Source organism: Streptomyces sp. BF23-19, assembly GCF_041106355.1.
GTDB classification, from domain to species: Bacteria; Actinomycetota; Actinomycetes; order Streptomycetales; family Streptomycetaceae; genus Streptomyces; species Streptomyces virginiae_A.
Genome location: NZ_JBGBPT010000072.1, coordinates 6,512 through 48,657, shown reverse-complemented (window position 1 = coordinate 48,657; position 42,146 = coordinate 6,512). Strand labels below are relative to the sequence as shown.

Here is a 42,146-nt window from a genome sequence, read left to right as displayed (position 1 = left end):
CGCGCGCGTCCGCGTCGGGGAGCCGGCGTCTTTCGCAGGCGGCGCGTATCCGCGCGCTCATCGAGCGGTTCGGCCGAGTCGAGGGGGTGCGGCAGGGATCCGCCGTGCCCTGTCGACGGCGCGGCCCGGCCCTCCCCGGTCTTCCTGGTGCGTCAGCCTGCCGCAGCCGTGCGGTACGCCGCTACGGCGGCCGGGAGGACGGCCTCGACACCGGACCGCGGCTTCTGCCCGACCACCTTCTGCACCATGAGGATCACGTCACCCTCGCGGACGAACCCCGTCTCGCTGATGAACGGGTCGGTGGCTTCGGGCACGGTGGAGGTGATCCGGAGCACCAGGCTGTCGTCCGCCCGTACGTCCGCTCCCGTCACCGACACGGTCGACTGCCCGTGGGTACCGTCGACGAAGGTGTTCGTGTAGGAGGGGCAGCGCTGCGCGGCGCCCCGGATGGCGTCCATGACCGCGGCCGCCTGGCCGGGTGCGTACCGGTCGAGGGATTCCTGGCCGAACCAGCCCTCGTCGTCACCGTAACCGTCACCGTCGCTGTCACCGTCACCGTCGGGCACCTGCTCCAGTCCGACCGCGACGTCCTCCACGGGTGGGGCATGAACCGTCATGAAGGTCCCGACGCCGAGTTCGGGGCAGGGCATCGAAGGGATCGAAACGGTGGAGGCGGGGGCGTGCGGTGCACCGGTCGTCGTCGAGTTGATCTGTTCCGTCAGCGCCTTGAAGCCGTCCGGGAGCTGGGCCTGGGTCAGCAGGCCGTCGCGCAACCTGTCCTGCAGCGGCGTCGCAGCGGACGGCGAGGCCGACCGCGGGTGCGCCGACGAGTCGGCGGAGCAAGCCGACGTGCCGACGATCGCCATGGTGGCCACCGCCACCGCCACCGCGGCATGACGTGCGCGCACTGGTCCGTCCCCCTCAGGTCTGTGGATGGCTCACCCTCGCACATGGCTTCCGTGCCCTCCGCCGCGCCCCTGCGGCTCGGGGACCGTCGGCCCGGATCACGGCCTCGTGGCTGACGCCGAGCGCGATCGGCCGACCCACGTCGGGCGGCCGGGCGGGCGGATCAGTGGGCCCAGGGCAGTCGTACGGCCTCGATCTCCGAGTCGTCGAGGAGGGCTTCGACCAGTGGGGCCGGGCCGGCGACCTTGGTGGCACACAGGTCGTAGTCCGTACACAGGACCCAGGAACGGTCGTGGGCCCAGAAATTGGACGGGGTCCACCACTCTTCGTCGGGATGGTCGTACAAGGCCTTGGCGTCCGCGAGCCGGCCGGCCCGGACGTGCAGGTTCTCGAAGTCCTCGGCCCCTTGGCCCAGCGGGGTGTAGTAGGCGAGGCAGCGGGTGTCCGCGCCCTGCGGGCTGTGCTCGGTGAGGATCTCGATCAGCCGGTCCCAGTCGGCACGCCCCAGGCTTCCCTCGGACGGACCGGTGATATCGAGGGGCCAACCACCCGGCTCGCGGAGCGAAGGGAAGGACGCGTGACAGGGCAGGTGGCCCTCGGCGGCCACGGGATCTCCGGTCCGCCGGGCGAGCTCTGCCCAGCGCAGGCGGCGCCAGCGTGGTCCGGGGTGCTCGCCTCTGGACGGGGCGAAGATGTTCGAGGGATCGGTGAACACCTCCGCGGGGTCGAGGCCCGGGATGATCTCGGGGTCGGCGCTCTTGCGGTTCAGGAAGGCCCGCTGGTACGTGGGGTACGACATGTCGAACGGCCCGAGTTCGTGTTCGTACATGGAGTGGAGCACCCAGGCCGCGTCGGGCAGCGCCGGCGGCATGAACCCGGTGAGCCCGTCGTCGGCGGCCAGTTCCCGCAACCCGTCGGTCTCCGCGGACGCGGCGCGCGGCCAGCGGGCGGCCGCCAGGGCCGCTACGGTCTCGTACATCGGCTCAGGATATGTGTACGGATTCCCGGGCAGCCCGCCGCTCCGGTCCTCGACCACCACGGCAGCACGGCCCGTCGCCACGGAGCGGCCTTCGGCTTGCGGTGCCACACCCCCGGCGAGGCGGTGTGCCCGGTCGTCGTACGCGTCCATGCCCGGGCGGGCCCGACAACGGCTGCCGGGTCGGGCCCGCTATGCGGCCGGGACCACCGACGCGCGTATCGCGGAGGCCCACTCGCCCAGCAGGGTGGCGTGGCGGATCCGCTCCGCGTCGGAGAGGCGGCCCTCGGCGCGCGCGAAGAGGCAGCGGATGTCGGCGTTGATCTCGGCGAGGGATCGTTCGGGGACGAGGTGATCGTCAGAGGTCGGGCTCACGTGATCAAGAGTAGGCGGCACCTCTGACAACGGTGGACCATGTCCGTCATGCGGACGCCTCGAAAGCGGGGCTCGTCCCGCTCATTCCGCGAGCCGGGCGGCCCGGAAGCGGAGGTAGCGGCGCTCCGGAACGCTGAGCGTGAGGCCGGCGGCCTTCGCATAGGCGGCTCTCGCCTCCGCCCGCTCGCCCGCCATCTCCAGCAGGTGGGCCCGTACGGCCTCGAGCCGGTGGTGGCCCGCCAGGCGCTCGTCCTGGTCCAGGTCGGCGAGCAGGGCCAAGGCCCGCCGCGGCCCGTGCACCATGGCCACGGCGACCGCGTGGCCCAGGCGCTCCAGGGGGCCGGGGACCAGGCTGATCAGTACCTCGTACAGGGCGAGGATCTCCACCCAGTCGGTGTCCTCGTCACTCGCCGCCTCGTCGTGCACGGCCGCGATCGCGGCGCGCAACTGGTACGGGCCGAGCCGCGCGTGGGTGAGGGCGTCGCTGACCAGCGCGACCCCTTCGGTGATGGCGGCGCGGTCCCAGCACGTGCGGTCCTGCTCGGCGAGGGGGACCAGGTCGCCGTCGGGCGTGGTGCGGGCGGCCCGGCGGGCGTCGGTGAGCAGCATCAGCGCCAGCAGGCCGGCCACCTCGCCGTCGGCCGGGAGCCGCGCGTGGACGGCGCGGGTGAGGCGGATCGCCTCGGCGGCGAGGTCGGCGCGCTGCAGATCATGCCCCGACCAGACCCTGGCCGTCGACCCATTCGCCCGACTCGGTGAGGTCGTCGTTGAGGGCACCCATGTAGTCGAACATCGCCTTGAGGTCGGCTTCGGACCATCCGGGGCCGTCACCGTTCGCGGCGCCGCCCATGGCGTCGTAGTCGGACTGCTTGCCGAGAACCATCAGCATGTACTTCATGGGGTGCCACTCCTTCTGTTCTGCGCGGCGGCTCCGGGACCAGGATCGGGATCGGGATCGGGAGCCTTTCGTAGGGGACGTCGGAGCCGTCCCTCCCATTTCGACACGTCGGCCGCGGCCGCGCGACGGTTTCGGCCGGAGGCTGCCCCGTACGGCCCAGTAAGCTCATCGCATGAAGATCATCGACCTTGAGCCCGGCGACCCCCGGCTCACCGCCGACCTCCTTCCCGTGCTGCTCGAACTGCGTCCCCACCTCACGGAGGATCTGTTCCTCAGGATCCTCACGGAGGCGCACGGCCAGGGGCTGCGCTTCACCGCCGCCTACGACGCGGACGGCCGGTGCGTCGGCGCGGCCGGCTGGCGGATCGTCGTCAACACCGCGTCGGTCCGCTCGCTCTACGTCGACGACCTGGTCACGGCTGCCGCCGCCCGTTCCACCGGTGTGGGCCACGAGCTGCTCGCGCACCTGGAGCAGCACGCCCTGGCCGCCGGCTGCACCGCCCTCACGCTGGAATCGGGTACCCAGCGGACCGACGCGCACCGCTTCTACTTCCGCGAGCGGATGGCCGTCACCGCCTTCAGCTTCGAGAAGCCGCTCGGCTGACGCGTCCACCCGCCCGTCCGGTCGCCGTCCTGGCACCATGGCGACATGGAACGTGTGCTTGGAATCGGTGGGTACTTCATGCGGGCGGCCGACCCGGCGGCCCTCGCTGCCTGGTACCGCGACTGCCTGGGCCTGGACGCCGACGAACACGGCCTGTGGCAGCAGGGCGCCGGGCCGACAGTGTTCGCGCCGTTCGAGTCCGAGACCGACTACTTCGGCTCCCGCACCCAGCAGACCATGCTCAACTTCCGGGTCGACGACCTCGACGCGATGCTCGCGCAACTGCGCGCCGAGGGAGCGGCCGTGGACCAGGAGACGCAGGACATGGAAGGTGTCGGTCGATTCGGCTGGGTCACCGACCCGGAGGGCAACCGGGTCGAACTGTGGCAGCCCGCCTGACTCCTTCGGCACGTAGCCGGTCACACCGCCCCTACGCGTCGTACGAGGCCGCAGGCCACTCTCCTGGAATTGGCCTTGCCTCGCAGCCGATTGGCCTCGATACGTTCGCGGCATGCGCATCCAGGTCGTAGACGCCTTCACCAGCCGCCCCTTCACCGGAAACCCCGCCGGGGTCTGCCTGCTCCCGGCCGGCCCCTGGCCGGACGACGCGTGGCTGGGGCAGCTCGCCGCCGAGTTGAACCATCCCGAGACGGCCTTCGCCCTGCCGCTCCCGGCCGGGGCCGAGGCCGACTGGGAGATCCGCTGGTTCACCCCGCTCGTCGAGGCCAACCTGTGCGGCCACGCCACGTTGGCCACGGTGCACACGCTGCGCCGGGCGGGGCTGCTGACCGGCGGCCCGGTGCGGTTCCTGAGCCGGTCAGGCGGTCTGCTCACCGCGTGGGCCGAGGGGGACGAGGGGAACGAAGGCGAGGACGGGGAGATCACGCTGGACTTCCCGTCCGCCCCCACGAGCGAGGTTCCGATACCCGCGGGCCTCGCCGACGCCTTGGGCGTCCGGCCCGAAGCCACGTTCGGAACGGGCGCGCTGGGCGATCTGCTCGCCGTACTGCCCGACGAGGCCGCCGTACGGGCGCTGCGGCCCGACCTGGCGGCGATCGCGGCCCTGTCCCTGCGCGAGGAGTGGCGCGGGGTCATCGTCACCCCCCCGGCGGGCGCCGCCGGGGCGGAGTCCGGATACGACTTCGTCTCCCGGTTCTTCGCTCCCGCGAGGGGCATCCCCGAGGACCCTGTCACCGGCAGCGCCCACACCGCACTGGCTCCCTACTGGGCGGCGCGGCTGGGCTGCCTCGACGCCCTCACCGGTCTGCAGGCCTCGGGACGTCCGGGGCGGGTGAAGGTCGCGCTCCAGGGGGACCGGGTCCTCCTCACGGGGCGCGCGGTCACCGTCCTGGAGGCCACGCTCCGCGTCTGACCGGTCCTCGGGGAACCGTGACCGAACCGTCGCCGCCTCGACGCGTGATCGACCTCGTCGGCAGGGGCGCCGCCTTGCTAGCTTCCTGCCGAAGCCGACCCCTGGAGGACCGATCCCATGCCAGTATCCCGAGGCCCCCGCAGCGCACTGAGCGCGGCGGCCGTGGCCGCCGTCCTGCTGGCGGGTGCCACCGGATGTGGGGAGAAGCACGGCACGGCCCCGGCGGCGGCCTCCGTCTCGGCGTCCGCGGAGGTGTCGGCGTCGGCGTCCGAGTCGGTATCGGCCGCCGCCTCTCCGTCGTCCCCGGCCGCCTCGCCGCCCGGATCCTCCGCGCCGGCGAGCCCGACCGTGCCCCGGGCCGTGACGCCTCCCCCGGCTCCGACCCGGCTCACCGTCGCGGTCGACACCCGGGGCGGCCGGCTCGCCCTCGTACGCGGTGGCGCCCCGCAGGAGTTCACCGTCACCCTGCGGAACGGCAATTCCGCCGCGTACCGGCACGTGCTGGTCGCCTTCCAGATGGAGATGCTGGTCGGCGAACCGGGCGCACGGGCGCGCAGCGGGCCGGGGTTCCTGCTGGAGCGCTTCGACCCGGCCTCGGGCAGCTGGCGCCCGGCCGACTTCCGCATCGCCAACGACACCGAACCGCTGTCCCTGTTCTCGGGTGGCAGCCCGCTCGCCCGCGAGGCCGTCCGCACCGAGCGCTACCGGCTGAGCGCCACGGCGGGCGGACCCACGGGCAGCAGCCCGGTCGTGGTGTCCTTCATCGACACGGACGCCGACAGCGAGGTCGCCGCCCATGTGCTCCTCGGGCACAGCACCCGCTGAGCGCACGGCCCGCCATCAGTGGCCCTCTAGGGATTGATGGTCCAGGTGAACTTGCCGCCGCTGAGCCAGTGGACCACTTCCAGGTCGTCGAGGTCGTGGATGATGATCCCCGCCTCGGCGGCGATCAGCAGTACGTCCGTCATCGAGCTCGCCCTGCCGACGAACTCGCCGTCGACCTCCACGATGCGGAAGGGCGGGTTTCCGGGTTGCACCCCCCGTACGGTGATCCGTGCCGGGGAGATGTGAGGTGTCGAGCCTTCGGTCATGCGGAGACGGTCGCACGCCGTGGCCGGTGACGGGCTCGGCGACACGTTCCGGGGGGCCGATCGGTTGCCTCCACGCCCGTCTGCGGGTGCGCGGCGCGCCGCTGCGGGACCGGTGGTCAGGCCGATTCCCTGACCGCCTCCCCGAGGGCGGACGCCGCGGTTCGCCAGGCGGCGGTGACCGCCTGACGGGCCCGGTCCGTGGCCTCCGGGACCCGGTCGGGCAGGTGCAGCGGCGAACCGATGTGGACGTGGAAGCAGGGGCGGCGCAGCGGGGCGGTGACGACGCCGGCGAGCTGCTTGGCACCGCTCCCGGAGCAGAGGCGGCGGGCACCCGCCTGACCTACGGGCACGACCGGGGCTCCGGTCGCGGCGGCGAGCCGGGCCAGGCCGCTGCGAAAGGGGCCGGGGGCCGTCTCCCCGGCGTCGCGGCGCACGGGCAGGCCGCCTTCGCCGTAGAGCAGCACGCTGCGGCCCGAGGCGAGGGCGACGGCTGCGGCGTCGAGGGAGTCGGCCGCGCGGGTGGTGCCGCGGTGGACGGCGATATGGCCTTCGCGGCGGAGTGCGGAGCCGAGCAGCGGTACCCGCCAGAGGCCACTGGTGGCCAGGATGACCGGTTCGATCCCGTGCCGGCGCAGGGCGGCGACCACGACGGCCGGGTCGGCGAGGGAGGTGTGGTTGGCGACCAGGATGGCACCGGGGGCGGCGGGCCGGGCCCCGGGGTCGGCGGTGACGGTCAGGCGCCCGAAGGCGGGCACGAGGGCGGCGGCGATTCGGCTGAGCATGGACGACCCCGTTCGGCTGGTGCGGTGGTGGTGCGGTGCGTTGTCGCCCCATGGTCGGCCGGTGGGGCGAGCGGGGTCATGAGTAGGCGTACTCAGCGAATATGACCGAACGGTCACAAGATCCAGCGCGTGGAACGACCGGGGCACCGGGGGTATCTAGCAGTGCGGCGGGGCCCCGTGGGGCCTCGCCGGTCGTGTCGGCATGATGTGAGCAGCAAGGCGGGGCTGGGATGAAGGCGGTAACGGTGGCGGGCGGTTCCTCGGACGACCCGAAGATCGAGGCAGAGACCACCGTCCTGGAGGGGGAGCCCGAGCCGACGGCCGAGGCCGAGGCCGATGCCGGCGTCGCCGGTGAGGACCGGGCGGAGCCGGAGGCCACGGACTCCGACGAACCGGCCGGTACGCCGGCGGATGGTGTCGCGGCGGAGCCGGAGGCCGATGCCGACCCCCGGACCGAACCGAAGGACCACGCGGACGCCGAGCCCCGGCCGGCGGCTGAGGCACAGGCCGAGGACGGGAACGAGGACGAGCAGGAGGACGAGAGCGAGGCCGACGCCGAACTCCCGGGCGAAGCACGCTCCGAGACGGACGCCGACCCCGCGCCCGAGGCCGAACCCGAGGTCGCGGCCCGCCCCGAGAAGGACGGCGAGCCCGCGGGCGAAGCCGTCCCCCAGGCCGAGCCGAAGGAGCAGGCTGACGCCGCGCCCGAAGCCGAGGCCAAGGGCGCGGCCCGCTCCGAAGCCGACGACGAGCCGGAGGCGAAGGCCGTAGCCGTAGGTGAGGTGGAGGCGAAGGCCGTAGCCGAACGTGAGCCGGAGGCGGACGCGGAGACCGAGGCGGAGACCGAGGCGGCCGTCGAGGACGAAGGCGATGGCGAGAAGGAGGACGGGAGCGAGGGCGACGCCGAACTCCCGGGCGAAGCGCGCTCCGAGGCCGACACCGAGCCGGAGTCGAAGACCGACGGCGACGGCGGACCTGTTGCCCCGGGCCAGGCTGACACCGCGTCCGAGCCGGAGGCTCCGGGCGGGGACGCGTCCGAGGCCGAGGCCGAGCCGGTGATTGAAGCGCCTTCCGACCAGACCATGCTCATCACCAAGCCCAAGCCGAAAGCCACCGAGCCCGACGCCGAAGCCGAGCCAGCCGTCGAAACACCGTCCGACCAGACCATGCTCATCACCCGGCCCAAGCCGAAGGCCACCGAGCCCGACGCCGAAGCCGAGACGGCCGTCGAAACACCGTCCGACCAGACCATGCTCATCACCAAGCCCAAGCCGAAAGCCACTGAGCCCGACGCCCCGCGGAAGGCTCCGTCCTGGGCGCGGAAAGCCGAGCCGGACACCGACACCGACGCCGTCCCCGACACCGACGCCGATCCCGAGCGGACGAGCCAGTTCGTCGCCCTCAAGGACGTCGACCTGCCCGCGCCCGTCGCGCCGCGGGCTCAACCTCAGCCCCCCGAGGCCCGGGTGGCCGCGCCGGCCCCCGCCGCACCGCTGCCCCCGCTGGAGCTGCTGGCCGACCTCACCAACACCCCTCCCCCGGCGGAGACCCCGCGCCGGACCGCGGTGCGCCGCGTCAAGATATGGACGCCGATCCTGCTGCTCCTCGTGGGCGCGGGGGCCGGTGCCCAACTGCTGCGCCCCCTGCCCGCCCCGCAGCTCGTCGCCGCCGAGACCGACCGCACCATCGGCGGGCAGTTCTCCGTCCCGTGGCCCGCCAAGGGCCAGGGCGCCGTTCGCGTCTCCGGCTCCGGCGACATCGGCACTTTCGGTGAGCAGAAGCCCGTCCCGACGGCCAGCGTCGCCAAGGTGATGACGGCCTACGTGATCCTCAAGGGCCACCCGCTCCGCAAGGCCGACCCGGGTCCGGACATCACGATCGACGCGAAGACCGTGGCGGACGGCAACTCCGACCACGAGTCCCGCGTCGAGGGTCTGACCGTCGGGCAGAAGTTCAGCCAGCAGGACGTGCTCAAGATGCTCATGATCCCCTCGGGCAACAACGCCGCGCGCCTGCTGGCGCGGTGGGACACCGGCACCGACTCCGAGGCCGCGTTCGTCGCGAAGATGAACGCCGCCGCCAAGGAGCTCGGGATGACGAACACCACGTACACGGACCCCAGCGGTCTGGACTCGGGCACCGTCAGCACCGCCGTCGATCAGCTGAAGCTCGCCGAAGCCGTCATGAAGGACGAGGTGTTCCGCTCGATCGTCGCGCTCCCGAACGCCAGCATCAAGGGGTTGTCCACGCGGCTCGAGAACAACAACATCCTGCTCACCTCCCAGGGGCTCAGCATCCGGGGGATCAAGACCGGTTCCAGCACGCCCGCCGGCGGGGCCCTGATGTGGGCGGCGTACAAGTCGATCGACGGCAAGGACCAGTTGATCCTCGGCACGTTGATGGACCAGCATGTGGACGGGCCGGACGAGGACGGCGGGAACAGCCTGAAGCTGGTGCTGGCGAACAGCAAGACGATCATCGAGGGGGTACGGACGGCGCTCGCGTCGGCTCCGGTGATCCGGAAGGGCGACGTCGTGGGCCATGTCGACGACGGGCTCGGTGGCCGTACGCCGCTGGTGGCCACCAAGGACCTGAACGTGATCGGCGTCCCGGGCCAGCAGCTGAAGCTGTCCCTCAAGGCCGGTGCCGATGCCGGTGCGGGCGCCGGACCGCTGCCGCACACCGCGAAGGCCGGTTCCGAAGTGGCCGTGCTGACCGTGGGCAGCGGGGAAGGGGCCCGGAGCGTGCCGGTGGCGGTCAAGGACGCCCTTGTCGAGCCCGGCTTCGGCACCCGGCTCACCCGTGGTCGCTGACCGGACGGACATCGCCGACCCCGGCAGGGGTGGGGAGGCCGCGCCCGTCGGGCGCGGCCTCCCCGTTTTTCAGGCGCCCGGCGGGACCCTGGACGGGCGGCCCGTGCCGCGCGTCAGGGAGTGGCCGAGGATGCCCGCGAGGGCGGCGAGCACACCGCCCGCGGCGGTCCAGATCCAGCGGTCCGACCACCAGCCGCCGGACCAGTCGTCCTCCGGCTCGCGCAGGGTCGCGGTGACGGTGCCGGCGACCAGCGGGGTGGAGAGCGCGCCGTCCACCGCGTTGATGCCGCCGGTCTCCTTGACCTCGGCCTCGACCGCCGCGCGTACCGGCAGGCCCAGGTCGTCCTCCGGCGCGTCGACGACGGTCAGCCGTACGTAGTAGCTGCCCGGCAGCGGATCGTTGGCCCACGGCTCGGCGCCCGCCCGTACGGTGCGCAGGGTGCAGGACAGTTCGACCGTGGCGGCTTCCTTCGCCGCGGCGGCGGTCTGCGTGCCGTAGGTGCACGCCTGCCGGCGACGCAGTCCGTCGTACACGTCGAGCTGCCAGGTCGAGGCACCGTGCCGGGCCTTCGACTCGGGCAGGGTGACGGCGGCCTTCACCGTGGCGCGCTGCTGCGCGTCGATCGGCACCACCCAGTAGAGGTAGTCGCCGCTGGACGCGCCGGCCGTGGCCTTCTGGCCCGGGCGGAACGCCGCCGCGGTACGGAAGCTGGTGCCGGCCTCGGTCGGAGCCGATTCGGCCTTGGCCCCGCCCGGACTCGCACTGGCGCTGGCGCTGGCGCTCGGCGAGGGCGTCTCCGCGACAGCCGTGCCCACGGCCGTACCCGCCACCGTGAGGGCGGCTGCCGCGGCCAGCAGGGACGCGGTCAGTGTGCCTACTCTACGCATCAGTTGGTCCTCCAGACGGAGATGCGCCAGCGGGAGATCCATCCCCACACCAGACCGGCCAGCAGTCCGGCGAGCGCCAGCACGGCCAGCAGCCACCAGCCCCGCCCGAGACCGAAGGCGGCGACGTCGGAGGCCTCGTCGGGGCCGTCCACCACGTCGATGGTCAGCTCGACGGGCATGCCCGGGGTCGTCTTGACGGAGGCGGGAGCGGAGAAGGAGTTGCTGACCTGGAGGCAGACGGTCTCGGGCACGGGCTTGTCGTCCGAGTCCGCGCCGTCGATCTCGGCCTTCGGGTAGCGCAGGCCGGTGGAGAGGACGTCGGTGCGCCCGTCACCCGCCTCCGAGCCGCGGACGATCTCGCGCCCGTGGACGGTGGTGGCGCGCAGCAGGACGCCGTAGTCGTTGTTGACGGCGCGGTCGGCGCCGATGCTGACGGAGGCGCGCAGTTCCTGGCCGGGGAGGACGTCGACCCGGTACCAGCGGTGCTCACCGAAGGTCTCGCGGTCGCTGTAGAGGCCGGCCTTCAGCTGCGGGGCGCCCGTGCACTGCTTGGCGCCTTCGGTCGCCACCGGGTTGACGAGCGGGTCCGCGGCCCGGTCGACGAGTTGTTTCACTCGGCTGGAGAGGTCCGCCTTGTGCTGCACCGAGGTGTAGGTGCCGCCGGTGGCCTCGGCGATGCAGGTCAGCTGCGCCCGGGTCTTGGCGTCCGGGACCAGGCCGAGGGTGTCGATGACCAGGTGGATGCCCTTGGCGGCGATGTCGCGCGCCACCTCGCACGGGTCGAGCGGGGCGCAGGTGTCCTCGCCGTCCGTGATGAGCACGATCCGCTTGGAGCCGTTGCCGCCTTCCAGGTCCTGGGCCGCGCCGAGCAGGGCCGGTCCGATCGGCGTCCAGCCGGTGGGTGCGAGGGTCGCCACCGCCGTCTTCGCCTCGGTCCGGTCGAGGGGGCCGACCGCGTAGAGCTGCTTGGTGTCCTTGCAGCCCAGGGCCCGGTCGTCCCCGGGGTAGTCGGCCCCCAGGGTCCGTATGCCGAGGCGTACCTCGGCCGGGACCGCGTCGATGACCTCGTTGAAGGCCTGCTTGGCCGCGGCCATGCGGGTCTGTCCGTCGATGTCGTTGGCCCGCATGGAGCCGCTGACGTCCAGGACGAGGTCGACCTTGGGGGGTTCCTTCGCCGTCGGTTCGTCGGCGGCGGTGGCGCTCGCCGGGAAGAGCCCGACGGCCAGGGCGGCGAGCAGGCCGCACGCCCCGACCGCAAGCCGTTTTCTTGTGATCATCGCCGGATCGTATTGAGGATCGTCCGGCAATCCAAAACGGGCTGCCGGCCGGGGCTTTCGGGGCGTCCGTGCGGTGTACGCGGCCTTGCGCCGACCGTCCACGAGGTGTCGGGCGGGGCGGACCGGCGGATATCCGGGTGCATGGGACGGAGCGTCCGACCTAGGCTCCGAGGATGAGTACTACCCGTACCTTCCGTATCACCGTCCGCGGCTCCTTCGACGGTCTGACCGACGACCAGCGGGCCGAGCTGCTCGCCGCCGCGCCCGAGCACGACATGCTGCGCGCGCAGTTCACCGCCGAGGGGCACCTGTCGTACGACCTCGCGGCGCGCCCCTTCTTCACCTTCCGCTTCCTGGATTCGGGTGAGGCCGAGGAGGACATCCTCGACGCGACGGCCCGGGCGGAGCTGGCGGCGGAGAGCTGGCTGGCCGAGCGCGGGTACGGCTTCAAGCAGCTGAAGTCACAGGCCCAGGACATGTCGCTGGCCCCGCTGGGCAAGCGACAGCGGCGGGAGGCCGCCCGGTCCGGCGCCTGACGGATCGGTCCGATGCCTGACGGATCGGTTCGGCGCTGACGGATCGGTTGGCCCTGACGGTTCGGTTCGGCCCTGACGGATCAGTTCGGCGGCGGGTTCGCGGCGAAGACGTTCGCGAGGTGGGCGGCCAGCCGGCGCGGGGCGGGTGGGGAGAGCCGGGCGCCGAGGTATCCGTCCGGGCGGATCACGAAGGCCGTGGGCTCCTGGACCGCGTACAGACGGGCGAACTCGCCCCGGCTGTCGGTGTAGACCGGCAGCGTCGTCCCGTCGGCCTCGACCACGGCGTCCGCATCCGCGTCGGCGCCCGGGTCGGCCGCGCGCACCAGGCAGACCTCCATCCGGCCGCCGGAGGACTCCCGGGCCGTCCGCACCAGCTCGTCGAGGGCGGGGCCGGACCCGGGCGCGGACCCGGCCCCGTACAGCAGCAGGACGTGGTCCCGCTCGCGCAGGACGTCGTACAGGCGCATCGGGTAGCCGGTGATGGGCCCGGTGAGGCCCGCGCAGTCGGGCGCCCGGTCGCCGGGCCGGGGGCCCGCGCCCTCGCCGGCCCCATCCACGGACGGGCTTCCCCGGTAGCCGACGAGGAGTTGGGCCTCGCGCATCATCAACGTCGCCGGGTCGTCGGGGTCGTTCTCCATTCCCTCGACGGCGTGCCGGACGGTGCGGCCGACGACTTCCTCGCCGACGGGCCGGCGCTCGGCGTCGTAGCCGGCGAGCAGGCCGGGGTGGGCGGCGCCCGCGCAGGCCAGGGCGAGTTTCCAGGCCAGGTTCCAGGCGTCCTGGATACCGGTGTTCATGCCCTGGGCGCCGGTCGGCGGGTGGATGTGGGCCGCGTCCCCGGCGACGAAGACCCGGCCGTCGCCGTAGCGGTCGACGATCCGGTGGCTGATGCGGAACACCGAGGTCCAGCGGATGTCGAAGGCGGTCGTGGGCTGCGGCGAGAGCCGGTCCAGGACGGTCTGGATATCGGCCTGTTCGGGGCCCCGGCCGCTCTGCAGGCCGTGTGTGATGCCGTCGGAGGCGGCCTCGGCCCGTCCCGCCGTGGAGAGTTCGGGCGGCACCATCATCGACATGCGGTACCGGCCCCGGCCGGGCAACGGGATGCAGACCAGCACGTCGTCGACCGCCCCGGCACCGTCCAGGTGCATGGCGCGCACGGCGTATCCGGGCGGCAGGTCCCAGTCGACGCGTACGTCGGCGAGCATGTACTCCTCGGCGAAGGCCCCGCCCTCGAAGCTGAGGCCGAGTCCCTTGCGGACGATGCTGTGGGCGCCGTCGCAGCCCACCAGGAAGCGGGTCCGTACCTCTTCCTCCGCCCCCGAGGCGGCACGCAGCCGGCAGGTCACCCCGTCGGCGTCCTGACCGAACGACACGAGTTCGGTGCCGCTTTCGACCGCGGTGCCGAAGCGGCTCAGGTGCTCGTCGAGGATGCGCTCGGTCTCGTACTGGGGCAGCGCCGCGAATCCGTACGGGACTTCGGGCGGCACGGAGAGGTCGATACGGGGCTGCTCGGCCCCGTTGACGTAGAGGAACTGGCCCCGCATCGGGACGGCCGCCTCCAGGGCGGTGCGGGCCAGTCCCATGCGGTCCCACACCTCGAAGGTGCGCGGCTGGATGCCCACGGCCTTGGCGAACGGCAGCCGGGCGGGCAGCCGGTCGACGATCCGGCAGGAGGCACCCCGTCGGCGCAGCTCCGCGGCGGCGGTCAGCCCGACCGGGCCGGCGCCGACGACCAGTACGTCCGTTGCGTAGGTGTGCGCCACCGGCGCCTCCTGGCGTGCGGCCCCCGAAGAGGTGGATGCTCCTCCATGGTGGCCGCCCGCCGGGTGTCCGGCATCTTTACTCGATCACGAGGTCCACGGCGATGTTGCCGCGGGTGGCGTTGGAGTAGGGGCAGACCTCGTGCGCCTGCTTGACCAGCAGGGCGCCCGTCTCGCCGGCGAGGGACTCGGGGAGCTCGACGCGCAGGACGACGGCGAGGCCGAAGCCGGCGCCCTCCTTGATGATGGAGACCTCCGCGGTGACGGAGGCCTCGCTGGTGTCGACCTTGGCCTGGCGGCCGACCAGACCGAGCGCGCTGGCGAAGCAGGCCGCGTAGCCGGCCGCGAAGAGCTGCTCGGGGTTGGTGCCCTGCCCGTTGCCGCCGAGCGCCGGGGGCATGGCGAGGGCGAGGTCGATCTGACCGTCGGAGCTGACGGCGCGGCCCTCGCGGCCGTTGGCGGTGGCGACAGCGGTGTAGAGCGCGTCCATGAGAGGTCCTCTCGCAGAAATGAACCGTGGTGGCGGCCGGTGGTCGGCCGCGCTCCACTACTAGAGCACACAATTCAGTTGTGCACAATTCAATGCCTCGCAAGTCCTTCCCGGGTACACTGGTCGTCATGACCGAGCAGCCCACCGCGACCCACGCCGACCAGGACTTCCTGCGCCTCGACGGACAGATCTGCTTCGCGCTGAACGCCGCGAGCCGCGCCTTCGGAGGGCTCTACCGGGTCGTCCTGAAGGACCTGGGGCTCACCTACCCCCAGTACCTGGTGATGCTCGTGCTGTGGGAGCACGGTGAGATGCCGGTCAAGGAGATCGGGCAGCACCTGCGACTGGACTCCGGAACGCTGTCCCCGCTGCTCAAGCGACTGGAGGCGGCCGGACTGGTCCGCCGCGAGCGCAGCACCGAGGACGAGCGGTCCGTGCACGCCCACCTGACCGAGGAAGGCGTCGCGCTGCGCGTCCGGGCGGTGGAGGTGCCCCGGCGGATCGCCGCCGCGACCGGCTTCGAGCTCACCGAGGTCCTCGACCTCCAGGCCCGGCTGAACCGTCTCACCGCCGCCCTCGACGCCGCCGTGCCCCGGGAGGTCGGAGAGGCGTAGCCGCCTCCCGCACCGGACACTGGGTCCGGGAGGGCTGGGGCGGGCGGCGGCAGGCGGAGCGGCGGGCAGGAGGTACGCGATGGACCCGGTTGCGGCGCTGGACCGGATCGCCTTCCTGCTGGAGCGTGCGCAGGCTCCCACCTACCGGGTAAGGGCCTTCCGGTCCGCGGCGGCCGCCCTCACCCGGATGGGCGAGAGCGAGGTGGCCGAGCGGGTCGCGGCCGGTTCCCTGGAGTCCGTGAAGGGCATCGGCCCCAAAACGGCCCAGGTCGTCCGGGAGGCACTCGGCGGAGCGGTCCCGGCCTATCTGCAGACGCTGGAGGACGAGATCGCCGCGCTCCCCGAGGGGCCTCCGGCCACGCCCGCCGCCACCGCGCTACGGGCGGCCCTCCGCGGGGACTGCCATGTGCACTCCGACTGGTCCGACGGCGGCAGTCCGATCGAGGCGATGGGGCGGGCGGCGGCCGCCCTGGGCCATGAATGGGCCGTACTGACCGACCACTCGCCGCGCCTGACCGTCGCGCGGGGGCTCTCCCCCGAGCGGCTGCGCGAGCAGCTGCGGGTGGTGGCCGAGCTCAACGACACCTGGGCGCCCTTCCGACTGCTCACCGGAATCGAGTGCGACATCCTCGACGACGGGGCCCTGGACCAGGAACCGGAGCTGTTGGAACAGCTCGACCTGGTCGTCGGCTCGGTGCACTCGAAGCTGCGGATGAACTCCCCCGCGATGACCCGGCGGCTGCTGGCGGCCGTGCGGAACCCGCTGATGGACGTCCTGGGCCACTGCACGGGGCGGCTGGTCACCGGCCGGACCCGGCCGGAGTCGCAGTTCGACGCGGAGGCGGTCTTCGCGGCCTGCGCGCGGAGCGGGACCGCCGTGGAGATCAACAGCCGGCCCGAGCGGCTGGACCCACCCCGGCGGCTGCTGCGGCTCGCCGTGGAGGCCGGCACCTTCTTCGCGATCGACACGGACGCGCACGCCCCTGGCCAGCTCGACTGGCAGATCGTCGGCTGCGAGAGGGCGGTGGAGTGCGAGGTTCCGACCGGGCGTGTCATCAACACCTGGCCGGCGGAGGAGCTCCAGGCCTGGACCCGCACCCGGGAGATGCCCTGACGGCCGTCCCGTCGCAGCCCGCGGCGGACCGCGGCGCGTGCATCGCGGGCGTATCGCGGGCGTATCGAAAATCGGATACGCCACCGCAACCGCCCTCCGCGTGGAATGTCGGCATGAACCATGACGCATCCCGGCCGGCACCGTCACCGCCCCGTCGCACGCGCGCGATCGTGCTCCTGGTCCTGGCCGTCCTCGGCCTGACGGGCGCCGCCCACGTCCTGCGGCGGCCGCTCATGATGTCCGCTCCGATGTGCGCGGCCGGCCGGTGGCACGGCTGCTACGACACGTTCAACGGTGTGGTGCTCATGACCTTGGCCACGCTGCCGGTGGCCCTGCTGGTGGCGTGGGCCCTGGCGCGCCGTCGACGCTCCGCCGGCCTCCGCTCGGCGTGGCGGCTGTCCCTCGCCGAGGTGGGCATGGTCCACGGCACGGTGCCGTTCGTGTGGATGACCATGATGCCGGGCGGTGGGGCCGGCGTGGTCCCCGCCCGGGTGAGCCTGGTACCGCTGCGGGACCTGGTCACCATGGGGCCGCTCGGGATCGGCGGCAACCTGCTGGTCCTGGCGGCGCTGGGCTTCTTCGCCCCGATGCGGTTCGCGGCGTCGGCGTCCCTGCCGCGGATCCTGGCGCTCGGGGCGGGCTGCTCGATCCTGATCGAGACCGCCCAGTACGTCCTGCGGCTGGACCGGGTCTCCTCCGTGGACGACGTACTGGTCAACGCCGCCGGGGCCGTGCTGGCCGCGCTCGCGTCGCGCCGCTGGTGGCGCACCACGACGGGGGCGCCGTCCGACCTGCCGCGCCCCGCCCCGGCGCCCGCGGCGGCGGGCCGGGTCGCGTGACCGGCGGTCGCACGTCGTCGCATACGTCGACGATATGGTGCGCTGCTTAAGCTTCGGACATGCGCGTACTGATCGTCGAGGACGAGCCCTACCTGGCCGAGGCCGTCCGCGACGGTCTACGACTGGAGGCGATCGCCGCCGACATCGCCGGCGACGGCGCCTGTGCCCTGGAACTGCTCAGCGTCCATTCCTACGACCTCGCGGTCCTCGACCGCGACATCCCCGCCCCCTCGGGCGACGAGGTCGCCCGGCGCATCGTCGCCTCCGGCAGCGGCATCCCGATCCTCATGCTCACCGCCGCCGACCGGATCGACGACAAGGCCTCCGGGTTCGGGCTCGGCGCCGACGACTACCTCACCAAACCGTTCGAGCTGCGCGAGCTCGTCCTGCGACTGAGGGCGCTCGACCGTAGGCGCGGGCACGCCCGGCCCCCGGTCCGCGAGATCGCGGGGCTGCGGCTCGACCCCTTCCGCCGGGAGGTGTTCCGCGACGGGCGCCATGTCGCGCTCACCCGCAAGCAGTTCGCCGTGCTGGAGGTCCTCGTCGCCGCCGAGGGCGGGGTCATCAGCGCCGAGGAGCTGCTGGAACGGGCCTGGGACGAGAACGCCGACCCCCTCACCAACGCCGTGCGCATCACCGTCTCCGCACTGCGCAAACGGCTCGGCGAACCATGGATCATCGCCACGGTGCCCGGCGTCGGCTACCGGATCGACACCGGTCCGGGCCCCACCGCCGCCGGCGGTACGCGTGGATAGACGACCCGGGTTCAGCGCCCGGCTGAGGCTCACCCTCAGCTACGTCGGGTTCCTCGCCCTCGCCGGCGCCCTGCTGCTGGCCGTGGTGTGGGTGTTCCTGCTGCGCTACGTACCCGACAACTCCCAGGGCCTGCTCGGGATCTCACCCAACCGCTACCTCCTGGTGCACACCTTCGCCCCCGCCGCGGCCGTGGCGATGGCCGTCCTGCTCGTGTTCGGCCTCGTCGGGGGATGGATCCTCGCCGGCCGGATGCTCGCACCGCTCACCCGGATCAGGGACGCGGCGCGGAAGGCCGGCGACGGGTCGCTGTCCCATCGGATCCGGATGCCAGGTCGTCAGGACGAATTCCGGGAGCTCTCCGACGCGTTCGACTCGATGCTCGAACAGCTGGAGTCCCACGTCGCGGAGCAGCGGCGGTTCGCCGCGAACGCGTCCCACGAACTGCGCACCCCGCTGGCGATCTCACGGACGCTCCTCGACGTCGCCCGCGAGGACCCGACACGGGACCGGGGCGAACTCATCGAGCGCCTGTACGTGGTCAACACGCGGGCGATCGACCTCACCGAGGCCCTCCTGCTGCTCAGTCGCGGCGACCGGGGACATTTCACCCGGGAAGGCGTCGACCTCTCCCTCCTCGCCGAGGAGGCCGCCGAGACGCTGCTCCCCCTCGCCGAGCAGCGCGGGATCACGCTCGACGTCACCGGCGGGGCGGCCCGGACCGAGGGTTCCGCGGAGCTGCTGCTGCGGATGGTGACGAACCTCGTCCAGAACGCCGTCGTCCACAACCTGCCCGCCGGGGGCACCGTGACGGTCCACACCGAGGCGCACGGCGCCACGAGCGTGCTGCGGGTCGAGAACACGGGCCCCCGGCTCCCCCCGGAACTGGTACCGACCCTGACCGAACCCTTCCGGCGGGGAGCGGACCGCGTACGCACCGACGAGCACGTCGGCGTGGGCCTCGGCCTGGCCATCGTGCACAGCGTCGTCCGCGCCCACGACGGGACCCTCGACCTGGTCCCCCGTCCCGCCGGCGGTCTCCTCGTCACGGTGCGGCTTCCCGGCACACCCTAGGGGTGCTCAGCGGGTGCCCGGGGTGATCAGGCCGGTCTCGTACGCCGCGATCACCGCCTGGGCGCGGTCGCGCAGGCCGAGTTTGGACAGGACCCGGGCCACGTGCGTCTTGACCGTGGCCTCGCTGAGCCGGAAGCGGGCGGCGAGTTCGGCGTTGCTGAGGCCGCGGGCCATGGCTTCGAGGATCTCCAGCTCGCGTGGGGTGAGCGTGCCGAGGTCGCGGTGCAGGGGCGTCGTGCGGTCCCCGGCCGTGGCGAACCGCTCCACCAGCCGCCGGGTGATCGTCGGGGCGAGCAGCGCGTCCCCGGAGCGGACCAGACGGACCGCGGCCGTCAGGTGTTCCGGGGTGACGTCCTTGAGCAGGAAGCCGCTCGCGCCCGCGCTCAGGGCCGCGTACACGTACCGGTCGAGGTCGTAGGTGGTGAGGATGACGATCCGGGGCGGGGCCGCCTCGTCGGCGAGGATGCGGCGGGTCGCCTCCAGCCCGTCGGTGCCCGGCATCCGGATGTCCATCAGGACGACGTCGGGCCGGGTGCGCCGCACCGCGGCCACCGCCTGCTCCCCGTCGGCCGCGTCGGCGACCACGTCGATGCCGTCCGCCGTGAGGATCATGCGGAATCCGGTGCGTACCAGGGCCTGGTCGTCGACGATCACCACGCGGGGTGCCACCGGGGCCGTCTCGGTCACATCTCCTCCACGGGGATCACGGCGCGGAGCCGGTATCCGCCGCGGGGGCCGTCGCCCGCCCGCAGCGTACCGCCGTACACCGCGAGCCGTTCGCGCAGGCCCACCAGGCCCCGGCCGCCGCCCGGGGTCGCGGGGGTGCGCGGCGCGCCGCCGGTGTCGGCCACCTCGACCCGCAGTTCGCCGGGTGCGTACTCCACCGTCACCGACACCCGCGCCCCTGCCGCGTGCCGGACCGCGTTGGTCAGGCCTTCCTGCACGACCCGGTAGGCGGCGAGGTCCACGCCCGGGGCGAGTTCGGGCCGGCTGCCGTGGACCGCCAGGTCGACGGGGACGCCGGAATCCCTTACGCGGCCGGCCAGTTCCTCCAACCGGTCCAGGCCGGGCTGCGGGGCCAGGACCACATCGCGCGCCGGGTCCGAGGCGCCTTCGCCGTCGTCGCCGCCACCGTCACCGTCACGGCCACCGTCGGACATCGTCAGCAGCCCCATCACGTGGCGCAGTTCCGACATCGCCGTACGTCCTGCCGCCTCGACCGCCCGCATCGCCTCGCGGGCCTGGTCGGGCGAGGCGTCGAGCACCTTGCGTGCCGCGCCCGCCTGGATCGTCATCATGCTCACGTTGTGGGTCACCACGTCGTGCAGTTCCCGCGCGATGCGGGCGCGTTCCTGCTCCACCGCCCGCCGCAGCTGATCGTGCTGCCCCTCGCGCAGGGTGCGCAGGCGTTCGCGCCAGCGGTGGATGCCGTGTGCGGCGAACCCGGCGGGCAGGAGGACGAGTACCGGTACCACTCCCCCGTCCACCTTCGGGATCAGGGGGAAGGCGGCGGTGAGCACCATCCCGGCGAGCACCGACAGTACGGCCGAGATCCGGTGGGGGCTGTGCATCGCGGCGCTGTACGCCGCGACCAGCCCGGCGGCGAAGACGACCGTCGTCGCGTCCTGTGCCACGTGCCCCTGGTGGAAGAGCACGGTCGCGCCGATGACCGCCCAGTAGGCGGTCAGCGGGAACCGGCGGCGCAGCAGCAGGGGCGCCGCGGTGAGCACGGCCGCCAACAGCTCCCACGGCTCCACCGGCGGCAGGGTGTGCTGCACGAAGGGCACGAGCTGCGCGGTGCCCGGCACTTCGCCCATGCGTACGGGCGGCGGGGGCGGCGGCAGCGGGATCCCGGAGCTGCCGGGCGGCGGTTCCCCGATGTCGACGTACGAGCGGTTGAGGTCGCCGACGACCGTGGCGACGGCCAGCGCGAGCGCGAGGAGCGCGTCGGCCGCCCAGGCCCTGCGCGACAGGCGCGGCCGGATCCGGGCGGCCCGGGCGGCCCGGGCGGCGCGGGCCCGGCGGACGGCTGCTTCGATCATCGGGCCAGTCTGCCAAGGGGCAGGTCTCGGCGGGTCCGTCCGGGGTTGGAGGGCCACCGCCGACGGGCGTACATCGCAGGGATGATCCGCCGCCGGGTCCTCCCGGCACGGTAGGGACTTTCCGCACCGCGGCCGACGTGCCGGTCCGGGTCTCCCCCCTAGCGTCGGGGCGTACCCGACACCCCGTCAGACGGAGGAACCGTGACCGAAGCGATCGCCGACCCGCTCATCGACCTGCGCGAGGTGACCAGGAGCTACGACGAGGGCCCGCCCGCCCTCGCCGGGATCAGCCTGCGGGTGCGCCCCGGTGAGGCCTTGGCCGTCCTCGGCCCTTCCGGCAGCGGCAAGTCCACGCTGCTCAACCTGATCGCCGGCCTCGACCGGCCCACCACGGGCGGCGTCACCGTCGACGGGGTACGCGTCGACACCCTGAACGAGACCGCCTCCGCGCTCCACCGGCGCGCCCGGATCGGCATGATCTTCCAGTTCTTCAACCTGCTCGACGACCTCACGGTCGCCGACAACGTACTGCTCCCGGCCCAGTTGGCCGGAGTGCCCCGCGCCCGGGCGGCGGACCGCGCCGCCGAGCTCCTCGCGCGCCTGGGCATCGAGCGGCACGCCCGCGCGTACCCGGGCCGGCTCTCCGGCGGCGAGCGGCAACGCGTGGCGGTGGCAAGGGCGTTGATGAACCGGCCGCCGCTGCTGCTCGCGGACGAACCCACGGGCGCACTGGACAGCGCCTCGGGCGCCGACGTACGGGAGCTGCTGCGCGGCCTGAACGCCGACGGGCAGACGATCGTGCTGGTCACGCACGATCTGGCGCTCGCCGAGTCCTGCGCGACGCGGACGATCGAGGTCGTGGACGGCCGGATCGCGCGCGATGTCAGCCGGGCGGTGACCCGATGAGGCCGTCTCGCGCCCCCCGGCCGGGCGGCCTCGGGCAGGTGGTCCGGGCCGGGCTCGGCCGACGCCGCCTGCAGACCGCCGTAATGACCCTGACCACGCTGATCGCCGTGGCCGCCGCGACCTTGGCGCTCGGATTGCTCGTCAGCTCCCGCGGGCCTTTCGACCGGGCCTTCGAAGGCCAGAGCGGAGCGCACCTCACGGTCCGGTTCGCCGGATCCGGGGGCGGCACGCAGCAGCGGCTCGCGGACAGCGCCCGCACGGCCGGGGTGGCCGACGCGGCCGGCCCGTACCCCCTCGCGTCGGTCCGCCTGTGGCCCCTGCGGGAGACCCCTCCGGGCTACACCCCGCCGCCCTCGACCCTGGTGGGGCGCGCCGCTCCCGACGGTCCGGTCGACCGGGTCGCCCTGGTCGACGGCCGGTGGGCCGCCGCCCCCGGTGAGATCGTGCTGGAGCGGGCGACGCTGCCCCCGGGCGTCCGGCCGGGCGCACGCGTGCGGGCCGAGCAGGTGGAGCTCACCGTCGTCGGGATCGCCTCGTCGGCGGGGCGGAGCGCCGATGCCTGGGTCGTACCGGAGCAGGTGGCCGGGCTGACGACGGCGGGTCCCGACCTCCAGATGCTCTACCGGCTCACCTCGTCCGGCACCGCCGAGGACGTACGCGCCGGGCAGGAGGCGATCACCGCGGCCGTACCGGGCGGCGCCGTCACCGGAGCCCGGTCGTACCTCGACGTACGCCAGGTCGCCCAGCAGAACACCGCCGCGTTCATTCCCTTCCTGACGGTCTTCGCCTTCCTGGGCCTGGCCATGTCGGTCCTGGTGATCGGCACGGTGGTGAGCGGGGCCGTGGCCGCCGGCACCCGCCGGATCGGGATCCTCAAGGCCCTCGGATTCACTCCGCTCCAGGTGGGCCGCGCGTACGTGGCGCAGGCGCTGCTGCCGGCGTCGGCCGGGGCGCTGCTCGGCGTCCTCCTCGGCAACGCGCTCGCCGTACCGGTGATGGCGCAGGTCGCCGAGGTGTACGGGACGGCCTCGGTACTGGTCCCCGTGTGGGTGGACGTGCTGGTGCCCGCCGCGGCGCTGACGGTGGTCGCGGCGACCGCGTTCGTACCGGCGCTACGCGCCGCGCGGCTGCCGGCCGCCCTGGTGATCGGCCGCGGCGCGGGAAGCACCGGGGCCCGGCGGGGTCTGCGGGCCCGGCGCGCCCTGGGCCGGCTGCCGCTGCCGCGCTCGGTGGTGCTGGGGCTCGCGGGTCCGCTCGCCCGGCCGGCCCGGTCGGCGACGACGGCCTCGGCGGTGGCCTTCGGGGCCCTCGCGGTGACGCTCGCCGTCGGTCTGGGCGGCACCCTGGTGGCCGTGCGGACCGAGGGCGACCCGGATCGTTCCGGCGCCGTCACGGTGCGCACCGTACTTCCGCCGGAGGGCGGTCCCGACGCGTCCTTCGCGGTGCGCCCGGCGGACCCGGCCGCCGTCGCGCGGGTTCTGGCGGACCACGCCGGCACCCGGTCGTCGCGGCGGACCTCCCGTACCGAGGTGGACGTGGCGGGGCTGACGGGCGGCGCGCCGCTCGTGGCGTACGAGGGGGAGGGCGCGGGCGCCGCAGCGGTGATGATCTCGGGGCGCTGGTTCGCCGCGCGGGGCGAGGCCGTCGTCGCGGGCCGGTTCCTGAAGGCCACCGGGCTGCGCGTCGGGGACGGCCTCGTCGTCTCCGAGCAGGGGCGCTCGGCCCGGCTGACGATCGTCGGCGAGGTCTTCGACCTGGGCGACGACGGGATGACGCTGCGCACCTCGCTGGAGTCCGTCGCCGCACTGGAATCCCCTTATCTGCCCGCCGTGTTCGGGGTCGAGCTGACGTCGGGGACCGACCGGGACCGCTACCTCCCGGAGCTGAACCAGGTCCTGGAGCCGCTGGGCGCCCAGGCCTCGGCCACCGAGAGTCCGTCGTCGAGCGTCCTCACCGCGATGCAGGGGCTGATCGCGATGCTCACCCTGATGCTCGTCGCCGTGGCCGGGCTCGGTGTCCTCAACACGGTCGTCCTGGACACCCGCGATCGGGTCCACGACCAGGGGGTCCTCAAGGCGCTGGGGATGACTCCCCGGCAGACCGTCGTCCAGGTCCTGACGGGGGTGGCCGCGATCGGCCTGGTCGCGGGGGCGGTCGGGGCACCGCTGGGCGCCGCCCTGCACCGTGCGGTGATGCCGGCGATGGGTCGGGCGGCCGGGTTCACGATCCCGCAGGCGTTCATCGACGTCCACGGTGGGCTGCTGCCCCTCCTGATGGCCCTCGCCGGTGTGCCGCTCGCCGTGGCCGGCGCCTTGGCCCCCGCGTTGTGGGCGGCGCGCACCCGTACGGCGCGGGCCCTGCGCGCGGAGTGAGCCCGCTCGCCGCGGCGGCTCACGGGCGGAGTTCGACGACCAGCAGGACCACATCGGCTCCGGCCACCGCCATCGTGGCCAGGAACGGGAGCCTTCCGGCCGGTCGGCGGGCCGCGAGGAGCAGTACCGTCGCGGTCGCGGCGAGCAGCATCCAGCCGTACGTCGTCACCCGCCCCGGTGGCCCCACGACCAGGGTGGCGGTCGAACCGAGGACGAGCAGCCCGGCCAGGGCGGCCGAGACCCGGCGGCCGAGCCGCTGCGGCAGCCCCGCCACGCCGGTGGCCAGGTCGTCCTCGATGTCGGGCAGCACGTTGGCGAAGTGCGCGCCCACGCCGACGAGGGCGGCGGCGGCCGTCAGCCACGGGGGCGGCCAAGGGGCGCCGGGCAGGCCCAGGGTGACGAAGGCGGGCAGCAGGCCGAAGGCCAGGGCGTACGGGAGCCAGGAGGCGGCCGTGCTCTTCAGCCTGAGGTTGTAGGCCCAGGCGGCCGCCACGCCGACGAGGTGCGCCGCCCCGGCGAGCGGCCCGCAGGCCAGCGACAGCGGGACGCAGAGCAGCAGCGCCCCGGCCGCGGCCCAGGTCACGGCCGGGGCCGGCACCGTACCGGCGACGAGCGGTTTGTCCGGTCGGCCCGTGACCAGGTCGCGCCGTAGGTCGGCCCGGTCGTTGCACCAGCCCACCGACAGCTGTCCGGCGGCCACCGCGCCCACGGTGACGGCCGCCCCCGCCGGGCCGTGCCCCGCGGCGGCCGTCAGAGCGGCGGCGAAGAGGGTGACGGCGGCCGCGGGCAGCGGATGGCAGGCGGCGGCCAGGCCACGGGCGAGGGCGGGGCCGGACGCCGCGCTCCCGGTGACTTCGGCATTCTCGTAGGTCTGCGTGGTTCGCGTCACGGGCACGGCGACACGCTATGCGGCGCCGCGCCCGGTTCGCCTGATTCATAATGATGTGTCAGTTGTTTTCTATGGTGAGCGAATGACGCGTGTTCTGGCAGTGCGCAGCGTGTTCCCGCCTCATCGCCACCCACAGTCCGAGATCACGGAGGCGCTCGCCCGCTTCCTGCCTCCGGGCTCCGACACAGCCCTGCTGCGCCGTGTCCACGGCTCGGTGCGCGTGGACGGCCGGCATCTCGCGCTGCCGCTGGAGCGGTACGGTCCGGGGAACGACTTCGGCGCGACGAACGCCCTCTTCATCGAGACGGCCCTGGAGCTCGGCGCCCGGGCCCTCGAACTCGCCCTCTCCGACGCCGGCCTGGCGGCCCGGGAGGTCGACCTGGTCATGTCGACCACGGTGACCGGGCTCGCGACGCCCTCGCTGGAGGCCCGTCTCGCCGCCCGCGCGGGCCTGCGTCCCGACGTACGGCGGGTGCCGCTCTTCGGCCTCGGCTGCGCGGCAGGCGCCGCCGGAGTGGGCCATGTCCACGACCATCTGACGGGCCGTTCCGGCCACGCGGCGCTCCTGCTGTCCACCGAGCTGTGCTCGCTCACCCTCCAGTCCACCGACGCCTCGATGGCGAACCTGGTGGCCGGCGCCCTGTTCGGCGACGGCGCGGGCGCCTTGGTGGCGGTGGGACGTGACCACCCTCTGCACGCCACCGGCGCCGGGCCCGAGGTGGTGGCCGCCCGCAGTCGCCTCTACCCCGGCACCGAGCACCTCCTCGGCTGGGACATCGGCCACTGGGGGATGCGCATGGTGCTCGGCCGCGAACTGCCGGACCTGGTCCGGCTGCACGTGGCCGAGGAGGTCGAGTCCTTCCTCGCCGCGCACGACCTCAAGCCCGCGGACGTCGATGCCTGGATCTGCCATCCGGGCGGACCGAAGATCCTCGACACCCTCTCGGAGGCCCTCGCGCTGCCGGATTCGGCGTTCGCCGCCAGCCGGCGCTCGCTCGCGGCCGTGGGCAACCTCTCCTCCGCCTCGGTCCTGCACATCCTGGACGGCGTCCAGAGCGCGGGACCGCCCCCGCCCGGATCGGTCGGGCTGATGCTCGGCTTCGGTCCCGGCTTCGCGTCCGAACTCGCCCTCCTGCGCTGGTGACCCCGATGATCTCGATCCCCGCCCTGACCGCCCCCACCTCTTTGACCCCGTACCTGCTGCTCATCGGCCTGGTCGCCGCCGAGCGGCTCGCCGAGCTGATCACGGCCCGCCGCCACGCGGCGTGGAGCCTGGCCCGCGGCGCCCGCGAGTACGGCCGCGGCCACTACCCGGCCATGGTCGCCCTGCACACCGCGCTGCTCGTGGGCTGCGTGGTGGAACCCTGGGCGGCCGGGCGGCCGTTCGTCCCCCTGCTGGGCTGGTCGGCCCTCGCCGTCGCCGTCGCCGCCCAGGGACTTCGGTGGTGGTGCATCGCCACCCTCGGGAAGCGCTGGAACACGCGGGTGCTCGTCATTCCCGGGCTGCCGCTGGTGGCGGCGGGGCCGTACCGGCTGCTGCACCACCCCAACTACGTGGCGGTGGTCGCGGAAGGCGTCGCGCTCCCGCTGGTGCACACCGCCTGGATGACGGCGCTCGGCTTCACCGTGCTCAATCTGCTGCTGCTGCGCGTACGGATCGGCTGCGAGGACGCCGCCCTCACGGACGGCGGCCGGCTGCGGGCTCCCGCCTCCGTCCCCTCGGCCGGCGCCGCCTCGTGATCGACCTGCTGATCGCGGGCGGCGGCCCGGCCGGACTGGCCACCGCCATCCACGGCGCGCTCGCCGGCCTCGAGGTGGTGGTCGTGGAGCCGAGGCCCACCCCCATCGACAAGGCCTGCGGGGAGGGTCTGATGCCGGGGGGCGTACGCCACCTCCGGGAGCTGGGCGTCGCCGTGGCCGGGCAGCCGTTCCACGGCATCCGCTACGTCGACGGCGTGAGCGGCCGCGGCGCCGAGGGGCTGTTCCGGGCCGGTCCGGGCCTCGGCGCCCGGCGCACGGAACTCCAGGCCGCGCTGGCCGAACGCGCCGCGCAGCTCGGCGTACGGGTGCTCCCCGGGCGCGTCGACCAGGTGCGCCAGGACGTCCACCAGATCGGCGCGGCCGGGCTCACCGCCCGCTACCTGGTCGCGGCGGACGGCCTGCACTCACCCGTCCGGCGCGGGCTCGGCCTGTCGGCGCCGCGCGCGCCCCGCAGCCCGGCACGCTACGGACTGCGCCGCCACTATGCCGTCGAGCCGTGGAGCGACCTCGTCGAGGTGCACTGGTCACAGCGGTGCGAGGCCTATGTCACCCCGCTGGCGCCCGACCGGATCGGCGTGGCGGTGCTGACCTCCGATCAGGCCCCGTTCGACGTACAGCTGGCCCGCTTCCCGGTGCTGTCGGAGCGCCTGGCCGCGGCGGCGGGTACGCCGGTGCGCGGGGCCGGGCCGCTGCGCCAGGGGGCCCGCGTACGGGTGGCGGGGCGCGTGCTGTTCGTGGGGGACGCGGCCGGGTACGTGGACGCGCTGACCGGTGAGGGGCTCACCCTGGCCGTGACGGCCGCGGGCGAGCTGGTGCGGTGCGTGCGGGCGGGGCGTCCACAGGCCTACGAACAGGCCTGGCGGGACCTGTCGCGCAGCTACCGGGCGCTCACCGCGTCCCTGCTGTGGGCCCGTCACCGGCCGCGCCTCGCGCCACGGATCGTCCCGCTGGCCGCGCGGCTGCCGCGCGTGTTCACCCGGGCGGTGAATCTGCTCGCGTGACCACGCGGGTCGAGTCCGACCGCGCCCGCCCGGAACGGCCACGCCCCACTCCGAACGGTTACGCCCGACTCCGGAAAGCCACGCCCGACTCCGAACGGAACGGCACCCCGCGCACGGGGCGCGGGGTGCCGTTCCGGTGGAGCCGGGGGTCATGGGCCGGGGGCCGGTCAGGCCGAGGGCTCCCGGCGGTTCCTCAGGGCCAGACCGGCGAGGACCGCACCCACCGCCGCGCACAGCACGACGGCGACTCCGGCCCCGGCCAGGGCGCCGCCCACCGCGCCCGCCAGCGGGTCGTACCGCAGCGACCCGCCCAGCACGTGCAGGGCGACCACGCCGAGAGCGGTGGCCGCGCCCGCCCGCCACACCGCCGTGGTGTCCCGGAGCGCCACCAGCGCGCCGCTCACCAGGCAGAGCACGGTGACGAGGAGGGGCAGGTAGTCGACGGCGGCCACGAACGGCAGGGCCGTCAGGTCGTTCGGCAGGTGCAGGGCGCCGCTGACCAGCAGGGTGATCGCGACGGGCCAGCGCAGGACGCGCCGCAGCGCCCGGTCGCGGGAGGCGGCGGGCGGGGCGACGGGCGCGGTGCGCCGGAGCGGCTCCTGGTACGGGGCGTCGTACAGCTCCGGGTACCGCGGCTCGTACGGTGCCTCGTGTCGCTCCTCCACGGGCAGAGCGGAGGGCTCCGGGTGCGGGCCGGATCCGGCAGCGTTCGGCGCGGCCGGGGCGTCGGGCCCGGCACGGCCCCGGCGCTCCGTCTCCGCCGCGTCCTCCTTGCCGAGGATGGTCACCAGCAGGGCGACGTCCTCGATGGACCGTCCGACGGCGGCGGCGCGCAGCGTGAGGTCCGCCTCGGCGACCTCGTGCGGCGACTCGCCCAGCAGGGCGACCATCCGTCGTACGTCCTGCACCGGTCGGGTCACGGCGGCCGTGCGCAGCGCGTCGTGCCCGGCGTCGGGCAGCGGGCCGCCCTCCTTGAGGAGGCTCACGAGTGCGGTGACCTCCTCGACCGGACGGCAGGTGGCCGCCGTTTCCAGCAGGGTCCGCATGGGCGGCGTGGTCGGCTCGTCCGGTGCTATGGGGTCGGGGGTCCCGTGGCGGTCTTCGTGCTGTTTCGCCGCGAGGGTGATGGGGTCATTCATGGAAAGCTCCGTTCGCCGACGCGCGGGTCTACGCAATCGCGCGCCGGTCATCGTGCGTCATGGGAAGCGCACGCTTTGTTACATTGAGTGCCACTTCCGCTCACTGCGCCATTCGGGGCGGGCAAACGGGGGTCCCCCCACCTGGGGCCCGGCCCCCGCCCCGGGCCCCGAAGGGGAAAGGGCGTCGGCCGTGACCGACTTTCGCCAGTTCAGTCGCCGGTGGGCCCTGCTGCTCCCCGTCGTCTTGCTGCTGCTGGGCGCCGCTCCCGGTCCGGACCGGCCTGTCGTGGACACCGATCGGGGGCCGGTACGGGGACTCGGGCACGGTGCGTACGACACCTTCGAGGGGATCCCCTTCGCCGCTCCCCCGACCGGACCCCTGCGCTGGCGGCTGCCGGAACCGGCGTCGCACTGGCAGGGCGTACGTGATGCCGGAACGCCCGGTTCCCGCTGCGTGCAACTGCCGACGGTCGGGCCGGGCGGGCCGACCGGCTCGGAGGACTGCCTGTACCTCAACGTCACCGCTCCGGCGGGCCGGGCCGCCGCCGGGGGCCGGGGCCGGCCCGTCATGGTCTGGTTCCACGGCGGCGGCTTCTTCAGCGGCGCAGGCGACGCGTACCGGCCCGAGCGGCTCGCCGGGCAGGGCGGCGCGGTGGTCGTGACCGTGAACTACCGGCTGGGCGTCTTCGGGCTGTTCGGCCATCCGGAGCTCGGCGGGGCGCCCGATTTCGCCCTCGCGGACCAGCGGGCGGCGCTGCGCTGGGTACGGGCGAACGCGGCGCGCTTCGGCGGGGACCCGGGCAACGTCACCGTGTTCGGCGAATCGGCGGGGGCCCTCAGCGTCTGCGCGCACCTCACCTCCCCCGCGTCGGCGGGCCTGTTCCACCGGGCGATCGTGCAGAGCGGCTCGTGCTCGACCACGGCGCCGCCGCGGTCCCTGCTGCCCGGCCTCGGCACGTACGAGCCCTTCGTAACGGAGCCGCGTACCGTCGCGGACGGCGCCCTGGCGGCGGCCCGGCTCGGCTGCGACCGGCCCGGCGGGGTGCTGGACTGCCTGCGCCGACTGGACACCGGGGCCCTGGCGACCGCCGAACTGATGCAGCGGTTCTCGCTGGTCTCCTACGGCAACAGCGTGCTGCCCCTGGAACCGCGGCGGGCGCTGGAGGCCGGCCGGTTCCACCGGGTGCCGGTGGTCCAAGGCTTCAACCAGGACGAGATGCGCCTCTTCCTCGCACAGACCCTGGCCGGGTATCCGATCCCCGACCCGGCCGCCTACCGGGCCCGGCTGGAGCGGTCCTTCGACCCGCCGACCGCCCGCGCCGTGGAGGCCGCCTACCCGGTGTCCGCCTTCGCGAGCCCGGCGGTGGCGTGGGCCACCGTACTGACCGACGCGTCGTTCGCCTGCCCGACGCTGCGGGACGGCGCGGCGCTGGGCCGTTACGTGCCGGTGTACGCGTACCGGTTCGGCGACCGGGGCGCGCCCGATTTCACCGGTCTACCGGTGCCGCCGGACCTGCCGTTCGGCGCGACGCACGGCTTCGAACTGCCCTACCTGTTCACCATCGCGCCCCTGACCGCACCGCAGCGCCGGCTCGCGGACCGGATGACCGGCTACTGGACCGACTTCGCCCGCACGGGCGTTCCGGCGGCGCCGGGAGCACCGCGGTGGCCCGGCGGGCGGACCTCGACCTCGGTGCTGTCGCTGGCGCCGGGGGCGGGCGGGATCCGCACGGTGGACGCGCGGGTGGAGCACCACTGCGCGCTCTGGGACGCGCGGTGGCCCGGGGTCACCAGGGCTCGGTGATGTTCAGCCGCGGCCCCGTCGAGGTCTGGAGGGTCACCGTGCCCGTGTCCCCGTAGACCTCGTGCCGCCAGGCGGCGAACACCGTGGCGATGCTGCGGGCGGCGTCGCCCCGGCCCTTGCCCACTTCCTGGGTGGTGAAGGTGATCCGCGCCTCGCCGACCGTGCGGACCTTGCGGACGCGGACCTCCTTGATCACCACGGAGTCCACGTACCCGTCGTCGGCCTCGTGCTTGTGGTGGTAGGCGGTGAAGTCGCGGGTCATGTCGAACCAGTCCGCCGGACCGCAGGGGCCACCACCGTCGGCCATCTCCCCGTCGGTCGGCGGGCCTGCGTCGGCACCGGTCTCCTGATCGGTGGGCGGACCCGCATAGCCGCCGGTCTCCTGATCGGTCGGCGGACCCGCGTACCCGCCCGTCTCCTGATCGGTCGGCGGACCCGCGTACCCGCCCGTCTCCTGATCGGTCGGCGGACCCGCATAGCCGCCCGTTTCCTCCTCAGTCGGCACGTCGAGATCGCACTCGGCCGAGGTGAGCGTGGGTACGTCGGCGGGCGCCGCGACCTCCCCCGACCGGGTGGTTCCGCACGCCGCCAGAGCGGCGCACAGGAGCCCCGCCACCACCAGCCGCCCGGTCACGGACACCGCTGTCTTCGTCATGGCCATCCCCCCTTCGGCCATCAAGAGGCGATCGCGGCGGCCCGGGTTCCCTCTCGCGCACGTCGGGCCACTCCCTTTCACCCGGTGGGGAGCGCGTCAGCGCTCGCGGTCGAGCACGAGGCGGTCCCCGACGCGGGCCGTTCCCGGGGTGACGATCCTGGCGAGCGCGTCGAGCCGGTTGTCGTGAGCCCGGGCGATCGTCCGCAGGATCAGCGGCGAGTGCGGCAGGTCCTGCTGGGCCCGGTTGGTCATCACGCACCGCTCGCTGGAACGCACGAACTCGACGCGGAGGGTGTCCCCCACCGTGGCCTCGCGCCCGATCCACTCGTCCTCGACGAAGGGCGGGGTGCCGGGCGGGGTGCGCACGAGGACGTTCGGGCGGAACCGGCGCTCGTCCACCGGTACGCCCGGCACCTCGTGGCGAATCCGGTCGAGGGTGGCGGTCGTGAGGACACTGAGCGGCAGTTGGTCGAAGTGCGAAGTCTCCCCCTCGCGGGCGAGCTCCACATCCTCACGGCCCAGGTGGCCGCGCAGGTACGCCGTGGGGTCGGCCACCACGTTCCCGTGCGGGTCGAGGAGTTCCGGAGGAACCTGCTCCGCAGTGCCGCGCGGGTAGCGGGAGCTCAGCTGGAGCAGGCCGTCCATCCGCCGGAACCGTCGGGTGTTCTTGCCCGAGCCGAACTTGCCTGCCCCGTCACGTACCGCGTACAGCCGGTCGCCCACCAGGCCCCGCTCGTCGACGGCCACGCTCCGCAGCCGTTCGCCACCGGTCGACTTGATCGGGTACCGCCACAACCGCTCGATCACGCCCACGTTCTCGGCCACCGCTCCGACCTCCGTCCATCAAGATCATCACCCACGCCCAGGAGGACTACGGTGGCCTCATGACCGGTTCCACCACCCCCGTGCTGCTCTACCTCGATGTCGACGGACCCCTCATCCCCTTCGGGGCGGGCCCGTACCCCGCGGGCAACGAGGACGAACCCAATCCCCTGCTCGCCCGGGTCGATCCGACACTCGGACCCAGGCTGGCGGCGCTGCCGTGCGAGCTGGTGTGGGCCACGACCTGGATGGCGGAGGCCAACGAGTGCGTCGCGCCCCGGCTCGGCCTGCCGGAGCTGCCCGTGGTGGTCTGGCCGGAGCCGTCCGACGAGGACGGGCGGGGCGGGATCCACTGGAAGACCCCCGCGCTCCTCGACCACGCCGCCGGGCGGTCCTTCATCTGGGTCGACGACGAGATCACCGGCGCCGACCGGGACTACGTGGCCGCCCGCCATCCCGGCCGGGTGCTCCTGCACCGGGTCGATCCGGGACAGGGCCTGACCGAGGCCGACCTCGGCGTGCTGCGGGCCTGGCTGCGCACGGGGTAGCCGCCGGGGCTCCGGCCGCCGCGCCGTGGGATCACCGGCCGAGGAGGGTCTTCAGCGTGCGTGCCGTCGCACGGGGGAACGCGGTGTTCCCGTTGTGGCCGCCGGGGAACTCGACCGGCTCCGTACCCAGGCGTGCCGCCAGCGCCAGCGCGCAGCGGTAGGTGTGGACCGTCGGCCGGGTGGTCCGGCCCGTCGCCGCGATGATCCTGGTACCGGCTCGCGCAGCGGCCCGTAGCGGTTCCGCCGGGTCCAGGTCGTTGGTGGTGACGGCCGTGAACTCCGTACCGATGAAGAAGCCGAAGTTGGCCCGGCGGCGCGGGGTCAGCGGCTGGGGGGTGAGGTCGCCCTCGGTCTCGTCGTGCGCCGGGTCGATGCCGAGGTGCCGGGCGATCGCCGGGAACGCCGCCGTCAGGCCCCCGGCGGCGTAGGCGTTCCGGATGGCCGCCAGTTCGGCCAGGTGCTCCGCGCGGTCCGCCTCGGCCAGCAGGTTCGGCATCACCGGCTCGTGTGCGATCAGGGTGCTCAGCAGGCCGGGGTGGCGGGCCACGGCCTGCAGGCCGATCGCGGCTCCCATGCTGAACCCGGCCATCAGCGCCGGTCCGTCGGTGACCTCGGCCAGCAGGCGGGCGACGTCGTCCGCGTGCTCGGCCATGGTGACGGGCCGGGCGGGGTCGTCGAGGGTGCTGCGCGACAGGCCGCGGCGGTCGTAGGTGACGACCGTGAAGGTGTCGGCCAGGTGCGGGACGAGATCGACCGAGCGGTCCGCGTCGCCCTCGCCGCTCTGGGAGAGGAGGAGGACGGGGCCGCGGCCCGCGACCTGGAAGTGCAGGGTGGCACCCGGGACGGCGAGGGTGCGGGTGGCGATGGCGGCGGACGCGATGGCGGTGGAAGCGGCGGTGGCGGACGCGGCGGCGGTCGTGGACATGGTGGCCCCCCTGCTGATGTGTCATCGGCATCTCCGGCTGACGACACGACAGTAATCCATCTCAATAGATGCATCAAGATAGATGCATCTATTGAGATGTACTCTGCTGCTCATGAACGGAGTCGAAGCGTTCCTCCTGGGGCGCACCCTCATGAAGATCGGCGAACAGGCGATGCCCCAGCCGAAGTCGGGCCCGCCGGGATCGGTCCGCTCGGTGGTCGTCGTCCTCGGCGACGTCGTCTCCCACCCCGGGACCACGGTCGGCGAGATCGCCGCACGGACGGGCCTGCCGCAGAGTCAGGTCTCCACGGCGGTCGCCCGGTTGGAGCAGGCGGGCTCCGTCGACACGGAGCCCGACCCCGCCGACCGGCGCCGCCGGCTCATCCGTCCCGCCGCCGAACCCTCCGCACGGGTCGCCGAGGTCCGTGCCGCCACCATCGACGAGGCGCTCGCGGCGGCGCTGACCGGTCCCGACGGAACCGCCCCCGACCCTGACACCGTCCGCGAGGTCACGGCGGCCCTGGACCTCCTGGCCCGCCGGCTGACCCCCTCCGTCACCGCCCGCTGACCGGGACGGCGCTCGGGCTCGCCGCCCAGGACGCGGCGATCAAGCAGCGTTCCGCCGCCGCCAGGTGGGTTGCCGCGGCGAGCCAGGCCCAGGCGTAGCCGTCGGACGAGGGGTCGGCCAGCCGGCCGAAGACGTCACGCGGGCGGCGGTCGGCCTCGGCGGCCAGTGCGGCGGCCAGCTCCGCCGCCGCGGTGAGCCCCGCCCGGCGCAGCGGAGCGTACGAGGCCCCGGCCAGGGACTCCGTACCGCGCGCGGCCTCGGCGACGGCCCGGCGGCCACCGGCGACCCCGGTCTCCAGCAGGCGGCGCACCCGCCACAGCGGGGAGTCGGCCAGCGGGTCCGGGCCCTCGGCGGCCGGGAGCGGTACGGGGGCCGCGGCTCCCTGCGGGAAGTGCGCGCCCTGGAGGCGGTCGTAGCCGAGGTCGGCCCGGCCCAGCCACTCCTCGGGCAGCCGCAGCGTGTGCTCCGCGCCCGGCACCGGGCCCACGGCCACGGGGCGCAGCGTGGCGGTGCGGTCCAGGTCGGGGCGGCCCAGGACGCGCAGCTGGAGCCCCGGGTACGAGGCGATCCGGCGCAGGTTCTCCGTGTGCGCCAACTCCGGGTGCGGATGCGCGGGCAGCAGCCGCAGCAGGGGCGCGTCCGGGCGCGTCTCGCGGACCAAGAGGTGCTCTGCGACCGCGCCGACGACCGTGACGTCACAGCCGAGCAGCGCGGACTCGGCTGCGTCCGGGTCGGCGAGCAACTCGGCGACGGCCTCGGCGGCCGGTCGGGCGAAGAGCCGCGCGGCGGGCTGTTCGGTCCAGGCGCTGCCCGGCAGTGGGGTGGCCCTGACCCCGCGTCCGGCGCCGAGCCGGCCTTCCGGGGAGACGGTCGCGCCGACGATACGCAGGCCACCGCGGGCGAGGCCGGCGTGGTCGAGGGTGGCGCCGCCGAGGGCCACGGAGGCGGAACCGGCGCCGCGGGCGCGGGCCAGGCCGCCGGGGCGGACGTCGGAGACCGAGTACGGGGTGCCGTCCGGGGCCAGCAGGTGGGTGACCACTCCGCCGTATCCGGTGGCGGAGAGCACGGGTTCCCGGCACAGGCCGTGCACCTGGAGGCTGCCGCCGGGCGCGTAGGCGCGGCGGGCGGTGCCGGTCAGTGCGGGGTCGGCGGATCCGGAAGCCAGCAGGCCGGCGGTGTGGAGGAGCTCCCGGAAGGCGCCGGTGAGGTCGCCGAGCCGCTGACCGGCCCGGTGTTCGCGGGCGGCGCGCAGACCGCGTACGACCCGGAGGGCGGCCGCTTCGGCCCGGATCAGCCCGGCGAGGCGGGCGGTGTGGGCGGCGCGCAGCAGCTCGGCCTGGACCACCGCTCCCCCGGCGGTGACCCCGGCGGCGAGGGCTTCGGCGGCCACGTGCCAGAGGGCACCGGCGGCGCGCAGTTGAGCCGCGGTGAGGGCCGGAGCGGGCACGGTGGTCCCGACGGACCCGACGGACGCGGCGGGTTCCGTGGATCCGCTGGGCGCGGCGGCGGGAGCGGTGGGATCGGCCGCCGCGGCCGGGCCCGGCTCCGGCTCCGCTGCCGGCTCCGGCGGGGTGTCCGCGAGCGGGGCCGCGCCCAGGGCGGCGGCCCGGTGCAGGCAGCGGGGTGCCAGCAGGCAGCTGCACGTGGCCTGGTCCGCCGTGGTGATCGTGCCCGCCGGACCGGGGCTCAGGGTGACGAGGGCGTCCTCGCCGAAGCGGAGGGTGACGGTGCCGTCGGCCTCGAGGACGGCGCCCGCCGCGCAGCCCTCGGTGGCGGCGTCCAGCTTCTTGCGCAGGCGGGCGGTGAGGTTCTCGACGGCTTCGGCGAGCACCTCGGGGGCGACGGGCGGCAGTTCGGTGCTCAACGGGACTCTCCACGGAGGCGGTCGCCCACCCAGCGGGCGAGGGCGAGGGGACTGAGGGCGGCCACGGGCATACCGGCCGCCACGAGTTGCCGCGCGACCGGGACCGAGTACCGGGGCGTCCCCTCGTCGTCGAGCGCGGCGCAGCCCAGCAGGTGGGCGCCCGAGGCGGCCAGCGCGCGGACCTCGCCGAGGAGCCCGCCGATCGGCGCGCCCTCCTCGAAGTCGCTGACCACGACGACGAGGGTGCGGCTCGGCACGGTGATCAGGGAGCGGGCGTGCGCGAGACCGGCGGCGATGTGCGTGCCGCCGCCGACCCGGACCTCCAGCAGCAGGGAGAGCGGGTCCTCGACCCGGTCGGTGAGGTCCACGACCTGCGTGGAGAAGGCGAGGAAGTGGGTGGACAGGGTCGGTACGCCGCCCAGCACCGCCGCGGTCAGCGCCGACCAGATGACGGACGCCTCCATGGAGCCGGAGACGTCGACCACCAGGATCAGCCGCCAGTCGGCCTCGCGGCTCGCCCGGGTGCTGAAGACGGGCCGCTCGGGGACGACGACCACCGTGCCGTCGGCCCGGCGCCGGGTGTGCGCGAGGTTGGCGCGCAGGGTGCGGGCCAGGTCGAGCTTGCCGCCGGGCCGCCGGGTGGGGCGCGGGGTGGCGAGGCCCGAGAGGGCGGGGCGCAGGCGGGTGGCGAGCTCCTTGGCGAGTTCGTCCACCAGCCTGCGCACCAGGGGGCGCAGGCGGGCGAGTTGGGCCTCCGGCAGCCCGCCGGCGAGGGACAGTACGGAACTCAGCAGTTCCACCGAGGGCCGCACGGCCGCCGGATCGAGCTGGGTGAGGACGTCGGTGCGGCCCGCTTCGGCCGCTCCCGCCAGCACCTCTTCCCGGACGTCGGCGCCGAACAGCGCTTCCAGTTCCTGCGACCACTCCCGGGCGGTGGGGAAGGAGGCCTCCTGGCCGCCTCGCTGGCCCCCGCCCTGGCCGAGGTCGAGGTCGGAGGCGCCTTCGCCGCGCCCGGCGCCGTACAGCTCGTCCAACGCGTGGGCGTAGCGGCGGGCGCCGGCCGGGAGCCGGTCGCGTTCGCGGCCGAGCAGGAGCCGCCAGCGGTCGGCGGGGGCGAGCCGCGGGCTGTCGGCCCGGGGAGCCCCAGGAGCCTGCTCGGGCAGGGCTTCCGGCGCCTCCGGGGCCGAGTCCGGTGTCGGGTCCGGTGTCGGGTCCGGTGTCGGGTCCGGTGTCGGGTCCGGTGTCGGGTCCGGTGTCGGGTCCGGAATCGGGTCCGGAATCGGCGTCGGGTCCGGACCCGGTGTCGGCGCTTGCGTCCCGGGCAGGGGAAGGGCCTTGAGGGCGGCGAGTCCGGCCGCGTCGGCCGCCGCCCAGAGGGCGAGCAGGGCGGGTGACGCGTCGAGCGCGAGGTCGATGCGGTCGCCGAGCCGCTCGGTGACGGTGTGGAGCAGCCGGTCGCGGGCGGCGGGCGACAGGGCGTCGAAGCCGCCGCGCAGGGCCGGGAGCCGGTCGAGGAAGTCCTGGTCGGCGAGGTGCTCGACGCGGTCGAGGAGCGGGGTGAGCGCGGCCGGGGAGGACTGCAGCAGCGGCCCGGCCGCAGTGAGGAGTCCACCGAGGCGCCGGGTCAGGGCGCGCCGGCTGTCGGCGGTGCCCGCGCTGTCGATCCATCCGGCGGCGCGCCCGCCGAGCTCGGCGGCCGGGTCGAGGTCGAGCAGGACCCGTACGGCCAGGGCCGCGCCCTGCATCAACGGGGACGCGGTGGCGGCCAGGTCGGCGAGGGCGTCGTCCGTGCGCAGGCCCAGGTGGTGGGCGGCGGCCCGGTCGGCGAGGGCCACGAGGGCGGCCGCGTCGGCGGGGTCCTCGCTCCCCGCGAGGCCGGGCAGACAGCGCACGGCTGCTTCGAGGAGGTCGCCGGCGAGGTGCGCGGCGGCCGCCCGGGAGGCGGCGGAGGTGCCGGGCAGGTGGCCGCGGTGGAGGGCCTCCAGGAGATCGAGGGCGTCGAGGAGCTCGGGCAGGGTCGCGGTCTGCGGCAGGGCGGTGGCCGCCTCGTGGAGGCGTACGTCGACCAGCTCGGGCAGATCGCACCGCGCGGCGGCGGACAGTCCGGCGAGGATCTGCGCCGGTGTCGGCCCGCCCTCGGCGGCGGCCCGGCGGGCGGTGTCGCGCAGCGTTCCGGCGGCCGCCTGGGCGACGGTGACTCCGCGCACCCCGGCGAGATCCAGCCGGGCGGGGACGGAAGGCGTCCAGGACAGCCGCCACTTGGTGCCGAGGGCGGTGCCGTCGCCGGTGGCGGCGACGGTGAGGGGCTCCCCGTAGGAGGCTCCGCACACGAGGAGCCGTTGCAGCAGGACCTCGCGGCGGCCGTCGAGGGCGGAGCGGAGCGGGTCGAGGCGGATCTCGCGGGGCGCGGGATCCTCGGGGGACGGCAGCCGCAGCTCGGCGAGTTCGGCCTCGACGGAGGGGCCGAGGCCGGAGCGGGGGGCGTGCGGGGTGATCCGGCCGCGGGCGGTGCCGACGAGCACGGCTTCCAGGGCGCGGGCCAGCGCCCGGCCCCGGCCGAGGGGTTCGCCCTGGCCGAGGACGGTGGTGACGGCTTCGAGGAGCTCACCGCGGCCGGGCGCGGGGAGCGCACGCAGGGCGGCGAGGTCGCAGGCGAGCCGTAGGGTCTCGGCGGCCTCGCCGGTGCCGGCGGTGTGCCCGGCGCGGCGCAGCTCCCGGCAGAGCCCGGTCACGGCGACGGAGGCGGCCTCACGGACCCGGTCGGGGTCGCCGCCGGCTTCGAGGACGGCCTGCTGCCAGCGGGGGTCCCGGATCCCGGCCGGGTATCCGGAGCGGGAGTCGAGCAGGTCGAAGGAGTACGGCACGAAGGAGGTGACGGCCACAACCGTGTCGGCGGCCGACGTCCCGGCAGCGGCGGTTCCACCGACCCGCGGGCCCGGCACGACCGGAGCCCCGACCGCGCCGGTGCGGACGTCGGAGCCGCGGGCGGAGCCGGACGGGTCGCCCTGGGGGTCGATCTCGTGGCCGTGGCCGTGGCCGCCCTGGCCGTGGCCCTGGCCCTGGCTGTGGCCGTGGGCGGCGGCCGACCCCGGGAGGACCGGGGCGTGGAAGGCGCCGATGACCGCCGCCACCCGGTGACCGGCGGCGACCGCGCCTGCGATCACGCTCCGCATGTGGGCCTCGCGGGCCAGGTCCGTCGCCGGGACGGTGCCCGTGTCGGCGCGCAGCGCCCAGCCGACGCCGAGCGCCGCACGTCGTACGGCCTCCGGGCTGCAGCCGGGGGCGAGGACCTCGACGGCGCGGTCCCACAGGTCGTCGCCGTCCCGGCCGGTGCCGGCGGCGGTGAGGGCGTCCGCGAAGGACCCGCCGGGCCCCGGCCGGCCCGAAACCGCCTCCGCCTCCGCCTCCGTGGCCGAGGCCGCGTCCGTATCCGCGTCCGCGTCCCTGTCCGCGTCCGTGTCCGCGTCCGTGTCCGCGTCCGGCGCCGCGGCCGGGCTCGGCACCGTGCCCTGGTCGGTCCAGCCGCGGTCCGCCAGGGGGAGGTCGCAGCAGATGACGGACGCGCCCGCCCGGCGGGCCCAGCGGATCGCGGCCAGCTCCGGGGAGAAGTCCGCGAACGGGTAGAACGCGAGGCGGCCGTCCTCCCCCGTGCCCGCGAGGGCGACCGGGGCGACGGTCTCCGGGTCGGCGAGGTGCTCCAGCCAGGGCTGGAACTCCGCCGGGAGCTCGACGCAGACCACGTCGGCTCCCGAGGCGTCCAGCAGGGCCGGTACCACCGCGGCCAGCGCGGGGCTGTGGTGGCGCACCCCGATGAGGTACGGCTCGCGGACCGCGGCGAGGGCGTCGACCGCGGCGCGCGGATCGGTGTGCCTCAACGCAGGCTCCCGCGCAGGTCCCAGAGGCGGCGCCACATCGGCGAACCGTCCTCGGCGCGGCGTCGGACCGGCCCGTCCCAGTACCCCAGCAGCCGTCCGTGGTCGGCCGGGTCGTCCTTGCGTACGACGCCCAGCAGGTGCCCCGGCAGCAGGTCCAGCACGTCCCCGCCCGGCAGGTACGCGGCGGCGACCCCGAGCGAGGCCGCCACCTGGACGGCTTCGGCGGTGGACATGACCGTGCCGGGGCGCTCCACGTCCCAGCCTTCGGCGGAGCGGCCGGAGCGCAGGTCGCGGAAGACGGTGACGAGCGCGTCGAGCACGGCGTCGTCGACCCCGAAGGCGGCGCCGGCCCGCTGGACGGCGGCCACCGCCTGGCGACGGATCAAGGTGGCCTCGGCGTCCGCGTCGGCGATCGGGGCGACGGTCTCGAAGTTGAAGCGCCGCTTGAGGGCGGCGGACATCTCGGAGACGCCGCGGTCGCGCAGGTTGGCGGTGGCGATGACGGTGAAGCCGGGGGCCGCGGAGACCACCGCGTCCTCGGTCGCGGTCAGTTCGGGCACGCTGAGCCGCCGGTCGGACAGGATCGACACGAGTGCGTCCTGCACCTCGGGCAGGCAGCGGGTGATCTCCTCGACGCGGACGACGCGTCCGGTGCGCATGGCGGAGAGCACCGGCGAGTCGACCAGGGCCTGCGAGGTGGGGCCCTGCGCGAGCAGCAGGGCGTAGTTCCAGCCGTAGCGGAAGGCGTCCTCGGTGGTGCCGGCCGTGCCCTGGACGGTGAGGGCGCTGGTGCCGCTGACGGCGGCCGCCAGCAGTTCGGACAGCATCGACTTGGCGGTACCGGGCTCGCCGGTGAGGAGCAGGCCGCGCTCTCCGGCGAGGGTGACGACGCAGCGCTCCACGAGGGCGCGTTCGCCGACGAACTTGGGGGCGATGGCCAGCTTGGTGGGGAGTCCGGCGCGGCGCTTCGGCAGGGTCAGTTCGGCTCCGTCGCTGCCGCAGACGAAGGTGACGACGGCGCGCGGGGTCAGGGCCCAGCCGGGCGGGCGCGGGCCGGGGTCCTGGGCGGCGAGGAAGGCGAGTTCGGCGGCGTGGCGCTCCTCGGCGGGCAGCACCTGCCGGGCGGCGGGGGCGGTTTCTTCGGTGACGGTCATCGGGGGGTCCTCCGGAATGTGTACGGGGTGGTCCGGGGCGCGGCGCGCCTGCGGGCAGGTGCGCCGCGCCGGACAGGGGTACGGGAGCGGCCGGTTCGGCGGCGGCGGGCGCGGGTGCGCCTCACCTCATCGGCGGCGGGCGCGGGTGCGCTTCACCTTGAGCTCCTCGAAGCGCGGCAGGTCGCCGTCCTGGATCCGCTGCCAGGCCCGGCGGTAGAGCTCCGCGGCCGGTTCGAGCGGCACCAGTACGCCCAACCAGGGCCGATGGCCGGCGCCCAGGCCGTACATCGGGAGCTTCCACTGCTCCACCGGCAGCGTCGGGGAGGACATGTCGGACCACCCCCCGGGCAGGAACAGCGAACGTCCGGCCCGGCTGCGGCCGGCCGTCACCACCAGGTCGGTGGCGGCCAGTTCGGCGCGGGCGGCCTTGAGGCGGGCCGGCTTCCAGCCGGTCCACCGCGCGGTGTTGCGGTCGGTGGGGTCGGGCATGGCGAGCAGCATGAGGTAGAGGGTGGCCGCGTCGGCGCCCAGCCCGTACCGGGTGCTCGCCTCCTCCACCACCTCGGGGACGGAACGGCTCGGGTCCTGCGGCCACCAGGTGCCGTCCGCGGCCACGGCGCCGGCCGCGGTGGCGACCGGAGCGGCCTCCGCGACCTTGC

The 42,146-nt window shown here is 74.6% G+C and carries 39 protein-coding genes and 2 pseudogenes; 19 read left to right on the top strand and 22 right to left on the bottom strand.

The annotated features are described in order from the left end of the window. Positions 1–152: 152 nt before the first annotated feature. The 5 genes and pseudogenes from AB8A24_RS32120 to AB8A24_RS32100 form a co-directional block, all read right to left on the bottom strand. Positions 153–908: a hypothetical protein gene (locus tag AB8A24_RS32120; RefSeq protein ID WP_328959999.1), complete on the bottom strand. Its 756-nt coding sequence runs from the start codon at positions 906–908 to the stop codon at positions 153–155. A 161-nt stretch (positions 909–1,069) separates the two neighbouring features. Next, positions 1,070–1,885, bottom strand: a complete 816-nt coding sequence (locus AB8A24_RS32115) for a hypothetical protein (protein WP_369478274.1) — start codon at positions 1,883–1,885, stop codon at positions 1,070–1,072. A gap of 189 nt (positions 1,886–2,074) precedes the next feature. Next, complete coding sequence (locus tag AB8A24_RS32110) at positions 2,075–2,257, bottom strand: hypothetical protein (RefSeq protein ID WP_030718260.1); 183 nt, start codon at positions 2,255–2,257, stop codon at positions 2,075–2,077. Between the two features lie 81 nt (positions 2,258–2,338). Further along, positions 2,339–2,977 (bottom strand): annotated as a pseudogene (locus tag AB8A24_RS32105) (DUF6596 domain-containing protein); the annotation flags it as partial. Further along, a complete protein-coding gene (locus tag AB8A24_RS32100) occupies positions 2,967–3,155 on the bottom strand; it encodes a hypothetical protein (RefSeq protein ID WP_369478273.1) in 189 nt (62 codons plus the stop codon). The gene AB8A24_RS32100 and the pseudogene AB8A24_RS32105, both read right to left, overlap by 11 nt. Positions 3,156–3,327: 172 nt before the next feature. Between AB8A24_RS32100 and AB8A24_RS32095 the strand changes: the two genes are divergently transcribed. The 4 genes from AB8A24_RS32095 (at position 3,328) to AB8A24_RS32080 (ending at position 5,956) form a co-directional block, all read left to right on the top strand. Continuing rightward, on the top strand, positions 3,328–3,759 hold the full coding sequence (locus tag AB8A24_RS32095; protein ID WP_266479846.1) for a GNAT family N-acetyltransferase: 432 nt from the start codon (positions 3,328–3,330) through the stop codon (positions 3,757–3,759). Between the two features lie 45 nt (positions 3,760–3,804). Beyond that, a complete protein-coding gene (locus tag AB8A24_RS32090; RefSeq protein ID WP_328960002.1) occupies positions 3,805–4,158 on the top strand; it encodes a VOC family protein in 354 nt (117 codons plus the stop codon). Between the two features lie 112 nt (positions 4,159–4,270). Continuing rightward, entirely contained in the window at positions 4,271–5,131 is an 861-nt protein-coding gene (locus tag AB8A24_RS32085; RefSeq protein WP_369478272.1) for a PhzF family phenazine biosynthesis protein, read from the top strand. Between the two features lie 117 nt (positions 5,132–5,248). Further along, positions 5,249–5,956 carry a hypothetical protein gene (locus AB8A24_RS32080; RefSeq protein ID WP_369478271.1) on the top strand — a complete coding sequence of 236 codons (708 nt, stop codon included), beginning with the start codon at positions 5,249–5,251 and terminating at the stop codon, positions 5,954–5,956. A gap of 26 nt (positions 5,957–5,982) precedes the next feature. Here the strand turns inward: AB8A24_RS32080 and AB8A24_RS32075 are convergent, their stop codons facing one another. Together AB8A24_RS32075 and AB8A24_RS32070 are read right to left on the bottom strand one after the other, a co-directional pair. Further along, positions 5,983–6,222 carry a hypothetical protein gene (locus tag AB8A24_RS32075; RefSeq protein WP_266479854.1) on the bottom strand — a complete coding sequence of 80 codons (240 nt, stop codon included), beginning with the start codon at positions 6,220–6,222 and terminating at the stop codon, positions 5,983–5,985. 116 nt (positions 6,223–6,338) lie between these two features. After that, complete coding sequence (locus AB8A24_RS32070) at positions 6,339–7,004, bottom strand: lysophospholipid acyltransferase family protein (RefSeq protein ID WP_328960005.1); 666 nt, start codon at positions 7,002–7,004, stop codon at positions 6,339–6,341. Between the two features lie 230 nt (positions 7,005–7,234). Here AB8A24_RS32070 and AB8A24_RS32065 point away from each other — a divergent pair, with 230 nt between their 5' ends. Continuing rightward, positions 7,235–9,817, top strand: a complete 2,583-nt coding sequence (locus tag AB8A24_RS32065) for a serine hydrolase (protein ID WP_369478270.1) — start codon at positions 7,235–7,237, stop codon at positions 9,815–9,817. Positions 9,818–9,886: 69 nt separating this feature from the next. Here the strand turns inward: AB8A24_RS32065 and AB8A24_RS32060 are convergent, their stop codons facing one another. Together AB8A24_RS32060 and AB8A24_RS32055 are read right to left on the bottom strand one after the other, a co-directional pair. Further along, positions 9,887–10,705: a hypothetical protein gene (locus tag AB8A24_RS32060; protein WP_369478269.1), complete on the bottom strand. Its 819-nt coding sequence runs from the start codon at positions 10,703–10,705 to the stop codon at positions 9,887–9,889. Then, positions 10,705–11,982 carry a VWA domain-containing protein gene (locus AB8A24_RS32055; protein WP_369478268.1) on the bottom strand — a complete coding sequence of 426 codons (1,278 nt, stop codon included), beginning with the start codon at positions 11,980–11,982 and terminating at the stop codon, positions 10,705–10,707. The genes AB8A24_RS32060 and AB8A24_RS32055 overlap by 1 nt, the downstream gene beginning before the upstream one ends. A 173-nt stretch (positions 11,983–12,155) precedes the next feature. On the opposite strand from AB8A24_RS32055, the gene AB8A24_RS32050 reads away from it, so the two are divergent. Further along, on the top strand, positions 12,156–12,518 hold the full coding sequence (locus AB8A24_RS32050) for a DUF6204 family protein (protein ID WP_328960009.1): 363 nt from the start codon (positions 12,156–12,158) through the stop codon (positions 12,516–12,518). Positions 12,519–12,598: 80 nt separating this feature from the next. Here AB8A24_RS32050 and AB8A24_RS32045 read toward each other — a convergent pair whose 3' ends face one another. Further along, positions 12,599–14,281, bottom strand: a complete 1,683-nt coding sequence (locus tag AB8A24_RS32045; protein ID WP_369478267.1) for an FAD-dependent monooxygenase — start codon at positions 14,279–14,281, stop codon at positions 12,599–12,601. 76 nt (positions 14,282–14,357) lie between these two features. Continuing rightward, the gene (locus AB8A24_RS32040; RefSeq protein WP_266479866.1) at positions 14,358–14,768 is read right to left on the bottom strand and encodes an organic hydroperoxide resistance protein; all 411 of its coding nucleotides are present in this window, start codon (positions 14,766–14,768) and stop codon (positions 14,358–14,360) included. 128 nt (positions 14,769–14,896) lie between these two features. Here AB8A24_RS32040 and AB8A24_RS32035 point away from each other — a divergent pair, with 128 nt between their 5' ends. The 5 genes from AB8A24_RS32035 (at position 14,897) to AB8A24_RS32015 (ending at position 19,162) form a co-directional block, all read left to right on the top strand. After that, positions 14,897–15,382 carry a MarR family winged helix-turn-helix transcriptional regulator gene (locus tag AB8A24_RS32035; RefSeq protein WP_369478266.1) on the top strand — a complete coding sequence of 162 codons (486 nt, stop codon included), beginning with the start codon at positions 14,897–14,899 and terminating at the stop codon, positions 15,380–15,382. Between the two features lie 79 nt (positions 15,383–15,461). After that, positions 15,462–16,496 (top strand): PHP domain-containing protein, encoded by a 1,035-nt coding sequence (locus tag AB8A24_RS32030; protein ID WP_369478265.1) that lies wholly within the window; start codon positions 15,462–15,464, stop codon positions 16,494–16,496. 113 nt (positions 16,497–16,609) lie between these two features. Next, positions 16,610–17,335, top strand: coding sequence for a VanZ family protein (locus AB8A24_RS32025; RefSeq protein ID WP_328960013.1), 726 nt, complete (start codon positions 16,610–16,612; stop codon positions 17,333–17,335). Between the two features lie 59 nt (positions 17,336–17,394). Then, the gene (locus AB8A24_RS32020; protein WP_328960014.1) at positions 17,395–18,090 is read left to right on the top strand and encodes a response regulator transcription factor; all 696 of its coding nucleotides are present in this window, start codon (positions 17,395–17,397) and stop codon (positions 18,088–18,090) included. Beyond that, entirely contained in the window at positions 18,083–19,162 is a 1,080-nt protein-coding gene (locus AB8A24_RS32015; RefSeq protein ID WP_328960015.1) for a HAMP domain-containing sensor histidine kinase, read from the top strand. Before AB8A24_RS32020 ends, AB8A24_RS32015 begins: the two co-directional genes overlap by 8 nt. A gap of 6 nt (positions 19,163–19,168) precedes the next feature. Here AB8A24_RS32015 and AB8A24_RS32010 read toward each other — a convergent pair whose 3' ends face one another. Then, positions 19,169–19,849, bottom strand: coding sequence for a response regulator (locus AB8A24_RS32010; protein WP_369478264.1), 681 nt, complete (start codon positions 19,847–19,849; stop codon positions 19,169–19,171). Continuing rightward, positions 19,846–21,204: a histidine kinase gene (locus tag AB8A24_RS32005; RefSeq protein WP_328960017.1), complete on the bottom strand. Its 1,359-nt coding sequence runs from the start codon at positions 21,202–21,204 to the stop codon at positions 19,846–19,848. Before AB8A24_RS32005 ends, AB8A24_RS32010 begins: the two co-directional genes overlap by 4 nt. Before the next feature lie 213 nt (positions 21,205–21,417). Between AB8A24_RS32005 and AB8A24_RS32000 the strand changes: the two genes are divergently transcribed. Next, on the top strand, positions 21,418–22,110 hold the full coding sequence (locus tag AB8A24_RS32000; protein WP_328965763.1) for an ABC transporter ATP-binding protein: 693 nt from the start codon (positions 21,418–21,420) through the stop codon (positions 22,108–22,110). An 83-nt stretch (positions 22,111–22,193) separates the two neighbouring features. Further along, positions 22,194–24,482: an FtsX-like permease family protein gene (locus AB8A24_RS31995; protein WP_369478263.1), complete on the top strand. Its 2,289-nt coding sequence runs from the start codon at positions 22,194–22,196 to the stop codon at positions 24,480–24,482. Positions 24,483–24,501: 19 nt separating this feature from the next. Here AB8A24_RS31995 and AB8A24_RS31990 read toward each other — a convergent pair whose 3' ends face one another. After that, positions 24,502–25,377: a UbiA family prenyltransferase gene (locus AB8A24_RS31990; protein WP_369478262.1), complete on the bottom strand. Its 876-nt coding sequence runs from the start codon at positions 25,375–25,377 to the stop codon at positions 24,502–24,504. A gap of 76 nt (positions 25,378–25,453) precedes the next feature. On the opposite strand from AB8A24_RS31990, the gene AB8A24_RS31985 reads away from it, so the two are divergent. The 3 genes from AB8A24_RS31985 to AB8A24_RS31975 are packed head-to-tail and all read left to right on the top strand — an operon-like array spanning position 25,454 to position 28,133. Then, positions 25,454–26,515 carry a type III polyketide synthase gene (locus AB8A24_RS31985; RefSeq protein ID WP_369478261.1) on the top strand — a complete coding sequence of 354 codons (1,062 nt, stop codon included), beginning with the start codon at positions 25,454–25,456 and terminating at the stop codon, positions 26,513–26,515. A gap of 5 nt (positions 26,516–26,520) precedes the next feature. Continuing rightward, a complete protein-coding gene (locus AB8A24_RS31980) occupies positions 26,521–27,111 on the top strand; it encodes an isoprenylcysteine carboxyl methyltransferase family protein (RefSeq protein ID WP_369478260.1) in 591 nt (196 codons plus the stop codon). After that, positions 27,108–28,133, top strand: a complete 1,026-nt coding sequence (locus AB8A24_RS31975) for an NAD(P)/FAD-dependent oxidoreductase (protein WP_328960022.1) — start codon at positions 27,108–27,110, stop codon at positions 28,131–28,133. The genes AB8A24_RS31980 and AB8A24_RS31975 overlap by 4 nt, the downstream gene beginning before the upstream one ends. Before the next feature lie 167 nt (positions 28,134–28,300). Here AB8A24_RS31975 and AB8A24_RS31970 read toward each other — a convergent pair whose 3' ends face one another. Further along, positions 28,301–29,272 carry a hypothetical protein gene (locus tag AB8A24_RS31970; protein WP_328960023.1) on the bottom strand — a complete coding sequence of 324 codons (972 nt, stop codon included), beginning with the start codon at positions 29,270–29,272 and terminating at the stop codon, positions 28,301–28,303. A 190-nt stretch (positions 29,273–29,462) separates the two neighbouring features. On the opposite strand from AB8A24_RS31970, the gene AB8A24_RS31965 reads away from it, so the two are divergent. Then, positions 29,463–31,076 (top strand): carboxylesterase family protein, encoded by a 1,614-nt coding sequence (locus tag AB8A24_RS31965; protein ID WP_328960024.1) that lies wholly within the window; start codon positions 29,463–29,465, stop codon positions 31,074–31,076. Here AB8A24_RS31965 and AB8A24_RS31960 read toward each other — a convergent pair. Beyond that, positions 31,060–31,731, bottom strand: a complete 672-nt coding sequence (locus AB8A24_RS31960) for a hypothetical protein (RefSeq protein ID WP_328960025.1) — start codon at positions 31,729–31,731, stop codon at positions 31,060–31,062. The genes AB8A24_RS31965 and AB8A24_RS31960 overlap by 17 nt on opposite strands. Before the next feature lie 96 nt (positions 31,732–31,827). Continuing rightward, positions 31,828–32,556, bottom strand: coding sequence for an MOSC N-terminal beta barrel domain-containing protein (locus AB8A24_RS31955; protein WP_328960026.1), 729 nt, complete (start codon positions 32,554–32,556; stop codon positions 31,828–31,830). Between the two features lie 59 nt (positions 32,557–32,615). Between AB8A24_RS31955 and AB8A24_RS31950 the strand changes: the two genes are divergently transcribed. Continuing rightward, complete coding sequence (locus AB8A24_RS31950) at positions 32,616–33,101, top strand: HAD domain-containing protein (protein WP_328960027.1); 486 nt, start codon at positions 32,616–32,618, stop codon at positions 33,099–33,101. Positions 33,102–33,132: 31 nt separating this feature from the next. Here the strand turns inward: AB8A24_RS31950 and AB8A24_RS31945 are convergent, their stop codons facing one another. After that, the gene (locus AB8A24_RS31945; protein WP_328960028.1) at positions 33,133–34,026 is read right to left on the bottom strand and encodes an alpha/beta hydrolase; all 894 of its coding nucleotides are present in this window, start codon (positions 34,024–34,026) and stop codon (positions 33,133–33,135) included. Positions 34,027–34,138: 112 nt separating this feature from the next. Between AB8A24_RS31945 and AB8A24_RS31940 the strand changes: the two genes are divergently transcribed. Beyond that, positions 34,139–34,594, top strand: coding sequence for a MarR family transcriptional regulator (locus AB8A24_RS31940; protein ID WP_328960029.1), 456 nt, complete (start codon positions 34,139–34,141; stop codon positions 34,592–34,594). Here AB8A24_RS31940 and AB8A24_RS31935 read toward each other — a convergent pair. The 4 genes and pseudogenes from AB8A24_RS31935 to AB8A24_RS31920 all read right to left on the bottom strand — a co-directional run. Beyond that, on the bottom strand, positions 34,581–36,458 hold the full coding sequence (locus AB8A24_RS31935; protein ID WP_369478259.1) for a hypothetical protein: 1,878 nt from the start codon (positions 36,456–36,458) through the stop codon (positions 34,581–34,583). The two genes, AB8A24_RS31940 and AB8A24_RS31935, sit on opposite strands and share 14 nt — an antisense overlap. Continuing rightward, positions 36,455–40,333 carry a DUF5682 family protein gene (locus tag AB8A24_RS31930; protein ID WP_369478258.1) on the bottom strand — a complete coding sequence of 1,293 codons (3,879 nt, stop codon included), beginning with the start codon at positions 40,331–40,333 and terminating at the stop codon, positions 36,455–36,457. The genes AB8A24_RS31935 and AB8A24_RS31930 overlap by 4 nt, the downstream gene beginning before the upstream one ends. Beyond that, a complete protein-coding gene (locus AB8A24_RS31925) occupies positions 40,330–41,487 on the bottom strand; it encodes an AAA family ATPase (RefSeq protein ID WP_033216646.1) in 1,158 nt (385 codons plus the stop codon). Before AB8A24_RS31925 ends, AB8A24_RS31930 begins: the two co-directional genes overlap by 4 nt. Before the next feature lie 126 nt (positions 41,488–41,613). Next, positions 41,614–42,146 (bottom strand): annotated as a pseudogene (locus tag AB8A24_RS31920) (DNA-binding protein); the annotation flags it as partial.

Bases quoted from the DNA above. Each gene is read 5' to 3' on its own strand.
- AB8A24_RS32070 (WP_328960005.1), bottom strand. From the start codon at position 7,004: ATGCTCAGCCGAATCGCCGCCGCCCTCGTGCCCGCCTTCGGGCGCCTG.
- AB8A24_RS31995 (WP_369478263.1), top strand. From the start codon at position 22,194: ATGACCCTGACCACGCTGATCGCCGTGGCCGCCGCGACCTTGGCGCTC.
- AB8A24_RS32025 (WP_328960013.1), top strand. From the start codon at position 16,610: ATGAACCATGACGCATCCCGGCCGGCACCGTCACCGCCCCGTCGCACG.
- AB8A24_RS31970 (WP_328960023.1), bottom strand. From the start codon at position 29,272: ATGAATGACCCCATCACCCTCGCGGCGAAACAGCACGAAGACCGCCAC.
- AB8A24_RS32090 (WP_328960002.1), top strand. From the start codon at position 3,805: ATGGAACGTGTGCTTGGAATCGGTGGGTACTTCATGCGGGCGGCCGAC.
- AB8A24_RS31925 (WP_033216646.1), bottom strand. From the start codon at position 41,487: ATGACCGTCACCGAAGAAACCGCCCCCGCCGCCCGGCAGGTGCTGCCC.
- AB8A24_RS32040 (WP_266479866.1), bottom strand. From the start codon at position 14,768: ATGGACGCGCTCTACACCGCTGTCGCCACCGCCAACGGCCGCGAGGGC.
- AB8A24_RS32075 (WP_266479854.1), bottom strand. From the start codon at position 6,222: ATGACCGAAGGCTCGACACCTCACATCTCCCCGGCACGGATCACCGTA.
- AB8A24_RS32095 (WP_266479846.1), top strand. From the start codon at position 3,328: ATGAAGATCATCGACCTTGAGCCCGGCGACCCCCGGCTCACCGCCGAC.
- AB8A24_RS32050 (WP_328960009.1), top strand. From the start codon at position 12,156: ATGAGTACTACCCGTACCTTCCGTATCACCGTCCGCGGCTCCTTCGAC.
- AB8A24_RS31980 (WP_369478260.1), top strand. From the start codon at position 26,521: ATGATCTCGATCCCCGCCCTGACCGCCCCCACCTCTTTGACCCCGTAC.
- AB8A24_RS32005 (WP_328960017.1), bottom strand. From the start codon at position 21,204: ATGATCGAAGCAGCCGTCCGCCGGGCCCGCGCCGCCCGGGCCGCCCGG.
- AB8A24_RS32035 (WP_369478266.1), top strand. From the start codon at position 14,897: ATGACCGAGCAGCCCACCGCGACCCACGCCGACCAGGACTTCCTGCGC.
- AB8A24_RS32065 (WP_369478270.1), top strand. From the start codon at position 7,235: ATGAAGGCGGTAACGGTGGCGGGCGGTTCCTCGGACGACCCGAAGATC.
- AB8A24_RS32020 (WP_328960014.1), top strand. From the start codon at position 17,395: ATGCGCGTACTGATCGTCGAGGACGAGCCCTACCTGGCCGAGGCCGTC.
- AB8A24_RS31945 (WP_328960028.1), bottom strand. From the start codon at position 34,026: ATGTCCACGACCGCCGCCGCGTCCGCCACCGCCGCTTCCACCGCCATC.
- AB8A24_RS32030 (WP_369478265.1), top strand. From the start codon at position 15,462: ATGGACCCGGTTGCGGCGCTGGACCGGATCGCCTTCCTGCTGGAGCGT.
- AB8A24_RS31940 (WP_328960029.1), top strand. From the start codon at position 34,139: ATGAACGGAGTCGAAGCGTTCCTCCTGGGGCGCACCCTCATGAAGATC.
- AB8A24_RS32080 (WP_369478271.1), top strand. From the start codon at position 5,249: ATGCCAGTATCCCGAGGCCCCCGCAGCGCACTGAGCGCGGCGGCCGTG.
- AB8A24_RS32100 (WP_369478273.1), bottom strand. From the start codon at position 3,155: ATGAAGTACATGCTGATGGTTCTCGGCAAGCAGTCCGACTACGACGCC.
- AB8A24_RS31950 (WP_328960027.1), top strand. From the start codon at position 32,616: ATGACCGGTTCCACCACCCCCGTGCTGCTCTACCTCGATGTCGACGGA.
- AB8A24_RS32055 (WP_369478268.1), bottom strand. From the start codon at position 11,982: ATGATCACAAGAAAACGGCTTGCGGTCGGGGCGTGCGGCCTGCTCGCC.
- AB8A24_RS31960 (WP_328960025.1), bottom strand. From the start codon at position 31,731: ATGACGAAGACAGCGGTGTCCGTGACCGGGCGGCTGGTGGTGGCGGGG.
- AB8A24_RS31985 (WP_369478261.1), top strand. From the start codon at position 25,454: ATGACGCGTGTTCTGGCAGTGCGCAGCGTGTTCCCGCCTCATCGCCAC.
- AB8A24_RS32085 (WP_369478272.1), top strand. From the start codon at position 4,271: ATGCGCATCCAGGTCGTAGACGCCTTCACCAGCCGCCCCTTCACCGGA.
- AB8A24_RS32060 (WP_369478269.1), bottom strand. From the start codon at position 10,705: ATGCGTAGAGTAGGCACACTGACCGCGTCCCTGCTGGCCGCGGCAGCC.
- AB8A24_RS32115 (WP_369478274.1), bottom strand. From the start codon at position 1,885: ATGTACGAGACCGTAGCGGCCCTGGCGGCCGCCCGCTGGCCGCGCGCC.